Annotated in this window: 45 protein-coding genes, 1 tRNA gene and 3 pseudogenes; 21 read left to right on the top strand and 28 right to left on the bottom strand. The window is 50.0% G+C overall.

What is annotated here, in order from left to right; translation table 11 throughout:
- From A9587_RS25170 to ppa, 5 genes are all read right to left on the bottom strand, one after another.
- Positions 1-72 (bottom strand): hypothetical protein (locus A9587_RS25170; RefSeq protein WP_001675268.1); only part of this gene is annotated, 72 nt, incomplete at its 3' end.
- Positions 73-424: 352 nt separating this feature from the next.
- Positions 425-1264 (bottom strand): BglG family transcription antiterminator LicT, encoded by an 840-nt coding sequence (gene licT / locus A9587_RS19920; protein ID WP_000636962.1) that lies wholly within the window; start codon positions 1262-1264, stop codon positions 425-427.
- Positions 1261-2685 (bottom strand): glycoside hydrolase family 1 protein, encoded by a 1425-nt coding sequence (locus A9587_RS19915; RefSeq protein ID WP_105263884.1) that lies wholly within the window; start codon positions 2683-2685, stop codon positions 1261-1263. Before A9587_RS19915 ends, licT begins: the two co-directional genes overlap by 4 nt.
- Complete coding sequence (locus A9587_RS19910) at positions 2682-4562, bottom strand: beta-glucoside-specific PTS transporter subunit IIABC (protein WP_105263885.1); 1881 nt, start codon at positions 4560-4562, stop codon at positions 2682-2684. The genes A9587_RS19915 and A9587_RS19910 overlap by 4 nt, the downstream gene beginning before the upstream one ends.
- Positions 4563-5073: 511 nt before the next feature.
- Positions 5074-5604 carry an inorganic diphosphatase gene (gene ppa, locus A9587_RS19905; protein ID WP_000055070.1) on the bottom strand — a complete coding sequence of 177 codons (531 nt, stop codon included), beginning with the start codon at positions 5602-5604 and terminating at the stop codon, positions 5074-5076.
- 308 nt (positions 5605-5912) lie between these two features.
- Here ppa and ytfQ point away from each other — a divergent pair, with 308 nt between their 5' ends.
- The 5 genes from ytfQ to A9587_RS19875 all read left to right on the top strand — a co-directional run bounded on the left by ytfQ (position 5913) and on the right by A9587_RS19875 (position 11034).
- Positions 5913-6869 (top strand): galactofuranose ABC transporter substrate-binding protein YtfQ, encoded by a 957-nt coding sequence (gene ytfQ / locus A9587_RS19895; RefSeq protein ID WP_000265933.1) that lies wholly within the window; start codon positions 5913-5915, stop codon positions 6867-6869.
- Positions 6870-7004: 135 nt separating this feature from the next.
- Positions 7005-8507, top strand: coding sequence for a galactofuranose ABC transporter, ATP-binding protein YtfR (gene ytfR / locus A9587_RS19890; RefSeq protein WP_000205820.1), 1503 nt, complete (start codon positions 7005-7007; stop codon positions 8505-8507).
- Between the two features lie 13 nt (positions 8508-8520).
- Positions 8521-9543 (top strand): galactofuranose ABC transporter, ATP-binding protein YtfT, encoded by a 1023-nt coding sequence (gene ytfT / locus A9587_RS19885; RefSeq protein ID WP_123057492.1) that lies wholly within the window; start codon positions 8521-8523, stop codon positions 9541-9543.
- On the top strand, positions 9530-10534 hold the full coding sequence (gene yjfF, locus A9587_RS19880) for a galactofuranose ABC transporter, permease protein YjfF (protein ID WP_105263887.1): 1005 nt from the start codon (positions 9530-9532) through the stop codon (positions 10532-10534). Before ytfT ends, yjfF begins: the two co-directional genes overlap by 14 nt.
- A 26-nt stretch (positions 10535-10560) precedes the next feature.
- Positions 10561-11034: a DUF2569 domain-containing protein gene (locus A9587_RS19875; RefSeq protein ID WP_105263888.1), complete on the top strand. Its 474-nt coding sequence runs from the start codon at positions 10561-10563 to the stop codon at positions 11032-11034.
- Between the two features lie 39 nt (positions 11035-11073).
- Here the strand turns inward: A9587_RS19875 and fbp are convergent, their stop codons facing one another.
- Positions 11074-12072, bottom strand: coding sequence for a class 1 fructose-bisphosphatase (gene fbp, locus A9587_RS19870; protein WP_000853758.1), 999 nt, complete (start codon positions 12070-12072; stop codon positions 11074-11076).
- A 175-nt stretch (positions 12073-12247) separates the two neighbouring features.
- Between fbp and mpl the strand changes: the two genes are divergently transcribed.
- Positions 12248-13621: a UDP-N-acetylmuramate:L-alanyl-gamma-D-glutamyl-meso-diaminopimelate ligase gene (gene mpl / locus A9587_RS19865; protein ID WP_001219774.1), complete on the top strand. Its 1374-nt coding sequence runs from the start codon at positions 12248-12250 to the stop codon at positions 13619-13621.
- Between the two features lie 179 nt (positions 13622-13800).
- On the opposite strand, the gene yjgA is transcribed toward mpl, so the two are convergent.
- On the bottom strand, positions 13801-14352 hold the full coding sequence (yjgA, locus tag A9587_RS19860; RefSeq protein ID WP_000166266.1) for a ribosome biogenesis factor YjgA: 552 nt from the start codon (positions 14350-14352) through the stop codon (positions 13801-13803).
- A 93-nt stretch (positions 14353-14445) separates the two neighbouring features.
- Between yjgA and pmbA the strand changes: the two genes are divergently transcribed.
- From pmbA to A9587_RS19835, 4 genes and pseudogenes are all read left to right on the top strand, one after another.
- The gene (gene pmbA / locus A9587_RS19855) at positions 14446-15798 is read left to right on the top strand and encodes a metalloprotease PmbA (RefSeq protein WP_001162190.1); all 1353 of its coding nucleotides are present in this window, start codon (positions 14446-14448) and stop codon (positions 15796-15798) included.
- Between the two features lie 58 nt (positions 15799-15856).
- Entirely contained in the window at positions 15857-16243 is a 387-nt protein-coding gene (gene cybC, locus A9587_RS19850; protein ID WP_001232257.1) for a cytochrome b562, read from the top strand.
- 189 nt (positions 16244-16432) lie between these two features.
- Positions 16433-16675: a type II toxin-antitoxin system RelB/DinJ family antitoxin gene (locus A9587_RS19840; RefSeq protein ID WP_000212715.1), complete on the top strand. Its 243-nt coding sequence runs from the start codon at positions 16433-16435 to the stop codon at positions 16673-16675.
- Positions 16665-16954, top strand: a pseudogene (locus A9587_RS19835) (type II toxin-antitoxin system RelE family toxin). Before A9587_RS19840 ends, A9587_RS19835 begins: the two are co-directional and overlap by 11 nt.
- Here the strand turns inward: A9587_RS19835 and nrdG are convergent.
- The 5 genes from nrdG to treR all read right to left on the bottom strand — a co-directional run bounded on the left by nrdG (position 16955) and on the right by treR (position 24227).
- Complete coding sequence (gene nrdG / locus A9587_RS19830) at positions 16955-17419, bottom strand: anaerobic ribonucleoside-triphosphate reductase-activating protein (protein ID WP_001106237.1); 465 nt, start codon at positions 17417-17419, stop codon at positions 16955-16957. It abuts the pseudogene before it with no gap.
- A gap of 84 nt (positions 17420-17503) precedes the next feature.
- Positions 17504-19642, bottom strand: coding sequence for an anaerobic ribonucleoside-triphosphate reductase (gene nrdD, locus A9587_RS19825; protein WP_000187807.1), 2139 nt, complete (start codon positions 19640-19642; stop codon positions 17504-17506).
- A gap of 392 nt (positions 19643-20034) precedes the next feature.
- Positions 20035-21690 carry an alpha,alpha-phosphotrehalase gene (gene treC / locus A9587_RS19820; protein WP_105263889.1) on the bottom strand — a complete coding sequence of 552 codons (1656 nt, stop codon included), beginning with the start codon at positions 21688-21690 and terminating at the stop codon, positions 20035-20037.
- A gap of 49 nt (positions 21691-21739) precedes the next feature.
- Entirely contained in the window at positions 21740-23158 is a 1419-nt protein-coding gene (gene treB / locus A9587_RS19815) for a PTS trehalose transporter subunit IIBC (protein WP_000049038.1), read from the bottom strand.
- Between the two features lie 121 nt (positions 23159-23279).
- The gene (treR, locus tag A9587_RS19810) at positions 23280-24227 is read right to left on the bottom strand and encodes a trehalose operon repressor TreR (RefSeq protein ID WP_001181341.1); all 948 of its coding nucleotides are present in this window, start codon (positions 24225-24227) and stop codon (positions 23280-23282) included.
- Between the two features lie 173 nt (positions 24228-24400).
- On the opposite strand from treR, the gene mgtL reads away from it, so the two are divergent.
- Both mgtL and mgtA read left to right on the top strand, forming a co-directional pair.
- Entirely contained in the window at positions 24401-24454 is a 54-nt protein-coding gene (gene mgtL / locus A9587_RS19800; protein ID WP_001387276.1) for a mgtA regulatory leader peptide MgtL, read from the top strand.
- A gap of 142 nt (positions 24455-24596) precedes the next feature.
- A complete protein-coding gene (gene mgtA, locus A9587_RS19795; protein ID WP_105263890.1) occupies positions 24597-27293 on the top strand; it encodes a magnesium-translocating P-type ATPase in 2697 nt (898 codons plus the stop codon).
- 44 nt (positions 27294-27337) lie between these two features.
- On the opposite strand, the gene A9587_RS19790 is transcribed toward mgtA, so the two are convergent.
- From A9587_RS19790 to pyrL, 5 genes are all read right to left on the bottom strand, one after another.
- A complete protein-coding gene (locus tag A9587_RS19790) occupies positions 27338-27793 on the bottom strand; it encodes a transposase (RefSeq protein ID WP_001029763.1) in 456 nt (151 codons plus the stop codon).
- Between the two features lie 66 nt (positions 27794-27859).
- A complete protein-coding gene (locus A9587_RS19785) occupies positions 27860-28246 on the bottom strand; it encodes an enamine/imine deaminase (RefSeq protein ID WP_000047542.1) in 387 nt (128 codons plus the stop codon).
- A 72-nt stretch (positions 28247-28318) separates the two neighbouring features.
- Positions 28319-28780 (bottom strand): aspartate carbamoyltransferase regulatory subunit, encoded by a 462-nt coding sequence (gene pyrI, locus A9587_RS19780; protein ID WP_000148581.1) that lies wholly within the window; start codon positions 28778-28780, stop codon positions 28319-28321.
- 12 nt (positions 28781-28792) lie between these two features.
- On the bottom strand, positions 28793-29728 hold the full coding sequence (gene pyrB, locus A9587_RS19775) for an aspartate carbamoyltransferase (protein WP_000013036.1): 936 nt from the start codon (positions 29726-29728) through the stop codon (positions 28793-28795).
- A gap of 3 nt (positions 29729-29731) precedes the next feature.
- Positions 29732-29866, bottom strand: a complete 135-nt coding sequence (gene pyrL / locus A9587_RS19770; RefSeq protein ID WP_032141493.1) for a pyr operon leader peptide — start codon at positions 29864-29866, stop codon at positions 29732-29734.
- Between the two features lie 262 nt (positions 29867-30128).
- Between pyrL and tabA the strand changes: the two genes are divergently transcribed.
- Positions 30129-30581 carry a toxin-antitoxin biofilm protein TabA gene (gene tabA, locus A9587_RS19765; RefSeq protein WP_000583473.1) on the top strand — a complete coding sequence of 151 codons (453 nt, stop codon included), beginning with the start codon at positions 30129-30131 and terminating at the stop codon, positions 30579-30581.
- A 45-nt stretch (positions 30582-30626) separates the two neighbouring features.
- Here tabA and argF read toward each other — a convergent pair whose 3' ends face one another.
- Positions 30627-31631 (bottom strand): ornithine carbamoyltransferase, encoded by a 1005-nt coding sequence (argF, locus tag A9587_RS19760; RefSeq protein ID WP_000012892.1) that lies wholly within the window; start codon positions 31629-31631, stop codon positions 30627-30629.
- A gap of 160 nt (positions 31632-31791) precedes the next feature.
- On the opposite strand from argF, the gene rraB reads away from it, so the two are divergent.
- Entirely contained in the window at positions 31792-32208 is a 417-nt protein-coding gene (gene rraB / locus A9587_RS19755; protein WP_105263891.1) for a ribonuclease E inhibitor RraB, read from the top strand.
- A 49-nt stretch (positions 32209-32257) separates the two neighbouring features.
- On the opposite strand, the gene A9587_RS19750 is transcribed toward rraB, so the two are convergent.
- On the bottom strand, positions 32258-32761 hold the full coding sequence (locus A9587_RS19750; RefSeq protein ID WP_001468314.1) for a GNAT family N-acetyltransferase: 504 nt from the start codon (positions 32759-32761) through the stop codon (positions 32258-32260).
- Positions 32762-32953: 192 nt separating this feature from the next.
- Between A9587_RS19750 and A9587_RS19745 the strand changes: the two genes are divergently transcribed.
- Entirely contained in the window at positions 32954-34141 is a 1188-nt protein-coding gene (locus tag A9587_RS19745; protein WP_001014712.1) for a YjgN family protein, read from the top strand.
- Positions 34142-34187: 46 nt separating this feature from the next.
- Here A9587_RS19745 and valS read toward each other — a convergent pair whose 3' ends face one another.
- From valS to pepA, 3 genes are all read right to left on the bottom strand, one after another.
- Complete coding sequence (gene valS / locus A9587_RS19740) at positions 34188-37043, bottom strand: valine--tRNA ligase (protein WP_001517658.1); 2856 nt, start codon at positions 37041-37043, stop codon at positions 34188-34190.
- Positions 37043-37486 (bottom strand): DNA polymerase III subunit chi, encoded by a 444-nt coding sequence (gene holC / locus A9587_RS19735; RefSeq protein WP_000786399.1) that lies wholly within the window; start codon positions 37484-37486, stop codon positions 37043-37045. The genes valS and holC overlap by 1 nt, the downstream gene beginning before the upstream one ends.
- A gap of 456 nt (positions 37487-37942) precedes the next feature.
- Positions 37943-39454, bottom strand: a complete 1512-nt coding sequence (pepA, locus tag A9587_RS19730; protein ID WP_000397162.1) for a leucyl aminopeptidase — start codon at positions 39452-39454, stop codon at positions 37943-37945.
- Between the two features lie 153 nt (positions 39455-39607).
- Here pepA and ytgA point away from each other — a divergent pair, with 153 nt between their 5' ends.
- The 3 genes from ytgA (at position 39608) to lptG (ending at position 41903) form a co-directional block, all read left to right on the top strand.
- Complete coding sequence (gene ytgA, locus A9587_RS25160) at positions 39608-39658, top strand: protein YtgA (protein WP_211180521.1); 51 nt, start codon at positions 39608-39610, stop codon at positions 39656-39658.
- Positions 39659-39720: 62 nt separating this feature from the next.
- The gene (gene lptF, locus A9587_RS19725) at positions 39721-40821 is read left to right on the top strand and encodes an LPS export ABC transporter permease LptF (RefSeq protein ID WP_000584138.1); all 1101 of its coding nucleotides are present in this window, start codon (positions 39721-39723) and stop codon (positions 40819-40821) included.
- Entirely contained in the window at positions 40821-41903 is a 1083-nt protein-coding gene (gene lptG / locus A9587_RS19720) for an LPS export ABC transporter permease LptG (protein ID WP_001182249.1), read from the top strand. Before lptF ends, lptG begins: the two co-directional genes overlap by 1 nt.
- A 150-nt stretch (positions 41904-42053) precedes the next feature.
- On the opposite strand, the gene A9587_RS19715 is transcribed toward lptG, so the two are convergent.
- Together A9587_RS19715 and A9587_RS19710 are read right to left on the bottom strand one after the other, a co-directional pair.
- Complete coding sequence (locus A9587_RS19715) at positions 42054-43556, bottom strand: helicase HerA-like C-terminal domain-containing protein (protein ID WP_105263727.1); 1503 nt, start codon at positions 43554-43556, stop codon at positions 42054-42056.
- 157 nt (positions 43557-43713) lie between these two features.
- Positions 43714-43941, bottom strand: a pseudogene (locus A9587_RS19710) (alcohol dehydrogenase catalytic domain-containing protein); the annotation flags it as partial.
- Between the two features lie 195 nt (positions 43942-44136).
- On the opposite strand from A9587_RS19710, the gene A9587_RS19705 reads away from it, so the two are divergent.
- Positions 44137-44221: transfer RNA gene (locus A9587_RS19705), tRNA-Leu, on the top strand.
- 303 nt (positions 44222-44524) lie between these two features.
- Positions 44525-48040, top strand: coding sequence for a helicase YjhR (gene yjhR / locus A9587_RS19700; protein ID WP_105263728.1), 3516 nt, complete (start codon positions 44525-44527; stop codon positions 48038-48040).
- Between the two features lie 224 nt (positions 48041-48264).
- Here yjhR and A9587_RS19695 read toward each other — a convergent pair.
- The 4 genes and pseudogenes from A9587_RS19695 to nanC form a co-directional block, all read right to left on the bottom strand.
- Positions 48265-48531, bottom strand: a pseudogene (locus tag A9587_RS19695) (phosphorothioated DNA-binding restriction endonuclease); the annotation flags it as partial.
- 14 nt (positions 48532-48545) lie between these two features.
- Complete coding sequence (locus A9587_RS19690) at positions 48546-49592, bottom strand: sialate O-acetylesterase (protein ID WP_105263729.1); 1047 nt, start codon at positions 49590-49592, stop codon at positions 48546-48548.
- 64 nt (positions 49593-49656) lie between these two features.
- Positions 49657-50763, bottom strand: a complete 1107-nt coding sequence (locus tag A9587_RS19685) for an N-acetylneuraminate epimerase (RefSeq protein ID WP_105263730.1) — start codon at positions 50761-50763, stop codon at positions 49657-49659.
- A 19-nt stretch (positions 50764-50782) separates the two neighbouring features.
- Positions 50783-51499: an N-acetylneuraminic acid outer membrane channel NanC gene (nanC, locus tag A9587_RS19680; RefSeq protein WP_000709387.1), complete on the bottom strand. Its 717-nt coding sequence runs from the start codon at positions 51497-51499 to the stop codon at positions 50783-50785.
- Positions 51500-52965: 1466 nt separating this feature from the next.
- Between nanC and fimB the strand changes: the two genes are divergently transcribed.
- A complete protein-coding gene (gene fimB, locus A9587_RS19660) occupies positions 52966-53568 on the top strand; it encodes a type 1 fimbria switch DNA invertase FimB (protein WP_000790567.1) in 603 nt (200 codons plus the stop codon).
- Positions 53569-53799 lie beyond the last annotated feature (231 nt).

The following is a 53799-nucleotide window of genomic DNA, read 5'->3' as shown; positions in this document are numbered from 1 at the left end:
CCCCAGAGAAGTCAGTGGGTTACGCAGAGAATCGTAACGGGATACCAGATCAAGGGCCTGTCCAATGTGCATAAAAAAATCCGGAAACGAGTGAGCGTTTCCGGATTCTTACACAGCCACTGGATCGGTCAACTGATCCTTAACTGATCGGCATTACACCTTCGGGTGGCGTTGTTTTTGCGAGACGACACGCATTCTGTTTTGTAACTTTCCCGCCTGTTTCTTTTCCTTCCGAGTCGCTTTCTATATCTGTTAACGCATAAAAAACGCTGCTGGTGTTCATTAATGCGCAGGGGTAAAACATCTTGCAATTTAAATGGTGAGAATGAGCAGGAGCGGCTTATTTCCAGCAAGCGGCTCTGAACAGGCAAGATGCGTTCTCAAAAGCAAATGTTATACGTCAATTTAAACAGAGGCATCCTGTTTATGCATCAAGTCCAGTTATCCTCACCAGATGGACTGTGAGCCATAGCAGTTCGTTACCTCTGAGGGTGATACCGAGTTGAACCTTGATATAATCGCGGATCAGTAGCGTACACTGCCAGGCTTCTGGATACTCTTTAATCACTTGCACTAGCAGGAAACTGTCCCGCGAGCTATCCAGTTCTCCCTCCTGTAAACGCTGAAGGAAAAACTGCATATGGATAAGAAAACGTGAGTAATTAATCGATTCAGTGTCGATCTCCTGCTTAAAGTGGTACTGCACGAGATTAAAAATATCCTTCAACATTTTCACTGACTGCATGGTTTGCGCTACGTCGTCGCCTTCGCTCTGACCATTCACAAGATGAAAAGCGATATTCCCGGCTTCCTCTTCCGGTAGTTCAATACCGTACTGCTGGCGAATAATGGTTACAGCCTCGCTGGCGATGTGGAACTGTTGTGGATAAAACCGCCTGACCTCCGGTAGTAGGCGGTTTTGAATGGTGATCCCTTTGCGGCTGCGCTCGATGGCAAAAGCCAGGTGATCGGCAAGGGTAAAGAAAATCTGCTCACGAACTTTGCTCGAAAGCTGCATGTTGGCACGGGAAATAATCATCGCAGCCATTTCGATGACTTCATCCGGTATAGCGGAAAGTGCCTCAAGATAGCCGCTGCGTTCGTCAAGCGTCTGGGTTACAAATAGCTTCTCTATCTGCTCCGGGGCGATCTCGTCCCCGGGTCTGCTGTTGAAGCCAATACCTTTCCCCATGACGATAACTTCCCTGTTATCGTCATCAAGGGAGAGCACCAGGCTATTATTGAGCACCTTCTGAACAATCATCTCTGAGACTCGTTGTGGTTACCGTTTTGCGCGATGACATCCTTATACCACCAGAAACTGCGTTTGCGGATCCTTTGCAAACTCTTCAGATCATCCTCGCCGCGATCGACATAAATAAAACCGTAGCGCTTAGCGTATCCCTGGTGAGTGCTTACCACATCAATTGCTGCCCATGGGCAGTAGCCCATCAGCTCGACGCCGTCAGCAATTGCCAGACGCATTTGCTCAATGTGCGCCTCAAGAAAAGCGATACGGTAATCGTCATTCACCGTCCCATCATGCTCCAGCTTATCCGGTGCGCCCATACCGTTTTCGCTGATCAGAATCGGCAGGCCGTAGCGCTCGCACACTTTACGCAGCGTCAGGCGCAATCCCACCGGATCAACGACCCAGCCGTAAGGCGTTTTGCCGACCCACGGATTTTCCGCTGGCCGATAAACGCCCTCTTCGCCCAGCATAATTTGTTGATCGCCCGCGCGGGGGGCAACATCGGCACCATCGCCCCGGCTGGCAGCAATCGTCGCGGTTGAGTAGTAGTTAATGGCGATAAAATCCGGCCGCCCCTGCTGCAAAATCAGCGCATCTTCTGGCTGCATTTCCGGCGCGAGGCCGCGATCCTGCAAATACGCCCACGCCAGGGCGTTGTAGCGACCATGTACCGCTACATCTAAAAAACTCCAGCAGCGCAGCGTTTCCCAGTTATGCGCGGCAATAGCGTCTTCCGGTTTGCAACTTTCGGCGTACATCGAAGTGGTGTTTATCGCCGGGCCGATGCGCAGCCCAGGGAATTCGCGGTGGCACAGGGCGAAGATCTGCGCCTGAGCCAGCATCATATGATGATTCTGCTGGTACAGCGCCTTCTTATCCGGCAGTTCACGATTGGCGGGTACGCCAATCGCGCCGGGATGCAGGATCATGGTGTTCTGTTCGTTAATCGTCAGCCATAGCGGGACTTTATCGGCAAACTCGCTGAACAGCAGACGGGCGTAACGAACAAACGCCTCCCCGGTTTTGCGGTTCAGCCAGCCGCCTTTCAACTCCAGAGCCCAGGGCAAGTCGAAATGATACAACGTGACGATGGGGGTTATTCCGTAGCGTGTCAGGGCGTCGATCAGGCGGTGATAAAAGGCTAACCCGTCCGGATTCACCGGGCCATCACCGTCAGGTATCACCCGCGACCAGGCCACCGAAAAGCGGTAGGCCTTCAGCCCCATCTGCGCCATCAGCGCTACGTCTTCCTCCACGCGATGATAGTGATCGCTGGCAATGCGGAAGTCAGCCGTTCCCGGCGGATGGCTGAGCATGTCGACTACCGACGGTCCTTTACCGTCTTCATTCCACGCGCCCTCAACCTGATAGGCCGAAGTGGACGCGCCCCACAGAAAACCGTCCGGGAACTGCGTTTTCTTTTGATAAATCATACCTGCACCTCCTTAGCGGATTGCACCATCAGTTGTTCGCCGTAATCGACCTGCGCGGCGGTGGTAAGGCGCAGGGAGTGCTGCTCGTCGCCATTGACCACAATCACCGGGGTAATCAGGTCATACCCGGCCTGTTCGATGGCGGGGATATCAAAGCGGATTAGCTCCTGTCCGACCTCCACCTTGTCGCCTACTTTCAGCGATGAGCTAAAGTGCTGGCCGTTAAGATTAACGGTATCGATACCGATATGGATCAGCAGCTCAAGTCCGCTTTCACTTTGTAAACCAACGGCGTGGCAGGAAGGTAGAAACATCATTACAGTACCGTTAAACGGCGCACGCAGAACCCCTTCCTGTGGTTGGATCGCCACGCCTTCTCCCAGCAGGCCACCGGAAAAGACATCATCATTCACTTCGTTCAGCGCCATCACCTGACCGCGCAGCGGGCTGAGTACTTCAATCTCACCCTCAATTTTCGGGCTAACGACAGGCTGCGGAGCCTCGCTGACCTCTTCTTGCTCTTCAGGCGTATCTTTAAAGGCGATAAACCAGGTTAGGGCAAAGGTTACTACGATAGAAATCGCACAGGTCACTAGCGCATGGACGATATTCATCGGGTTTTCACCGATAAACGCCGGCAGCGCCGCAAGTCCTGGGGAGACAAACGCATAGCGCACCAGACCGCTCACACCAGCATAAATCCCGGCGCAGCCGCCACCGATCATCGCGGCAATCAGTACCCGGCGGAACTTGAGTAATACCCCGTACAGTGCCGGTTCGGTGATCCCCAGCAGCGCGGTAAAGCCCGATGATGAGGCCAACTGGCGCAGGTTGTTATTTTTGGTTTTCAGCGCCACGCACAGCGTCGCCGTGCCCATTGCCACGTTTGACGCCAGCATTCCCGGCCCGTTAATCATCTCAAAACCGTTTTTACTCAACTGACCGGTAGCGATTGGCGTCATCGCCCAGGCGGTGCCGGTAATAATCAGGAAGGGTTGCAGAGCGCCCATCAGCATCGGAATTAACCAACTGGCGTGGCGATCAATAGCGCCCGCGCCAGCCGCCACCAGATCGTTAAGCAAAATACCCGCAGGGCCGACGAGCACCAGCGCCAGTGGCGCGGTGATCAACAGGATCAGCATCGGCTTAACAAAGAACTTAATGATCGACGGCGAAACCTTCTCCGCGAAGCGCTCCACCCACGACATCAGCCAGACCGTCAGAATAATCGGCAGCACTGACCCGGCGTAATCGGAAAGCAGGACGTTGATACCGACAAAATCAACCGCTTTCCCCGCTGCCAGCATCTGGCCGATGCCCGGATGCAGCAGTACGCCCGCGAGGGTCATCGCCAGAATCGGGTTACATTCAAATTTCAGCGATGCCCCGTAGGCCAGCAGCACTGGCAGGAAGAAGAAGGCCGCGTCGGCAATAATGTTGAGTAGCTGATAGGTTGAACTGGTTTCGCTAATCACGCCCGTTAGTTTGAGGATAGCCAGCAGTGCCTTGATCATCCCGGCGCCGGTAATGGCCGGGATCACTGGGGTGAAGGTGGTCGAAATCACGCTGATAATGCGTGCGATGATACCGGTGGGTTTGGCGTTTTTGCCACCGCTTGAGGGGCCTTTCTTCTCCGGCAGCGCCTTATTGAGCAGGCGATAAACCTGCTGCACCTCATTGCCGATAACAATCTGGAACTGACCGCCTTTCTCCACCACGCTTATCACGCCGGGGATAGCGCCAATCTGCGTATCGTTAACCTTTGCGCGATCGTTAAACTCCATGCGCAAGCGGGTCGCGCAGTGGGTGAGCATTCGGATATTCTCCGCACCACCCACCGAGTGGAGGATTTTGTCTGCTGTTTCGTTATAGTTCATAGTGTTCCCTGGGTTGAGGCAAAAAAAAAGACCAAAATAGAAATGCTCCCCTTGGCGGGAGAGCATTTCTATTTTGGTCTTGCCTGCTTTCGCAGTAGCACGCCATCATAGAAATGGGTTATTTCGACAGATTATCTAAGTGATGTTGTTGTCTTTCAATCGGTATAGAGAAAAAACGTGATCTGCATTGAATGAAATTATGACGGTTTCAGGTGAACCTCTATGTTTTACCCAAACACGTGTCTACCATTCATGTGATAAGAAGGGCTTTGTGCCTTACCAACACCGGGTTCGGTTGTTTTTTGCAAGACAAAACAGGTGTCAATATAAAATAAAAACCCTTACTAACCGAAGCCCGGTGTTCAGGGTTATTACGATATACTCGTCATGCTGCAAGTTGCATGTACTGTGTCTGCGTTCGCTCACCCCAGTCACTTACTTATGTAGGTGCCCGGGAATTCACTCGCTTGTCGCCTTCCTGCAACTTGAATTATTTAGAGTATACAAGAAATTATTTATTCTTTGCGCGCTCGAAGGAAGCAACGATTTCAGCTTTAGCGGCTTCAGCGTTTTCCCAACCTTCAACTTTCACCCACTTGCCTTTTTCGAGGTCTTTGTAGTGCTCGAAGAAGTGAGCGATCTGCGCTTTCAGCAGTTCAGGCAGATCGTTAACGTCTTTGATGTGATCGTATTCTTTGCTCAGCTTGCTGTGCGGAACCGCAATCAGTTTTGCATCTTCACCGGCTTCGTCGGTCATTTTCAGAACGCCAACCGGACGGCAACGGATCACAGAACCCGGCTGCAGCGGGTACGGAGTCGGGACCAGTACGTCAACCGGATCACCATCCAGAGACAGAGTGTGGTTGATGTAACCGTAGTTGCATGGATAGAACATTGCGGTGGACATGAAGCGGTCAACGAACAGTGCGCCGCTTTCTTTGTCGATTTCGTATTTGATCGGATCTGCGTTAGCCGGGATCTCAATAACAACGTAGATGTCTTCCGGCAGATCTTTACCCGCAGGGACGTTGAGTAAGCTCATGTCTGTTTCCTTTAAAATATGTGGCAAACAAGTGCCGAGTATTATAGCCAACTCGCGCCGAATGTCTTCGCTTGTTTTCGTCCTCTTTTTCCTTTTTCGCCAGCTTTAAGACGGTTTACAGAGCAGGAAAATCCATAACCGTAGCCGCATTTTTCATAGCGAGATGAAAGCGATTACAAACTTGTGATTAACGATGTATTTACTTTTTTGAAGTGTGAAGTAACGCAATCTGTTACATGACCGATTGTCTATAGTTTTTTCGCGAACATCTTTTAAACAATAATAATCACCCCGACGAGGACAACCCTATGTGGAAACGCTTACTTGTAGTCTCTGCGGTCTCAGCAGCCATGTCGTCTATGGCATTGGCCGCTCCCTTAACCGTAGGATTTTCGCAGGTCGGATCGGAGTCCGGCTGGCGTGCCGCAGAAACCAACGTGGCGAAAAGTGAGGCAGAAAAGCGCGGTATCACGCTAAAAATTGCCGATGGTCAGCAAAAGCAGGAAAACCAGATTAAAGCGGTACGTTCCTTCGTCGCACAAGGTGTGGATGCGATCTTTATCGCTCCGGTGGTGGCGACGGGCTGGGAACCAGTATTAAAAGAGGCGAAAGATGCCGAAATTCCGGTCTTTTTGCTCGACCGTTCCATCGATGTGAAAGACAAATCTCTCTATATGACGACCGTTACTGCTGACAACATTCTGGAAGGCAAGTTGATTGGTGACTGGCTGGTGAAAGAGGTCAACGGTAAACCGTGTAACGTGGTTGAGTTACAAGGCACCGTTGGGGCGAGCGTTGCCATCGACCGTAAGAAAGGTTTTGCCGAAGCTATTAAGAATGCGCCAAATATCAAAATTATCCGCTCGCAATCCGGTGATTTCACCCGTAGTAAAGGCAAAGAAGTTATGGAGAGCTTTATCAAAGCGGAAAACAACGGCAAAAATATCTGCATGGTTTACGCCCATAACGACGACATGGTAATAGGCGCGATTCAGGCGATTAAAGAAGCGGGTCTGAAGCCGGGCAAAGATATTCTGACAGGCTCTATCGACGGCGTGCCGGATATCTACAAAGCGATGATTGATGGTGAAGCGAATGCCAGTGTTGAACTGACGCCAAACATGGCAGGCCCAGCTTTCGACGCGCTGGAGAAATACAAGAAAGACGGCACCATGCCTGAAAAGCTGACGCTGACTAAGTCCACCCTTTATCTGCCTGATACCGCAAAAGAAGAGTTAGAGAAGAAGAAAAATATGGGGTATTGAGGCCTACAAACCGATGCCGACTGGTAGGTCGGATAAGGCGTTCACGCCACATCCGGCATTTGTGCGCAGATGCCTGATGCGACGCTGGTGCGTCTTATCAGGCCTGCCAGGAGCACGCTTTACACTGGGAGAACTATGACTACCGACCAACACCAGGAAATCCTCCGCACCGAAGGATTAAGCAAATTCTTCCCCGGCGTCAAAGCGTTAGATAACGTTGACTTCAGCTTGCGTCGTGGTGAAATTATGGCACTGCTTGGTGAAAACGGGGCAGGAAAATCGACGCTGATTAAAGCATTAACCGGCGTTTACCATGCCGATCGCGGCACAATCTGGCTGGAAGGCCAGGCCATCTCACCGAAAAACACAGCCCATGCACAACAGCTTGGCATCGGCACCGTCTACCAGGAAGTCAACCTGTTACCCAATATGTCGGTTGCCGACAATCTCTTTATCGGCCGTGAGCCCAAACGTTTCGGCTTGCTACGGCGCAAAGAGATGGAAAAGCGCGCAACCGGGTTAATGGCATCCTACGGTTTCTCCCTCGACGTGCGCGAACCGCTCAACCGTTTTTCGGTGGCAATGCAGCAAATCGTCGCCATTTGCCGGGCCATCGATCTCTCCGCCAAAGTGCTGATCCTTGATGAACCCACCGCCAGCCTCGACACCCAGGAAGTGGAACTACTGTTTGGCCTGATGCGTCAGCTTCGAGATCGCGGCGTCAGCCTGATCTTCGTCACTCACTTTCTCGATCAGGTATACCAGGTCAGTGATCGGATCACCGTCTTACGCAACGGCAGCTTTGTTGGCTGTCGGGAAACCCGCGAGCTTCCGCAGATCGAACTGGTGAAAATGATGCTGGGGCGTGAACTCGACACTCATGCGCTACAGCGTGCCGGGCGAACATTGTTGAGCGACAAACCTGTTGCCGAGTTTAACAATTACGGCAAGAAAGGGACGATCGCGCCGTTTGATCTGGAAATTCGTCCCGGCGAGATCGTCGGGTTGGCAGGTTTGCTGGGATCAGGACGTACAGAAACTGCGGAAGTGATCTTCGGTATCAAACCCGCCGACAGCGGCACAGCGTTGATCAAAGGTAAACCGCAAACCCTGCGATCGCCGCATCATGCATCGGTACTGGGTATTGGTTTCTGTCCGGAAGACCGGAAAACCGATGGCATTATTGCTGCCGCTTCGGTACGGGAAAATATCATCCTTGCCTTACAAGCCCAGCGCGGCTGGCTGCGACCGATTTCACGCAAAGAACAGCAGGAAATAGCAGAACGATTTATCCGCCAGCTCGGTATTCGCACCCCTTCTACGGAACAGCCGATAGAGTTCCTCTCTGGCGGTAATCAACAAAAAGTGTTGCTTTCACGCTGGCTGCTGACTCGTCCGCAATTTCTAATTCTCGACGAGCCAACGCGCGGTATTGACGTTGGTGCCCACGCCGAGATCATCCGCCTGATTGAAACGCTGTGCGCCGATGGTCTGGCACTGCTGGTGATCTCCTCGGAACTGGAAGAACTGGTGGGCTATGCCGATCGGGTGATCATCATGCGTGATCGTAAACAAGTGGCAGAGATCCCGCTGGCAGAGCTTTCCGTTCCGGCGATCATGAACGCCATTGCGGCGTAAGGAGAACAGTGTGATGCCTCAATCTCTCCCTGACACCGCGTCGTCGAAAAGGCGTTTTCGCTGGCCGACGGGAATGCCGCAACTGGCAGCGCTGTTGCTGGTGCTGCTGGTCGATAGCCTGGTCGCCCCGCATTTCTGGCAGGTGGTGCTTCAGGATGGGCGTCTGTTCGGGAGTCCCATCGATATCCTTAACCGCGCGGCTCCCGTTGCGCTGCTGGCGATCGGCATGACGCTGGTGATCGCCACTGGCGGCATCGATCTTTCCGTAGGCGCGGTGATGGCTATTGCCGGAGCCACAACGGCCGCGATGACGGTAGCGGGGTATAGCGTGCCGATTGTGCTACTCAGTGCGTTAGGCACCGGCATTCTGGCTGGATTGTGGAATGGCATTCTGGTGGCGATCCTCAAAATTCAACCGTTTGTCGCCACTCTGATCCTGATGGTTGCCGGGCGCGGCGTGGCGCAACTGATCACCTCCGGACAGATCGTTACTTTCAACTCGCCGGATCTCTCTTGGTTCGGCAGCGGATCGCTGTTGTTCCTGCCAACGCCGGTCATTATTGCAGTGCTGACACTTCTTCTGTTTTGGTTGCTGGCTCGCAAAACGGCGCTGGGGATGTTTATTGAAGCTGTTGGCATCAACATTCGGGCAGCGAAAAATGCCGGAGTGAACACGCGGATCATCGTCATGCTCACCTATGTGTTGAGCGGGCTGTGTGCGGCGATTGCGGGCATTATCGTGGCGGCGGATATTCGCGGTGCCGACGCCAATAATGCTGGATTATGGCTGGAACTGGACGCCATTCTTGCGGTGGTGATCGGCGGTGGATCACTGATGGGCGGGCGCTTTAACCTGCTGCTCTCGGTGGTGGGGGCGCTGATTATTCAGGGAATGAATACCGGGATTTTGCTCTCGGGCTTTCCGCCGGAGATGAATCAGGTGGTGAAAGCGGTGGTGGTGCTTTGCGTGCTGATTGTTCAGTCGCAACGCTTTATCAGTCTGATTAAAGGAGTGCGTAGCCATGATAAAACGTAACTTGCCACTGATGATCACCATCGGCGTCTTTGTGTTGGGCTATCTCTACTGTCTGACGCAGTTTCCCGGTTTTGCCTCCACGCGGGTGATCTGCAATATCCTGACTGATAACGCTTTTCTGGGGATCATCGCTGTCGGCATGACCTTTGTGATCCTCTCCGGTGGGATCGATCTTTCTGTCGGTTCGGTGATCGCTTTTACCGGCGTGTTTCTGGCAAAGGTGATTGGTGACTTCGGCTTTTCGCCACTATTGGCCTTCCCGCTGGTACTGGTGATGGGCTGTGCCTTCGGCGCATTTATGGGGCTTCTGATCGACGCGCTGAAGATCCCGGCATTCATCATTACCCTGGCAGGAATGTTCTTTTTGCGCGGCGTCAGCTATCTCGTTTCGGAAGAGTCGATCCCGATTAACCATCCCATTTATGAAACGCTCTCAAGCCTGGCGTGGAAAATCCCCGGCGGTGGTCGCTTAAGCACGATGGGGCTGCTGATGCTTGCGGTGGTGGTTATTGGTATTTTCCTCGCACATCGTACCCGTTTTGGTAATCAGGTATATGCCATTGGTGGCAACGCGACTTCGGCAAACCTGATGGGAATTTCTACTCGCAGCACCACTATTCGCATTTATATGCTCTCCACCGGACTGGCGACACTGGCCGGGATTGTCTTCTCTATTTACACCCAGGCCGGATACGCGCTGGCAGGCGTAGGTGTGGAACTGGACGCTATCGCCTCCGTGGTGATTGGCGGTACACTTTTAAGCGGCGGTGTTGGGACAGTATTAGGAACGCTTTTTGGCGTAGCGATTCAGGGACTCATTCAGACTTACATAAACTTTGACGGCACGATGAGTTCATGGTGGACGAAAATCGCCATCGGCATTTTGCTGTTTATTTTCATTGCATTACAGCGTGGGTTAACGGTGCTGTGGGAGAACCGTCAGAGTTCGCCAGTAATAAGAGTGAGTCCGGAAAATACAATAAAAGAGTAAATTTACTGATATACAAGGATATTTTTATGTGGGCAAAGGAAGGCGAGGATTTAAGTACAACATGCAAAAGTTGTGCTGATAAAAAGCTTACGGGGATTGGAGGTTGGCTGTATTTACCTGCTATTTCTTTAGTGCTGGTGATTATTTCGAGCATTTATTCTTTTGTACGAACATGGGGGCTTGCTCAGGGCAGTCAGGAAGAACCGCTCAGAACTCTGCTTTATCTGGAAGTGGTCGGATGTGCCACGATATTTCTGTTGGTGAGTTATACTACTTTTTTGTTTTTTAATAAGAAACGCCAACTTCCTCACTACTATATTGCCCTTCTTCTGGCGCTCTTCGCATTGAATGTTGCTGATATCTGGGGAGCAGTACAATTTCTTCATGCCACAATTGATCTTTCAGACGCATGGGGTGTGCTGAAAAATATCATTCATCTGGCTATCTGGGTTCCCTATTTCCGTGTCTCTAAACGCGTCAAATTAACTTTTGTTAATTAAAACGCAAAAACGCCGGACTGCTCCGGCGTTTTTAGACCATTACGCGTCCGGGAACTCACGGATAAAGCGTTCGACATCTTCAACCATATGGTCATTGCCAACGAAGAACGAACGGCGCTGATGCAGGGTTTCCGGGATGATATCCAGAATACGCTCTTTGCCATCGCTCGCTTTACCGCCTGCTTGTTCCGCCAGGAATGCCATTGGGTTGCATTCATACAGCAAACGCAGTTTACCGTCCGGGTGACTTGCGGTGCTTGGATAGAGATAAATGCCGCCTTTCAGCAGGTTACGGTGGAAATCCGCGACCAGTGAACCGATATAACGTGAGGTGTACGGGCGGTTGGTGGACTTATCTTCTTCCTGGCAGAATTTAATGTACTTCTTCACGCCGTTAGGAAACTTAATGTAGTTTCCTTCGTTGATGGAGTAGGTTGAGCCTTTCTCCGGGAAACGCATTTTTTCCTGACACAGACAGAAAACGCCGAGTGACGGATCATAAGTAAAGGCGTGGACGCCGCAGCCAGTGGTGTAAACCAGCATGGTAGAGGAGCCGTATACCACGTAACCTGCGGCAACCTGTTTATTACCAGGCTGGAGGAAATCCTCTTCCGTTACCGGCGTACCAACAGGCGTGACGCGGCGGTAGATGGAGAATATAGTACCGACAGAGACGTTAACATCGATGTTGGACGAGCCATCCAGGGGGTCCATCAGCACAACGTATTTTGCGTGTTCACACCCATCAAAGACGACAATCCCATCCTCTTCTTCAGATGCAATGCCCGCAACGATATCGCGCGCTTTCAATGCGGCTTTCAGTTTTTCATTAGCGAACAGGTCGAGTTTTTGTTGCACCTCGCCCTGCACATTCTCAGCACCGCTGGCTCCCAGGATATCAACCAGTCCGGCTTTGTTGATATCTCTATGGATAATCTTGGCGCCCAGTTTTATTGCCGACAGCAAAGCAGTGAGCTCACCGGTAGCATGAGAAAACTCGTGCTGCTTTTCGACAATAAATTCACCTAACGTTTTCATAAAACTTTCCCTGCAATGTTTATGGAGTAAAGCGACCGCAACAATCTTAACAAATAATCTGAATGTTGCGCTCAGGTGAATCGCGCCAGCAAATTACGGATTATCCTGAAATGCGTTTCTCACTTGCCCGACATATGCGTAAAATGAGCGGTAGATTAAAAAAGGATAATGACGTATGCGCATTCATATTTTAGGAATTTGTGGCACGTTTATGGGTGGTCTGGCGATTCTGGCGCGCCAGTTGGGCCATGAAGTAACGGGTTCGGACGCCAATGTGTATCCGCCGATGAGCACCTTACTTGAGAAGCAAGGCATTGAACTGATTCAGGGTTTCGATGCCAGCCAGCTCGATCCGCAGCCGGATTTGGTGATTATTGGCAATGCCATGACCCGTGGAAATCCGTGTGTGGAAGCGGTACTGGAAAAAAACATTCCGTATATGTCAGGTCCACAGTGGCTGCACGATTTTGTGCTGCGTGACCGCTGGGTTCTGGCCGTTGCTGGTACACACGGCAAAACTACTACCGCGGGAATGGCGACCTGGATTCTGGAACAGTGCGGCTATAAACCGGGTTTTGTGATCGGCGGTGTACCTGGAAACTTTGAGGTTTCGGCGCGTCTGGGCGAAAGCGACTTCTTTGTTATCGAAGCGGATGAGTATGACTGCGCCTTCTTTGACAAACGTTCTAAGTTTGTTCATTACTGCCCGCGCACGCTGATCCTCAATAATCTTGAGTTTGATCACGCCGATATTTTCGATGACCTGAAAGCGATCCAGAAACAGTTCCACCATCTGGTACGTATTGTTCCGGGGCAGGGCCGTATTATCTGGCCGGAAAACGACATCAACCTGAAACAGACCATGGCGATGGGCTGCTGGAGCGAGCAGGAGCTGGTGGGCGAGCAGGGACACTGGCAGGCGAAAAAGCTGACCACCGACGCTTCCGAATGGGAAGTTTTGCTGGATGGTGAAAAAGTGGGTGAAGTGAAATGGTCGCTGGTGGGGGAACATAACATGCACAACGGTCTGATGGCGATTGCTGCGGCCCGTCATGTTGGTGTTGCTCCGGCAGATGCTGCTAATGCGCTGGGGTCATTTATCAACGCTCGTCGTCGTCTGGAACTGCGTGGTGAAGCAAATGGCGTGACGGTATATGACGATTTTGCCCATCACCCGACGGCAATTCTGGCAACGCTGGCGGCGCTGCGCGGTAAAGTTGGTGGTACGGCGCGTATTATTGCCGTGCTGGAACCACGCTCGAACACCATGAAGATGGGCGTCTGCAAAGATGATTTAGCACCGTCGTTAGGTCGTGCCGATGAAGTCTTCCTGTTGCAACCGGCGCATATTCCGTGGCAGGTAGCCGAAGTGGCGGAAGCCTGTATTCAGCCTGCACACTGGAGTGGTGATGTCGATGCGTTGGCAGATATGGTGGTGAAAACCGCCCAGCCTGGCGACCATATTCTGGTGATGAGCAACGGCGGTTTTGGTGGTATTCATCAGAAACTGCTGGATGGTCTGGCGAAGAAGGCGGAAGCCGCGCAGTAACCCTGAGACGTTTTATAAGGCCTACAGGGGCAACGTGCTTTTGTAGGCCGGATAGGGCGTTCACGCCGCATCCGGCATTTGAGCATAGCGCCTGAAGCGACGCTTGACGCGTCTTATCAGGCCTACAGATCTGGCGGTGCACTGCATCCGGCAAACCATACTCACATCAGCAACAAAACTTACCCTTCGTTCTCCGCTAACTCACGCAGATACTGGAAAATCTGTCGTGCGGATTTCGGCGGCTTGTTCCCTTCTTTCTCTTTCTTCGCGTTGCGGATCAGAGCACGTAATTGCTGACGATCGGCATCTGGCCACAAGTTCAATACCTCAGCGATGGCATCATCACCGTGGTCGATCAAACGATCGCGCAGGTTTTCCAGTTTATGGAACAGCACAACCTGCTGGTTGTGGCGGTTTTTCAGCTTATCCAGCGCCTGACGGATCGGTTCTACATCGCGCTGGCGCAGCATCTTACCGATAAGCTGCAACTGGCGGCGGCGGCCTTCCATCTTAATACGCTGGGCTAACTCGATAGCTGCGCGCAGATCCGCATCTAGCGGGATCTTATCCAGCGCGTTTTTCCCCAGATCTACAATTTCCGCACCCAGGCGTTTTAACTCCTCGGCATCGCGTTTAATTTCACTTTTACTGACCCAGATAATTTCATCGTCTTCGTCTTCGATATCATCACCGGGAACGTCGTCGAGCCAGTCTTCGGGCTGCTTAGTCATGTCAGGCTCCTTAAAAAAAGAGGCTAATGTTACCAGTTAAGATGCGCACTGAAAAACGGTTCTCTGTTAGACTTCAGAGAAACTCTCTACATTATGGCACTTGCAATGAAAGTAATCTCTCAAGTTGAAGCGCAGCGCAAGATTCTGGAAGAAGCAGTTTCGACTGCGCTGGAGTTGGCCTCAGGCAAATCGGACGGTGCAGAAGTTGCCGTCAGCAAGACCACCGGCATTAGCGTAAGCACGCGTTATGGTGAAGTGGAGAATGTCGAATTCAATAGCGATGGCGCGCTGGGGATCACCGTTTATCACCAGAACCGCAAAGGTAGTGCATCATCCACCGATTTAAGCCCGCAGGCCATTGCCCGCACCGTACAGGCGGCGCTGGATATTGCCCGTTATACCTCGCCAGATCCCTACGCAGGCGTGGCAGATAAAGAGTTGCTGGCCTTTGACGCGCCTGATCTCGACTTGTTCCACCCTGCGGAAGTCTCTCCGGATGAAGCCATTGAACTGGCGGCCCGTGCTGAACAGGCTGCGTTAAAGGCGGACAAACGCATCACCAATACCGAAGGCGGCAGTTTTAACAGCCACTACGGGGTAAAAGTATTTGGTAACAGCCACGGCATGTTGCAGGGCTACTGTTCAACGCGCCATTCACTCTCCAGTTGCGTGATTGCCGAAGAGAACGGCGATATGGAGCGTGATTATGCCTACACCATTGGTCGCGCGATGAGCGATCTACAAACGCCGGAATGGGTCGGGGCAGACTGCGCCCGCCGTACTTTATCGCGCCTGTCACCGCGTAAACTCTCCACTATGAAAGCGCCGGTAATTTTTGCCAATGAAGTTGCCACGGGGCTGTTTGGTCATCTGGTCGGCGCGATTGCCGGTGGTGCGGTCTACCGCAAATCGACTTTTCTGCTCGACTCGCTCGGTAAACAAATTTTGCCTGACTGGCTGACCATTGAAGAACACCCGCATCTGCTAAAAGGGTTGGCATCCACGCCATTCGACAGTGAAGGTGTGCGCACCGAGCGTCGCGATATCATCAAAGATGGCATCCTGACTCAGTGGCTGCTGACTTCCTACTCTGCGCGCAAGCTGGGGCTGAAAAGTACCGGTCATGCGGGCGGTATCCACAACTGGCGTATTGCCGGGCAAGGTCTGAGCTTCGAGCAGATGCTCAAAGAGATGGGCACCGGGCTGGTGGTGACAGAATTGATGGGCCAGGGTGTGAGCGCAATTACCGGTGATTATTCCCGTGGTGCCGCGGGTTTCTGGGTAGAAAACGGCGAAATTCAGTATCCGGTTAGCGAAATCACCATCGCAGGTAATTTAAAAGATATGTGGCGCAATATTGTCACCGTCGGTAACGATATTGAAACACGCAGCAATATACAGTGTGGTTCTGTACTGTTGCCGGAGATGAAAATCGCCGGGCAGTAAAAAACTGGCGCGACCTGCCGCGCCGAATCTTAATAAGAAAAATGGAAGGAAGTGAGCAATGCGTAAAAGCCTGTTAGCTATTCTTGCAGTCTCCTCGTTGGTATTCAGTTCGGCGTCGTTTGCCGCTGATCTGGAAGGCAATATGGAAACCCTCAACGACAATTTAAAAGTGGTCGAAAAAGCGGATAACGCGGCGCAAGTCAAAGATGCGTTAACCAAAATGCGCGCCGCGGCGCTGGATGCGCAAAAAGCAACGCCGCCGAAGCTGGAAGGTAAATCGCCAGACAGTCCGGAAATGAAAGATTTCCGCCACGGTTTCGACATTCTGGTCGGCCAGATTGACGACGCGCTGAAGTTGGCGAACGAAGGTAAAGTCAAAGAAGCACAGGCTGCCGCAGAGCAACTGAAAACCACCCGCAACACCTATCACAAGAAGTATCGTTAATGCTGGATTGGGCGGTGAAACATCACCGCCCAACGCTCTTCTCCTTTCATAAATCCCACGCAGAATTTACTTTCAACACGACCATTGTCCTGTGCGTAGCCCCATTTTTGCGAGGCGTTTTCCATAAATGAATGTAATGCATATGTAATGCTATAATGCATTACACTTTTCGTAATTACCGGAGGCATAATGGCCACACTTAACGTCCGCCTGGATGATAAACTGAAAAATGAGGCTTATGCGGTGCTGGAAAAATTAAATATCACGCCTACTGAAGCAGTGCGACTGCTGTTTCAGTACGTTGCGGAAAATGGGCGAATGCCGGTAAAAACGCTCACTGTCAGTGATAGCGAAGAAGCCTTGTTACGCACTGTCAGGGAACGACTGGCCAACCCACAAGAGGCCATTAAGGTCCGACTGGATGAACTATGAGCTGGCCTTTGATCCGCGAGCGCTGAAAGAGTGGCAAAAGCTGGGCGTGGCAGTCCGGGAACAATTTTAAAAAAGCTTGAGAATGTGCTGAAAAGGCCGAGCAATCCATCGGCTAAACTGCGGGATTTGCCGGACTGCTACAAAATTAAGCTTCGAACACTGGGATATCGTCTGGTCTATCAGGTCAATGATAAAGTGTTGCTCGTGTTGGTGATAGCTATTGGTAAGAGAGAGAACTCAGCCGTTTATGATGAGGCGGATAAACGGCTGGATGAGTGATTACCGCAAATGATGCACCACCTGGTTGCTGCTACCGCGCCAGATCAGGGACGGATCTTTTAAATCCTGCACAAATTTGCCGTCGACCAGCACGTTAATCAAGTCAACAACCTGCATTTGCGCAGCATTGAGTTCGTCGAGTTTATAGCCTGTCCATACCCAGATATCTTTACCAGGGCACTCGGCGCGGATGCGTTGTACCAGTTTTAAAATATCCGGCACGTTTTGTGGGTGCAGCGGGTCGCCGCCGGAGAGGGAAATACCCTGGCGTTTGATGCGGGTGTCGTTCAGATCGTTGATGATCTGGTCTTCCATTTCTTTGGTAAACGGTTGACCGGAATTTACCCGCCAGGTGCTTTTGTTATAGCAGCCAGGACATTCATGGACGCACCCGGAGACAAACAGGGTGCAGCGAGTGCCGGGGCCGTTAACGATGTCGACAGGATAGTATTGATGGTAATTCATTTTTGCCTGGCTTATCAGTCCGCGTGTAGGCCGGATAAGACGCTTTCGCGTCGCATCCGGCATTTGCTTACCGCAGAGTGAAGATCAACCGATTTGCCCATTGCCCAAATGTTTAACGCGGCGCTTAACTTCTTCCTGCTTACCGGCGTTAAACGGACGCGCATCAGGACTGCCTAAATACCCGCACACGCGGCGAGTCACCGACACACGGGAGGTGTCATGGTTACCACATTTCGGGCAGGTGAAGCCTTTGCTGGTGCACTCAAACTCACCGGTAAAGCCACATTCGTAGCATTCATCGATCGGCGTGTTGGTGCCGTAATACGGCACATGCTGATAGCTGTAATCCCAGACATCTTCCAGCGCCTTCAGGTTGTGCTGAATATTTGGATACTCGCCGTAGCAAATGAAGCCACCGTTCGCCAGCGGCGGATAAGGCGCTTCAAAGTCGATCTTGTCGTACGGGTTAACCTTCTTCTCAACATCGAGGTGGAAACTGTTGGTGTAGTAACCTTTATCGGTCACGCCCGGCACCACGCCAAACTCCGCAGTATCAAGACGACAGAAGCGATCGCACAGGTTTTCACTCGGCGTACTGTAGAGGCTGAAACCGTAGCCGGTTTCTTCTTTCCACTGATCCACCGCCTGACGCAGACGTTCAACAATGGCAATACCTTTCGCACGCAGTTGCTCGTTGTCGTAAACATGTTCGCCGCCGAACAGCGCATTAATCGTTTCGTGGATCCCGATATAACCCAGCGAAATCGATGCACGACCGTTTTTGAAGATTTCAGAAACGTCGTCATCAGCATTCAGACGTACTCCACAGGCACCTTCCATATAGAGGATTGGAGCCACGCGCGCTTTCACGCCTTCCAGACGGGCGATACGGGTCATCAGCGCCTTACGCGCCAGCACCAGGCGTTCATCCAGCAGCTTCCAGAAGGTGGCTTCATCACCTTTTGCTTCCAGCGCAATACGCGGCAGGTTAAGGCTGATTACGCCGAGGTTGTTACGTCCATCGTGGATCTGCTCGCCGTTTTCGTTTTCCCACACGCCGAGGAAGCTGCGGCAACCCATTGGCGTTTTAAACGACCCGGTAACTTTAACCACCTGATCGTAGTTCAGAATGTCTGGATACATGCGCTTGCTTGCACACTCCAGTGCCAGTTGTTTGATGTCGTAGTTCGGATCGCCTTTTTTATGGTTCAGGCCATCGCGGATCGCAAACACCAGTTTCGGGAACACGGCAGTTTTACGGTTTTTACCGAGGCCCGCGATACGGTTACGCAGGATAGATTCCTGAATCAGACGCGACTCCCAGCTAGTACCCAGACCAAAGCCAAAGGTGACAAACGGCGTCTGACCGTTGGCTGTGTGCAGGGTATTCACTTCATATTCCAGCGACTGGAACGCGTCGTAGCACTCTTTGATGGTACGAGAGTTGGCGTAGCCTTCAGCGTCTGGAATGCTCCACTCTTCCGCTGTTTTACGGTGCTTGTTGTAGCTGGCAGTGACGAACGGTGCCAGAACTTCGTCGATACGGTTAATGGTGGTGCCGCCATAAATATGGCTGGCAACCTGGGCGATAATCTGTGCAGTTACTGCGGTTGCCGTAGAGATCGACTTCGGCGGTTCAATCTCGGCGTTCCCCATCTTAAAGCCCTGGGTCAACATACCTTTCAGGTCGATCAACATGCAGTTGAACATCGGGAAGAACGGCGAGTAATCGAGATCGTGGTAGTGAATATCGCCACGCTCATGCGCCTGAACCACGTCACGCGGCAGCAAATGCTGGCGTGCATAGTGTTTAGCAACAATCCCGGCCAGCAGGTCGCGCTGGGTCGGAATCACCTTGCTGTCTTTGTTGGCGTTTTCATTGAGCAACGAAGAGTTGGTCTGCTCGACCAGGCCACGGATCTCCTGGTTCAGGCGACCGCGTTTTTCACGTTCAATGTCGCGATCATGACGGTACTCGATGTAAGCACGAGCCAGTTGTTTGTACGGGCCAGACATGAGCTGGTTTTCAACTGCAGTCTGGATTTCGTTGATATCGACCTGGGTGCGGCCTTGCATTTGCTCGCTGACGACAGCGGCAACAGTGGCACAATAATCTGCATCATCGACTTCCGCTGCTTTAGCTGCACGCAGAATAGCTTCTTTGATGCGCTCTGATTTAAACGGCACTTTGCAGCCGTCTCGTTTCATCACATGCGGTGTCATGATCGCTCCATATTTTTAAGAACAGGTTATACACAGAAAATTGGGAAGTGCGCCCCGGTTTATTTGGCTCTTTTTACGGGGAGTTACAGCAGTCCCAATCTGCCTTATCCACAATTATGTCGGCTTAGTTGGTGTGTATCTTGATGCAAGTATAGTCGACGGATACAACATATTGGGTTGCGATGCATTTTAAAGTCTATATATAGTGCTTTGCATTAAGGATGTTTGAGCTTTTTTTGATTTAGCTCAAAGTAAAAAGCAGAGTGTACGGATGACGGGCGCTACAGCGATGTGTAAATTTTTAATAATTTTCTGTTTAAAAAACCAACAAAAACAATGTGCTGCCATGTAAGGCCCCGAAAATGCTCGCTTTACCGGGGCCAGGAGAAGAATTATCTCTGCAACCACCAGGCAGCCTCAAAAGGCCGTAATGTCATGGCTCCCGGTTGAGAGGAGGCTTCTTCATAGTTGTGCATTAACAGTTGCCAGTCGCCGCGGATTTGCCCTGGCTGCCAGGGTTGTATGTCGCGGCTAAGGTTGGCAATCACCAATAAGGTTTGCCCCTGCCATTCGCGGCGATAGCACCACAACGCAGGGCTGTTTGGCAGCAGATCCTGGTAATCGCCCCATGTCAGAATGGGTTCTTGTTTACGCAGCGCGATTAATTTCTGATAGGTGTAAAACACCGAAGATTCATCGGCCAGCGCGGCTTCCACGTTGATTTCCCGATAGTTATCACACACGGCAATCCACGGTTCGGCGGTAGTAAAACCGGCGTTATCGCCGTTGTTCCATTGCATTGGCGTGCGGCTGTTATCGCGGGACTTGCTGGCGAGGATCGCCAATAACTCTTCGGCGTCACACCCGCAGTTGCGCAGTTCGGCAAACATGTTGAGGCTTTCCACGTCGCGGTAATCGGTAATGCGTGTGAAATGCGGATTGGTCATGCCAATCTCTTCCCCCTGGTAAATATAAGGCGTTCCCTGCATACCATGCAGCACCATCGCCAGCATTTTTGCCGCAGGCTCTCGGTAGTCACCTTCATCGCCAAAGCGAGAAACAATGCGCGGCTGATCGTGGTTACACCAGAACAAAGCATTCCACGCGACGTTATGCATTCCCTGTTGCCAGTGGCGGAACAATGTTTTTAACGCTACAAAGTCAGGTTTAGCTAGCGTCCATTTTTCACCGCCGGGATAATCGACCTTCAGGTGATGAAAATTAAAGGTCATCGACAATTCACTGCCTGTCAGCGCCGCGTATCGCTGGCAATGTTCAAGGCTGGTGGAGGACATTTCACCTACGGTCATCAACCCGCGTGGTGTAAAGACATCACGGTTCATCTCGTGCAAAAACTCATGGACTCGTGGCCCGTCGGTGTAGAAGCGACGCCCGTCGCCATCCAGATCGTCAGGGAAGCGCGGGTCTTTGGAGATCAGATTCACCACATCCAGACGCAGCCCGTCTACCCCGCGATCGGCCCAGAACTCACAGACTTTTTTCAGTTCTGTGCGTACTGCTGGGTTTTCCCAGTTGAGATCGGCCTGTTCAGGTGCAAACAGATGCAAATAATACTGTTCGCTTTCTGCGTGCCAGCGCCAGGCATTGCCGCCGAATTTAGAACGCCAGTTATTTGGTGGTATTCCTGGTTTGCCGTCACGCCAGATATAAAACTGACGATAAGGGCTTTCTTTGTTCAGCGCCTCGCGAAACCAGGCGTGTTGGGTAGAAGTATGGTTAAACACCATATCAAGAATAATGCGAATACCGCGCGATTTCGCCTGCGCCACCAGTTCGTCAAAATCATCCAGCGAGCCATACGTGGGATCAATCGCCGTATAGTTCGCCACGTCGTAACCGTTATCGACCTGGGGAGAGACATAAAAGGGGGTCAACCAGATAGCATCGACCCCCAGTTTTTGTAGATAGTCGAGGCGCAGGGTGACTCCGCGCAGATCGCCGGTGCCGCTGCCGGTGGTGTCCTGAAAACTCTTTGGATAAATCTGGTAGATAACGCCGTTTTGCCACCAGTGGGGAAGATTAGTCATTAGGTTATTCCTGCAAATGCGAGGGGGCGCAAGTGCGCCCCGAAGAAAATTAAACAATTTCAAGCGTACCCAGGCGATATTTCCGCTGGTAGATAAACGAGGTGAGTACAATCGGAATGATGATGGCGATAGCCATTGCCAGCGCAAACACCTGCCAGTAGCTCGGCTGAATAGAGAGAATGCCCGGCAGACCGCCAACACCGATGCCGTTCGCCATGACGCCGTTCAGGCCGCATAACAATCCCGCCACACCAGAACCAATCATCGCGCACAGCATCGGGAAGCGATATTTCAGGTTGATGCCGTACATTGCCGGCTCTGTGACCCCAAGCCAGGCGGAGATCGCGGCAGGCACGGAGATCTCGCGTTCATTGTGCTTGCGGCTGGAAATGATAATACCTATCACGGCGGAGCCCTGAGCGATATTCGACAGTGCAATCAGCGGCCACACTGGCGTGCCACCCATGCTTTGAATCATCTGCAAATCAATAGCAAGCGTGGTCTGGTGTACGCCGGTGATCACCAACGGGGCGTACAGGAAGCCAAACAATGCCGCACCAATCGGCGCAAAGCTGCCGGTCATCAGGTGGCGTACCGCAAAGGCAACGCCATCGCCAATCATGCGGCCAAAGGGACCAATAAGTGCATGGGCAAGGAACACCGCGAGGATCAACGAACAGACCGGCACAACCACCAGATAGAGGTAATCTGGCACGATGCGCTTAAGGCGGGTTTCAATAACGCCAAGCGCCAGCCCGGCCAGCAGTGCCGGGATCACCTGTGCCTGATAGCCCACTTTAGCGATGCTGAACATGCCAAAGTCCCATACTTCTGGCACCTGCTGCCCGAGCAGATAGGCGTTCATCAATTGTGGAGAAACCAGCGTCACGCCAAGTACGATACCGAGAATCGGTGTGCCACCCATCTTTTTCACCGCTGACCAGCAGATTCCGACTGGCAGGTAGAAGAAGATCGCTTCACCGATCAACCACAAAAAATCGTAGATCGTTTTTAGAGAAGGGTACATTTGCGCCAGCGTCTGCCCGTTGCTCATGGGTAGATCGCCAATCACATTGCGAAAACCGAGGATCAAACCACCACTAATTAGCGCCGGTAGCAACGGGAAGAAGATCTCTGCGAAATGGGAGATCAACTGTTCATGCCATTTCATATTTTGCCGTGCAGCTTTTTTCACCTGCTCTTTATCGACCTGCGCCTGACCAGTCCTCGCCAACAGCGCTTTATAGTAATCGCCAACGTTGGTGCCAATGACCACCTGAAATTGCCCGGCATTGGTGAAGCAGCCTTTCACCATTGGTAATTGTTCAATTTCTTTCGGTCTGGCATTGGTCGGTTGGTTGAGGACAAAGCGCAGGCGTGTAATACAGTGGCTCACCGTCGCGATATTGTCGCGCCCGCCGACCAGTTCAATCAACTGGTCGATATCCGTTTGGTTCACTTTGCTCATCGTAAAGCCCCGTGGCAGATGACATATTTGGTTGATGGCAGAATATCGTGGGAAGAGAATATTAAAAATGGGAACGTTCCCGAAACGCAGCGAAGATCACAAATTATCGTTCAGTCAACGATCAGGAAAGGGTGGCGGGGATGACGATTTGTTGGGGTTCGCTGCGTCCGGTTACCTGCTCGATCAACTGGCAGGCCGCCTGGCGTCCGGCTTCAGCGTAGCCGGGATCAACGGTGACGATCTCCGGATGGAGGAACTTCATCAACGGCGTATTACCAACACTCGCCAACTGTAGAGTGTCAATGCGTTTCTCTTGCAGGTATTTACTTGCGCCAAGTGCCAGCGTGTCGGTTGCGCACAGCAACGCGGTGGTTTCAGGCGTAATCACTTTTTCCACGTTATCGTAGCCTTGCTTCATGGCAAGGCCCGGCAGAGCGGCGACGGGATGCAGTTTATGCGCTTTGCAAAATGCCAGATAGGCCTCATGGCGTCGCTTACCGGTAGTGACGTCACTGTGTGGCACGCCGAGATAGCTGATATTGCGGTGCCCCTGGTCATACAGTCGCTGCATCAGGATTTTGATCGCCCCTTCGTCGTCATAACAGACTGAAGCAAAGCCTTTTGCGTCACGTGCCATCAGCACCAGTGATGACTGCCAGTGGGCTAACATCTCTTCCGTTATGCCGGTAAAACCAAACAGCACCACGCCGTCAATATTACGACGTTTCAGAACGCCCAGATGCTCTGCGACCAATTGTGGTGAAAACTGGCTTTCCATCATGATTGGGTCGTAGCCCTGTTCATAGAATGCAGGCAGCATGGTCTGAACGGCGAGATTTTCTGATAACGAATCCAGACGGGTAACGATAATGGCGACGACTTTATCGCTTTGCCCACGCATGGCGCGTGCGGAGCGGGAAGGGGAAAATCCATGCTGATTCATCACTGCTTCCACGCGCTCACGTGTGCGCTGACTCACGCCGCTTTCGTTATTCAGCACCCGGGAAACCGTGGATTTCCCTACGCCGCTTAAGCGCGCGATGTCTTTGATGGTCAGCCGATTTTGCATCCTGTTGCCCCGTAACTTGCGGTTTAATTATTTGAGCCTAACTTTACCTGTGCATACCGCAATGGGCAAAGTCTGGTTTATCGTTGGTTTAGTTGTCTGCAGGTATTATATCGGCATAAATGCTACCAATATTATTGGATTCCTGGCGCTATTTTTCACTTACCGGAGGTTATATGGAACCTGATCCCACGCCTCTCCCTCGACGGAGATTAAAACTTTTCCGGTAAGCCTGTCTTTTCACGGCGTTACCGGATGCGTAAGGCCGTGACGTTTTAACGTCCCAGCTCATTTTTATTACCTTCAGGTAAGGCTTTGCAACGCCTGAAGATATTTTCTGCACCATGCTTACAGGGTGCGGAGGGACTTCCTATGTTTAAAGAAATTTTTACCCGGCTCATTCGCCATTTACCTTCTCGTCTGGTTCATCGCGATCCGTTGCCTGGCGCGCAACAGACAGCGAATATTCCGATCCCCCCTTCCTTAAGTGCGCATTGCCTGAAAATGGCGGTAATGCCAGAAGAGGAATTATGGAAAACCTTCGACACCCATCCGGAAGGGTTAAATCAGGCGGAAGTGGAATTAGCCCGCGAACAACATGGTGAAAATAAATTACCTGCGCAACAACCGTCTCCGTGGTGGGTACATTTGTGGGTCTGTTATCGCAACCCCTTTAATATATTGCTCACCATTCTCGGCGGTATTTCTTATGCCACGGAGGATTTATTTGCTGCAGGTGTGATCGCGTTAATGGTGGCTATTTCCACGCTGCTGAACTTTATTCAGGAAGCGCGTTCCACTAAAGCGGCAGATGCCCTGAAAGCGATGGTCAGCAATACCGCGACGGTGCTGCGTGTAATTAACGACAAAGGGGAAAATGGCTGGCTGGAGATCCCAATCGACCAGTTAGTGCCTGGCGATATTATTAAACTGGCGGCGGGGGATATGATCCCGGCCGATTTACGTATTTTGCAGGCGCGCGATCTGTTCATCGCTCAGGCGTCGTTAACCGGTGAGTCTCTGCCTGTTGAAAAAGCAGCAACTACCCGCCAGTCAGAGCACTGTAATCCGCTGGAGTGCGACACTTTGTGTTTTATGGGCACCACCGTGGTGAGCGGCACGGCACAAGCAATGGTGATTGCCACAGGTGCCAATACCTGGTTTGGTCAACTGGCGGGGCGTGTCAGCGAGCAGGAAAGCGAGCCGAACGCCTTTCAACAAGGGATCAGCCGCGTCAGCATATTGTTGATTCGCTTTATGCTGGTGATGACGCCGGTGGTGCTGCTCATCAACGGTTACACCAAAGGTGACTGGTGGGAAGCAGCGCTGTTCGCGCTTTCGGTTGCGGTAGGCTTAACACCGGAAATGTTGCCGATGATTGTCACTTCGACGCTGGCACGTGGCGCAGTCAAGCTGTCGAAACAGAAAGTGATCGTCAAACATCTGGATGCCATTCAGAACTTTGGCGCTATGGATATTCTGTGCACTGATAAAACAGGCACCCTGACGCAAGATAAAATTGTGCTGGAGAATCATACCGATATCTCCGGTAAAACCAGCGAGCGGGTGCTACATAGTGCGTGGTTGAACAGCCATTACCAGACCGGGCTTAAAAACCTGCTCGATACGGCGGTGCTGGAAGGCATCGATGAAGAGTCTGCCCGTCTGTTGGCCAGTCGTTGGCAGAAAGTGGATGAAATTCCGTTTGATTTCGAGCGCCGCCGGATGTCGGTAGTAGTGGCAGAAAATGCCGAACACCATCAACTGGTCTGCAAAGGCGCATTGCAGGAGATCCTCAATGTGTGTTCGCAAGTGCGTCACAATGGCGAGATTGTCCCGCTTGATGACACCATGTTACGCAAGATTAAACGGGTTACTGATACGCTGAACCGTCAGGGGCTGCGCGTGGTTGCGGTGGCGACGAAATACCAGCCAGCGCGTGAAGGAGATTACCAGCGAATTGATGAATCCGATCTGATCCTCGAAGGATATATCGCTTTTCTTGATCCGCCAAAAGAGACAACGGCTCCGGCTCTGCGGGCGTTAAAAGCCAGTGGAATTACCGTGAAGATCCTTACTGGCGACAGTGAGTTAGTGGCGGCGAAAGTGTGCCATGAAGTGGGGCTGGACGCGGGAGAAGTGGTTACTGGTAGTGATATTGAAACGCTAACTGACGACGAATTGGCAAATCTCGCGCAACGTACCACGCTGTTCGCGCGCCTGACGCCGATGCATAAAGAACGCATTGTGACCTTACTGAAGCGTGAAGGGCATGTGGTTGGCTTTATGGGCGATGGAATAAATGATGCGCCCGCCTTACGCGCTGCGGATATTGGAATTTCCGTGGACGGCGCGGTAGATATTGCTCGTGAAGCGGCTGATATCATCCTGCTGGAAAAAAGCCTGATGGTGCTGGAAGAGGGGGTTATTGAGGGACGTCGCACTTTCGCCAACATGCTGAAATACATCAAAATGACGGCGAGTTCTAACTTCGGTAATGTGTTCAGCGTGCTGGTGGCGAGTGCTTTCTTGCCTTTCCTGCCGATGTTGCCGTTACACTTGCTTATTCAGAACCTGCTGTACGATGTGTCACAGGTGGCGATCCCGTTTGATAACGTCGACGACGAGCAAATTCAAAAGCCGCAGCGCTGGAATCCGGCGGATCTGGGGCGCTTTATGATCTTCTTCGGACCGATCAGTTCGATCTTCGATATTCTGACGTTTTGCCTGATGTGGTGGGTATTCCATGCCAACACACCGGAAACGCAAACGCTGTTCCAGTCGGGCTGGTTTGTGGTGGGGTTACTGTCGCAAACGCTGATTGTACATATGATCCGTACCCGCCGTGTTCCGTTTATTCAGAGCCGCGCATCGTGGCCGTTAATGATCATGACTGTGATCGTGATGGTTGTGGGGATCGCATTGCCGTTCTCGCCGCTGGCCAGTTATCTGCAACTGCAGGCGTTGCCGTTAAGCTATTTCCCGTGGCTGATTGCGATTCTGGCAGGGTATATGACATTAACGCAACTGGTGAAAGGGTTCTATAGCCGTCGTTACGGCTGGCAGTAAGCCAGTGATGAGACTGACCTGAAATATTCTTTCAGGTCGGTCACCTACGAAAAAATCTGCACAAAAAAATAGATTACTGCAAAAATAAAAAAACAAATAAACGTCCAGCTCAAATTATAAAGGGCGCTATAGCTTTTATTTACCGAACGAGAGAGACAGATGTCTTCTTTTTTAATGTGTCTGGAGGAGATGTTGCGATACAGGCGGATATAATAAACACAATAAAGTAATAAAGGCGGTATTACCCATCCACCTGTAGGCTTGCCAAATATAAGCGTGAGTATAATGGAGACAGCAAAGAAAAGCAGAAAGACGATTTGCGCTTTGGATTCTATTTTTTTTAATTCACTTCTTACGCCTTCTGCGTGCTGTTCTTGCCAGCGCCGCAGCGTACTAACACTAAATTGATAGTGTTCACATAAATCCTTATTAGGTGCACCCTTTTTTGACTGCTGTAAAATTTCAGCAATTTGTTCATCAGTGAAACGGGCTTTAGCCATCTTCAACCCTCCGTGGTTGAATCAGATAATCCAGGCGCGAAACCTGGATTATCTTTTTGAAAGAGATTAGCGACGAACAGCGATCGCTTCGATCTCAATCTTCACGTCTTTCGGCAGACGGGCAACTTCAACGCAAGAACGTGCCGGGAAGGTGGCATTGTGCTCGGTGAAGAACGCTTCGTAAGTGGCATTTACGGTTGCGAAGTCGTTCAGATCTTTCACAAAAACGGTGGTTTTAACGATATCGCCCACTTTCAGGCCAGCCGCTTCCACGATCGCTTTTACGTTATCCAGAGACTGACGCGCCTGTGCGGCTACGTCTGCCGGAACTTCGCCCGTTTTCGGGTTTACCGGGATCTGACCGGAGGTGATGATCATACTGCCCAGATCAACGCCCTGAACATACGGACCGATAGCTGCGGGTGCATTTTCCGTCGCGATAGTTTTGCTCATGATTTCTCCTTTATTACAGCGGTAAAAAGTCTGGCTCATTATAGGGAGCCAGACTTTTATTACCAACCGCAATTAATTGGCCAGCACCACATTATGGGAAAACTCTTTTTCGCAGTATTTGCATTTGAGCGCGATATCATTGGCGCGTTTTCTCACTGCAAAGCTGGAAGAAACCGGTTCGGCATGGCTGATACAGTTGCTGTTCGGGCAGACCAGCACATTGTCGATGCGCTCCGGCAGGCTGGGGCGCGATTTGCCAACCACTTCATAGTTGTCGATACGGTTTACCGTGGCTTGCGGTGCATACAATGCCAGTTGGTCTACCTGATCTTCACTCAAAAAGGTATTTTCGATTTTGATCAGATCCTTGCGCCCCATCTCGCCAGAAGGCAGGTTCAGACCAATGGTGATGCGCTGATCCGTTTCGGTCAGCTTGAACAGACTCAACAGCTTAAAACCGATCTGGGCGGGGATATGGTCAATTACCGTGCCGCGTTTAATAGCTTCAACCTGCAATTTATTATCGTGTGTCATCTCTATTTCCCCTTACAGTACCAGATCGCGATTCAGAACCAGTGCCAGTAACGCCTGGCGAGCGAAAATTCCGTTACCTGCCTGCTGGAAGTACCAGGCGTGCGGCGTTTTATCAACATCTGTCGCAATCTCATCAACGCGCGGCAGCGGATGCAGCACTTTCATATTGGCTTTGGCGTTGTGGAGATCGCTGGCGCGCAGGACAAACTGCGCTTTCACGTTGGCGTATTCAGACGGATCCAGGCGCTCTTTTTGCACGCGGGTCATATACAGAATATCCACTTCCGCCATCACTTCTTCGATGGCGCTATGCAGACTCCAGGCGATACCTTTTTCATCGAGCATATCCAGAATGTATTGCGGCATTGCCAACGCATCCGGGGCGATGAAGTAAAAACGGTTGCCGTCGAATTTTGCCAGCGCCTGGGTCAGAGAGTGCACGGTACGGCCATATTTCAGGTCACCGACCATTGCGACGTGGAGATTGTCCAGACGCCCCTGAGTTTCCTTAATCGTGAACAGATCCAGCAAGGTTTGCGTCGGATGTTGGTTGGAACCATCACCGGCATTCAGTACCGGTACATTGCCGGAAAACTCGGTGGCCAGGCGCGCCGCACCTTCCTGCGGGTGGCGCATCACAATCGCATCGACATAGGTACTAATAACCGAAATGGTATCGGCCAGCGTTTCCCCTTTTTTACCCAATGACGTGTTGGCGCTGTCGGAGAATCCCACCACGCTGGCACCCAGGCGGTGCATCGAGGTTTCGAAAGAGAGGCGGGTGCGGGTTGATGCTTCGAAGAAGCAACTGGCAATCACTTTATGTTTCAACAACTCTGGTTGCGGGTTTGCTTTCAGTTTCGCCGCTGTCGCCAGCACCAGATTAAGGTCATCGCGACTAAGGTCGTTTATGGAAATGATATGTTTTTGATATAGCGGATTAGCCATCTTTTATCTCCTGACGCCTGGGCAAAAAAAAGCCCCTCGATTGAGGGGCTGGGAATAGGTGATCAACGGGAAGAAAAACGGCAGGCCAGCGTCTTTTTTCAGACGCGGTAAGACAAAATGTCGAACACACTGAACCATACATCCTCCCGGCAAATTGTCCGGCATTATACTCAGCCAGAAAGTGGGATCAAGCGATTAATGCAAAAAATTCCCCAGGTAAACGATTGTTGTGAATTTATATGCTTTAAATTTGAATTTATAACATAAGGTGGGATGGCGCGGGAACGGGCAGGAAAATATGCGCTGGCGCAATCAGGCGGCAAAAAATACTGGTATGGCTATAAGGAATTACGTATAACAAGAGAAATGAAACAATGTTTTAATTGAGGAAAGGAAAGAAATGATCATCGGAAATATTCATAATCTCCAGCAATGGTTGCCGGAAGAGTTACGCCAGGCGATTGAGCATATTAAAGCGCACGTTACGGCAGAAACGCCAAAGGGTAAGCACGATATCGAAGGCAACCGTCTGTTTTATCTTATCTCTGAAGATATGACCGAGCCGTATGAAGCGCGTCGCGCAGAGTATCATGCTCGCTATCTCGACATTCAAATTGTGTTAAAAGGGCAGGAGGGCATGACCTTTAGCACGCAACCTGCGGGTACACCGGATACTGACTGGTTAGCAGATAAAGACATCGCTTTTTTGCCGGAAGGCGTTGAAGAGAAGACCGTCATCCTCAATGAAGGGGACTTTGTCGTGTTCTATCCGGGTGAAGTGCACAAGCCACTGTGCGCAGTGGGCGAGCCAGCCAGGGTTCGCAAAGCGGTTGTGAAGATGCAGATGGTATAAGCGGATTATACCGGTGGCGACGTTACGCCGCCTCCGGTACTGGTGTTATTTGGCAAGCGTCGCGACCATCACTGCTTTGATGGTATGCATACGGTTTTCCGCCTGATCAAAAACAATGCTGGCGGCAGATTCGAAGACCTCATCCGTCACTTCCATCCCACCATGCAGGCCAAATTCTTCTGCCATTTTCTTGCCAAGCGTGGTTTGATCGTCATGAAATGCGGGCAGACAGTGCAGGAATTTGACTTCGGGATTACCCGTCAACTGCATCATTTTGCTGTTTACCTGATAATCACGCAGCAGTGCAATACGTTCTGCCCATTTCTCTTTCGCTTCCCCCATCGACACCCACACATCGGTATAGATAAAGTCTGCGCCTTTAACGCCTGCCGCGATATCTTCTGTCAGTGTAATATTCCCGCCGTTCTGTTGTGCCAGCGCGCGACATTCCGCAACCAGCGAGGCTTCTGGCCAGCACGCCTGCGGTGCCACCAGGCGTAAATCCAGGCCAGTCAGCGCAGCAGCTTCCAGCATCGAATTGCCCATGTTGTTGCGGGCATCTCCGGCGTAGACCAGCGTCATTTCATTGAACGCTTTACCCGGTAAATATTCTTGCATGGTCAGCAGATCTGCCAGCAACTGCGTTGGATGGAATTCATTGGTCAGCCCGTTCCAGACCGGCACGCCAGCGTATTCTGCCAGCGTTTCGACGATCTCCTGACCATAGCCGCGATACTGAATACCGTCATACATGCGTCCAAGCACGCGGGCAGTATCTTTAATCGACTCTTTATGACCAATCTGGCTGCCGCTGGGGCCGAGATAAGTGACGCGAGCGCCCTGGTCATATGCGGCAACTTCGAAAGAGCATCGGGTACGTGTCGAGTCTTTTTCGAAGATGAGCGCGATGTTTTTACCCGTGAGTCTGGCTTCTTCAGTACCGTTTTTCTTATCGGCTTTCAGCTTCGCGGCTAACTGAAGCAGGCTGTTGATTTCAGCGGGTGTGAAATCGAGTAATTTCAGGAAATGCTTATGATAAAACCCGGACATAGATCCCTCCTGTGGCTAACGCCTAATGAATTAAAATTCAATTTATATGTATGAATATTCATTTGCAAGCCTGAGGCATAAATCTTTATCACAAAGGTGGAGGCAATGTCAGTGGTGTGTGACAATAAGAGTATCGGCAGGACATTAAGAGGAATAAGCCATGGCAAACTCGGAACAACTGGAAGAACAGCGTGAAGAAACGCGTTTGATTATTGAAGAATTACTGGAAGATGGTAGCGATCCAGACGCGCTGTACACCATCGAGCATCACCTTTCCGCAGACGATCTGGAAACCCTGGAAAAAGCGGCGGTTGAAGCATTTAAACTCGGCTATGAAGTGACCGATCCAGAAGAGCTGGAAGTGGAAGAGGGTGATATCGTGATTTGCTGTGACATCATCAGCGAATGCGCGTTGAATGCCGATCTGATCGATGCTCAGGTTGAGCAATTGATGAACCTGGCAGAGAAATTCGACGTTGAATACGACGGTTGGGGGACTTACTTTGAAGATCCTAACGGTGAAGAAGGCGACGATGAAGATTTTGTCGACGAAGATGATGACGGTGTTCGCCATTAATTAATTGATTGATTAAAATGCCCGATAGCACACACTAGCGGGCATTTTTTTACAGTTCGCGCAGCATCCGCACTTCACAATCGACATGGCCCGTGCAGCCAAGCGCATAGTCGATATGTTGAAAACCTAAATGTTCATACAAACCAATCGCTTCTTTCAAAAAAGCGGTTGTTTCCAGATAGCAGCGTTTGAAGCCCATTTCTCGCGCCTGCTCCATCGCCATTAAGGCCAGTTTTTTTGCCAGCCCTTTGCCGCGAATAGCAGGAAGAAAATACATTTTTTGTAATTCGCAAATGTCTGACTCACTCCCGGTTAATGGCGCAATTCCGCCGCCGCCGACCACTTCGCCGTGGTATTCAACCACCCAATACGCATGGCCAGGCTGACTATACATTTGATACAGCTCGTCGAGATTGGGATCGGCAACGGTATAGCCTTTATCGGCGGTCAGACCGTACTCTGCGGACACCTGGCGGATGACACTGGCAATAGCAGGATTATCGGTGGCGGTAAGTTTGCGCAAACGGAGCGCGGGAGAAGCGACAACATTCATAGCATAGCTCAATTTCAAATGTATGATTTATAGCTCACTTTAATACCACCCTCGCTTATGCGGTGCAAGAAGAAGATAAATCAGAAAATATTAAGCATATATCTCTTTGAGAAGGCGTATTCTAGGCGTACCAGTATTATTGTACTGGATTTATTATCTGTATGAATGGAATTTATTTTAGGGATATAGTTCATGAATGGTGTAAACGTCGGGAAAGATAATCCTCGTCACGCATTTGTTTTTACAGGCAAGGGTGGTGAGTATTTTCTTATTTGTCTTGTGAATTTTTTACTGACAATTATTACGCTGGGAATATATGGGCCGTGGGCATTAGTGAAATGCCGTCGTTATATTTATCAACATGTGACACTCAAGGGGCAACCATTTAGTTATAAGGGAACAGGTGGTGCCATTTTTGTTAGCATGTTACTTATTATGATCGTTTATTTTTTCAGTATTTTTTGTTTTTCAGGCCAACACTTTGTGCTTGGTTTTTTCCTGTTTGCCCTCTTGATCTGCGGTATTCCTTGCATGGCAGTGAAGAGTCTGCAATATCAGGCGAACATGACCTCACTGAATGGTATTCGCTTTGGCTTTAACTGCTCCATGCTCCGTGCATGGTGGGTGATGTTAGGTCTGCCTGTTCTGTTGGCGTTAGCTTTTTGGTTAGCGCTATACCTTATTGCGCAAGTTATGACATCAATAGGAGGATTAGTCTTTAATTTAGTGGTGTTAAGTTTACTTTCAGCCGTCGGATTGGGTGTTGTCCACGGTATTACCTATAGCAAATGGATGCCGTTGCTGGGTAATAACGCGACCTTTGGCACTCATCAGTTCTCTATTAAGGTAAACGTAAAAGAATGCATTAAAGGATGTATGCTCGCAATATTGACCATGGTTCCTTTCATCATTGTCATTGGTATTATGATTGCGCCAGTATTTCAGCAATTAATGATGATGACTATGTTAGGGCGGGCTGGTGCGGGTAGTGATCTTATATTGCAATATTACCCGCAGATTATGGCTTCCTATTTCCTGTATTTTGTGGCGATTCTTGTTTTTGCCAGTTATCTCTATGCAACGTTACGCGGTCTGTTTCTGAATAATCTGACACTGGCAAATGGAACAATTCATTTCCATTCGTCTGTTACCACCTTCGGTATGCTTCTGCGCATGTTTGCGATATTAATGGGGGCTTCAATCACCTGTGGACTGGCTTATCCCTGGCTGAAAATGTGGATGGTTGGCTGGATTGCCAATAATACCCATGTTCAGGGTGACCTTGATTCGCTGGAATTAACCAATGATGACAAACCGCAGGATAGCGGGCCGTTAATGTGGATATCTCGCGGTATTATGCCGTATGTTCCGTTTATCTAAATAAAAAGGCCGGAGCATGCTCCGGCCTTCGTTTTCACGGTGGGTATTACAGCGCGGCGATAACCGCCTGCTGTTCAATCAGTTTCGCTTTCGCTTCCGCATAACCTTCCAGCTTCTCACGCTCTTTCGCGATAACCGCTTCCGGTGCGCGGGATACAAAGCCTTCGTTCGCCAGCTTGTTCTCGATGCGGCTGATTTCGCCTTCGATCTTCGCCACTTCTTTTGCCAGACGCGCCAGCTCATCTTCTTTATTGATGAGGCCAGCCATCGGGATCAGCAGCTCAGCACCGTCGACGATCTTAGTAACGGAAACCGGACCTTTGTCATCGGCAGGCAGCACAGTGATGCTTTCCAGACGCGCCAGTGTTTGCAGGAAGCCACGGTTTTCATTTACGCGACGCTCTGCATCCGCACTGCAACCACGCAGCAGAAGCTCCAGCGGTTTGCCCGGTGCGATGTTCATTTCCGCGCGGATGTTACGCACCGCAATGATCGCCTGTTTCAGCCACTCGGTGTCAGCCAGCGCCGCCTCATCAACCTGAGACGCATCGTACTGCGGGAACGGTTGCAGCATGATGGTGTCGGCAGTGATGCCGCACAGTACTTTCACACGCTGCCAGATGGTTTCGGTGATGAACGGAATGATCGGATGCGCGAGGCGCAGCAGACCTTCCAGCACGGTCACCAGCGTATGGCGAGTGCCACGCAGTTCGGCTTCAGTTCCACCGTTCATTACCGGCTTGGTCAGCTCCAGATACCAGTCGCAGAACTGGTTCCAGGTGAACTCATACAAAATGCCTGCGGCGATATCGAAGCGGAAGCTATCCAGCGCTTCGCGGTACGCTTTGATGGTCTGGTTGAACTCCGCCAGGATCCAGCGGTCTGCCAGTGACAGGGTCATTTCGCCGCCGTTAAAGCCGCAATCCTGACCTTCAGTGTTCATCAGCACAAAGCGGCTGGCGTTCCACAGTTTGTTACAGAAGTTACGGTAACCTTCCAGACGCTTCATATCCCAGTTGATGTCACGACCGGTAGAAGCCAGCGCCGCCAGGGTGAAGCGCAGGGCGTCAGTACCGTGCGGCTCAATACCGTTCGGGAACTGCTTCTCGGTGCGCTTACGGATTTTATCCGCCAGTTGTGGCTGCATCATATTGCCGGTACGTTTTTCCAGCAGTTCTGGCAGCGAAATACCGTCGACCATATCCAGCGGGTCAATCACGTTACCCTTGGATTTGGACATCTTCTGGCCTTCGTCATCACGAATCAGACCGGTCATGTAAACGGTGTGGAACGGCACCTGCGGCTTGCCATTTTCATCTTTGATGAAATGCATGGTCATCATGATCATGCGGGCAATCCAGAAGAAGATGATGTCGAAGCCAGATACCATCACACTGGTCGGGTGGAACTGACGCAGGGCGTCGGTGTTTTCCGGCCAGCCAAGAGTAGAGAAGGTCCACAGCGCAGAGGAGAACCAGGTATCGAGAACGTCTTCGTCCTGACGCAGAGCGACGTCGGCGGCAAGGTTATTTTCCTTGCGCACTTCATCTTCGTTGCGGCCAACATAAACGTTACCCGCGTCGTCGTACCATGCCGGAATGCGGTGACCCCACCACAGTTGACGAGAGATACACCAGTCCTGAATATCACGCATCCAGGAGAAGTACATGTTTTCGTACTGCTTCGGTACGAACTGAATGTCGCCGTTCTCAACCGCTTCAACTGCCGGTTTCGCCAGTACATCGGCACGTACATACCACTGGTCGGTCAGCATCGGTTCGATAACTACGCCGCCACGGTCGCCGTAAGGAACAGTCAGGTCGTGCGGTTTAATCTCTTCCAGCAGGCCGAGGGCATCAACGGCAGCAACGATCGCTTTGCGTGCAGCAAAACGCTCCAGTTTCTGGAATTCTGCCGGGATCTCGCTGGAATAAACGTCAGATTCGTTACCTTTGGTATCGAACACCTGGGCGCTTTCACGGATATCACCGTCAAAGGTCAGGATGTTGATCATCGGCAGAGCGTGGCGTTTACCTACTTCATAGTCGTTAAAGTCGTGCGCCGGAGTGATCTTCACGCAGCCAGTGCCTTTTTCCATGTCGGCGTGTTCGTCGCCAACGATAGGAATACGACGGTTCACCAGCGGAAGAATGACATATTTGCCAATCAGATCTTTGTAACGCGGATCTTCCGGGTTAACAGCGACGCCGGTATCGCCCAGCAGAGTTTCCGGGCGGGTGGTCGCGACGACCAGATAATCTTTACCGTCTGCGGTTTTCGCGCCATCAGCCAGCGGATAGCGGATGTGCCACATCGAACCTTTCGATTCGCGGTTTTCCACTTCCAGGTCAGAGATAGCGGTGCGCAGTTTCGGGTCCCAGTTGACCAGGCGTTTGCCACGGTAAATCAGGTCTTCTTTATACAGACGAACGAAAACTTCTTTCACCGCATTGGAAAGCCCTTCATCCATAGTGAAGCGCTCACGCTCCCAGTCGACGGAGTTGCCGAGACGACGCATCTGACGAGTAATGGTGCCGCCGGATTCCGCTTTCCATTCCCAGATTTTATCGATGAAGGCTTCGCGGCCATAGTCGTGACGGGTTTTACCTTCTTCTGCGGCAATCTTGCGCTCAACGACCATCTGGGTAGCGATCCCGGCGTGGTCAGTACCGACCTGCCACAGGGTATTTTTACCCTGCATGCGCTGATAGCGGATCATGGTATCCATGATGGTTTGCTGGAAGGCGTGACCCATATGCAAACTGCCGGTGACGTTCGGCGGCGGGATCATGATGCAGAAACTTTCCTGGCTTTCATCGCCATTAGGCTTAAAGTAGCCCTGCTTTTCCCAGTGCTCGTAAAGCGGCTGTTCGATATCTTGTGGGTTGTATGTCTTTTCCATTATTTCCAGGTTGCCGTATTCAGGTTGAAACCAGCCACGCGGTAGGCTTTATAGCGTTCGCGCGCCAGTTGTTTCAGAGAATCTTCATAAGGGACGAAGTCTACCACTTCTGTGAAAGCGGTGGCAAAATCTGCAAAGCTTGTTCGCAGACTAATCAATATATCGCGCGGGCTGCTGCTACGTTTTTGCGGCCAGGCGATCTCCACTGGCGCACCGCCGCGCGGTCCTTCTCCCGCTAAATTGTGCGGAACAAAACTTTCTGCCGGACGCGCCCACAGGGCTTCGTCCAGCCGGTAAGCCTGTTTTTCATCTTCACAGGCGATGAGCACGCGCTTACCGCTGCGCCAACGTTCTGCGGCAATTTCACACACCAGTTGCTCAACGGCGCTTAAGCCATCAACGGTGGTGTCATTGTCCAGAAGGTAGAACGTTGCGTTTTTCATATATGGGGCTTCTTGTGGTGGATTTAAATATGCATCAGGTAATACACCGCATTGCCTGATGCGCCGCTGTCGCGTCTTATCAGACCTACAAGTTCGGTGCTGTGTGTAGGTCGGATAAGGCGTTCACGCCGCATCCGACAATAACAACATTGCCTGATGCGCCGCTGTCGCGTCTTATCAGGCCTACAAGTTCGGTGCTGTGTGTAGGTCGGATAAGGCGTTCACGCCGCATCCGACAATAACAACATTGCCTGATGCGCCGCTGTCGCGTCTTATCAGGCCTACGAGTTCAGTGCTGCGTGTAGGCCGGATAAGGCGTTCACGCCGCATCCGACAATAACAACATTACCTGATGCGCCGCTGTCGCGTCTTATCAGGCCTACGAGTTCAGTGCTGTGTGTAGGTCGGATAAGGCGTTCACGCCGCATCCGGCAAGAACAATAATTCTTGATGCAATCACTCTTCGCCGTTAAACCCGGCGCGGTTCAACAGGAACTGTGCCAGCAACGCCACCGGACGGCCGGTTGCGCCTTTTGCTTTACCAGAACGCCACGCAGTACCCGCGATATCCAGGTGTGCCCAGTTGTACTTACGCGTAAAGCGCGACAGGAAACAGCCTGCGGTAATCGCCCCGCCAGGACGCCCGCCAATGTTCGCCATATCGGCAAAATTGGACTCCAACTGTTCCTGGTACTCGTCACCCAGCGGTAAACGCCATGCGCGGTCGCCAGACTGTTCAGACGCGGCAATCAGCTCATGAGCCAGCGGGTTGTGGTTCGCCATCAGGCCAGTGATATGATGGCCCAGCGCGATCACACAAGCACCCGTCAACGTCGCCACGTCAATCACCGCCTCTGGCTCAAAACGCTCAACATAAGTTAACACATCGCACAGCACCAGACGGCCTTCAGCGTCGGTATTCAGCACTTCAACGGTTTGACCGGACATGGTGGTTAACACATCGCCCGGACGATAGGCACGACCGCCAGGCATGTTTTCGCAGCCTGCCAGCACGCCGATAACATTAATCGGCAGTTGCAGCTCCGCGACCATACGCATCACGCCGTAAACTGCCGCCGCGCCGCACATATCGTACTTCATCTCATCCATGCCTTCGGAAGGCTTGATCGAGATACCGCCGGAGTCGAAGGTTAAGCCTTTACCGACCAGCACGATTGGGCGCGCATCTTCCGACGCGTTGCCTTTGTACTCAATCACCGACATCAGCGATTCGTTCTGCGAACCCTGACCAACCGCCAGATAGGAGTGCATCCCCAGCTCTTTCATCTGCTGTTCACCGATAACGCGGGTGATGACATTTTTGCTGTAGCTGTCAGCCAACTGGCGTGCCTGGGAGGCGAGGTAGGCGGCGTTACAGATATTTGGCGGCATATTGCCGAGATCTTTCGCCGCTTTGATCCCTGCGGCAATCGCCAGACCGTGCTGGATCGCACGCTCACCACTGGTAAGTTCACGGCGAGTCGGTACGTTGAACACCATTTTACGCAGCGGACGACGCGGCTCGGTCTTATTCGTTTTTAGTTGATCAAAACTGTATAGCGTCTCTTTTGCCGTCTCGACAGCCTGACGCACTTTCCAGTAGTTATTGCGGCCTTTGACGTGCAGTTCAGTCAGGAAGCAGACCGCTTCCATTGAGCCAGTATCATTCAGTGTATTAATGGTTTTCTGAATAACCTGCTTATACTGGCGCTCATCCAGCTCACGTTCTTTGCCACAACCAATAAGGAGGATGCGCTCGGAGAGCACATTTGGCACATGGTGCAGCAACAGGGTCTGCCCCGGTTTTCCTTCCAGTTCGCCCCGGCGTAGCAGGGCGCTGATGTACCCATCACTGATCTTATCGAGCTGTTCTGCAATCGGAGAAAGGCGACGTGGTTCGAAGACGCCCACGACGATGCAGGCACTCCGCTGTTTCTCCGGGCTACCGCTTTTTACACTAAACTCCATGCACTACGCTCCTGAATCTTAAAGACAACGGCGGTGGCTACAGATAGAATTGCAAGCTTTCGTAACTCATGTCCGCTGTTGCGATGACTTCGTGTTAATCTTAACGTTATTACGGCATTGGCACGTCAGAACAAAATCTGAGGGGCGAATCCGTTGAGTATAATTATCTTAGCGACGATTTCGACGACTCAAGAGAATAAATGACGTTTAAGCCATGAAACAAGCTAAAATCCTGCAAAAGACGAGTTTTTACGGGCGTATTTAAAGTGATAATCATAAGATATCTGGTTCGGGAGACGCTCAAAAGCCAGTTGGCGATACTCTTCATCTTGCTTTTGATCTTCTTCTGTCAAAAGTTAGTGAGGATCCTCGGCGCGGCGGTTGACGGCGACATTCCGGCGAACCTGGTGCTCTCCCTTCTTGGGTTGGGCGTGCCGGAAATGGCGCAGCTTATCCTGCCATTAAGCCTGTTCCTCGGGCTGCTGATGACGTTGGGTAAACTGTATACCGAAAGTGAAATTACGGTAATGCATGCCTGTGGCCTGAGCAAAGCGGTTCTGGTCAAAGCGGCGATGGTTCTCGCGGTATTCACGGCGATTGTCGCGGCGGTTAACGTTATGTGGGCAGGACCGTGGTCATCGCGCCATCAGGATGAAGTGTTAGCGGAAGCGAAAGCTAACCCCGGCATGGCGGCGCTGGCGCAAGGTCAGTTCCAGCAAGCGACGAATGGCAGCTCGGTGCTGTTCATCGAAAGTGTTGACGGTAGCGATTTCAAAGATGTGTTCCTCGCGCAAATTCGACCAAAAGGTAATGCGCGTCCTTCCGTGGTGGTGGCCGATTCCGGACATTTAACTCAGTTGCGAGATGGCTCTCAGGTCGTGACCCTCAATCAGGGAACGCGCTTCGAAGGCACTGCACTGCTGCGTGATTTCCGCATTACGGACTTCCAGGATTATCAGGCGATCATCGGTCATCAGGCGGTAGCGCTGGACCCGAACGATACTGACCAGATGGACATGCGCACATTGTGGAACACTGACACCGATCGTGCCCGCGCGGAACTGAACTGGCGTATCACTCTGGTATTCACCGTGTTTATGATGGCGCTCATGGTTGTGCCTCTGAGCGTGGTTAACCCGCGTCAGGGGCGTGTCCTGTCGATGCTACCGGCCATGTTGCTGTATCTGCTTTTCTTCCTGATCCAGACCTCGCTGAAATCGAACGGCGGTAAAGGTAAGTTGGACCCGACGCTGTGGATGTGGACCGTAAACCTGATTTATCTGGCTTTGGCGATTGTTCTCAACCTTTGGGATACGGTGCCGGTCCGCCGTCTGCGCGCCAGTTTTACGCGTAAAGGAGCGGTATAATGCAACCCTTTGGTGTACTTGACCGCTATATCGGTAAAACTATTTTCACCACCATCATGATGACGCTGTTCATGCTGGTGTCGCTTTCCGGCATTATCAAGTTTGTCGATCAGTTGAAAAAAGCCGGGCAGGGGAGCTACGACGCGTTAGGCGCGGGGATGTATACCCTGCTGAGCGTGCCGAAAGATGTGCAAATCTTCTTCCCGATGGCGGCCTTGCTGGGCGCGTTGCTCGGACTGGGGATGCTGGCACAACGCAGCGAACTGGTGGTGATGCAGGCTTCTGGTTTTACCCGTATGCAGGTGGCGCTGTCAGTGATGAAAACCGCCATTCCACTGGTCTTGTTGACCATGGCGATTGGCGAGTGGGTCGCGCCGCAGGGCGAACAGATGGCGCGTAACTACCGTGCGCAGGCGATGTACGGCGGCTCGTTGCTCTCCACCCAGCAAGGTTTATGGGCGAAAGATGGCGACAACTTTGTCTATATTGAACGAGTAAAAGGCGATGAAGAGTTAGGTGGCATCAGTATTTATGCCTTCAACGAGAATCGTCGTCTGCAATCCGTTCGCTATGCTGCTTCCGCGAAGTTTGACCCGGAACATAAAGTCTGGCGTCTCTCGCAGGTTGATGAATCTGACCTGACCAATCCCAAACAGATAACCGGTTCGCAGACTGTGAGCGGTACCTGGAAAACCAACCTCACGCCGGACAAACTGGGCGTTGTAGCGCTGGATCCGGATGCTCTCTCCATTAGTGGTTTACACAACTACGTGAAGTATCTGAAGTCGAGTGGCCAGGACGCCGGACGTTATCAGCTCAATATGTGGAGCAAAATCTTCCAGCCGCTTTCTGTCGCGGTGATGATGTTGATGGCGCTGTCGTTCATCTTCGGTCCACTGCGCAGCGTGCCGATGGGGGTACGGGTGGTCACCGGTATCAGCTTCGGCTTTGTGTTCTACGTGCTGGATCAGATCTTCGGCCCACTGACGCTGGTTTACGGTATCCCGCCGATCATCGGCGCACTGTTGCCAAGCGCCAGCTTCTTCTTAATCAGCCTGTGGCTGTTAATGAGAAAATCGTAACTTGATGAACGAATAAAGGGAGCATAAGCTCCCTTTATTATTGTCAGCAAAGTGTGTTTCGTTCATGCCTGAAAAATCAATATATTGCAGTGGCGTAGGCCTGATAAGACGCGCCAGCGTCGCATCAGGCGAAGATAAATCGCACCTGACTTACCTTCTTCTTCCCCCCAGCAAACTCCCCAGCACCCCGCGTATAATCTGGTTCGTCACCTGACGGGCGGCGCTTTTCGCCATAGTCTGTACCACGCCATCTTTCTTCCCGCCGCGCGGTCCGGTAGTGCCAAACAAAATATCCTTCAACCCACCCAGAATACCGTCATCTTCACTTATCTCTTTCCCTTTGGCAGGAGGGTTATTTTGCTGTTCGGTACTGGCCTGCACACCTTTTTGCAGCATCTCATAGGCGGATTCCCGGTCTACGTCATCTTCATACTTGCCATACACCGGAGAGTGATTAATCAGGCCGTTACGCTCATCTTCCGTTACCGGCCCCATCCGTGAACAAGGCGCGATCACCATCGCACGCTCTACCACAGAAGGACTTCCTTTCGCATCCAGAAAAGAGATCAACGCTTCGCCGGTTCCTAGTTCCTGAATCGCCTTTTCCGTATCAAATGCCGGATTGGGACGCATGGTTTGCGCCGCCGTCTTCACCGCTTTCTGGTCTTTCGGCGTGAAGGCGCGCAGAGCGTGCTGAACGCGATTTCCCAACTGCCCAAGCACGTTGTCAGGGATATCAGACGGGTTTTGCGAAACAAACCAGACGCCCACACCTTTCGAGCGGATAAGTCTTATTACCTGTTCAATCTTATCCAGCAACACCTGCGGTGCATCGTTGAACAGCAGATGCGCTTCGTCGAAGAAAAATACCAGTTTCGGTTTATCCAAATCGCCTGCTTCTGGCAGTTGCTCATACAACTCAGAAAGCATCCACAGCAGGCTGGCGGCGTACAGTTTTGGCATCTGGTAGAGCTTTTCGGCGCTAAGAATATTGATAACACCTTTACCGTTGGCATCGGTACGCATCCAGTCTTTGATATCCAGCATCGGCTCACCAAAGAAATGCGTCGCCCCTTGCTGTTCCAGTGTCAGTAATCCGCGCTGGATGGCGCCAACCGATGCGCTACTGATATTACCGTACTGATTCTGGAATGATTTGGCGTTATCACCGATATATTGGGTAATCGCCCGAAGATCTTTAAAGTCGAGTAACAATAGTCCCTGATCGTCGGCAATACGGAAGATGATATTCAGCACGCCGGATTGCACGTCGTTGAGATTTAACAGCCGTGCAAGCAACAGCGGTCCCAGATCCGAGACCGTTGCCCGTACTGGATGACCTTTCTCACCAAAAATATCCCACACAACTACTGGATTCGCCTGTGGCTGCCAGTCGTTGACGCCGATATTTTTCAACCGAGCGAGCAGTTTTTCCGAGGTAGTACCTTCTGCCGCAACCCCGGTCAAATCACCTTTTACATCGGCCATAAATACCGGAACGCCGATTTCTGACAGAGATTCCGCCAGTTTTTGCAGCGTGACAGTTTTACCTGTCCCTGTTGCGCCAGTAATCAGTCCGTGACGGTTAGCCATAGCGGGTAGTAAAAACAGTTCTGTGTCCGGCGTGCGGGCAATTAAACGCGGTTCGCTCATGAGATTTCCTCCAGTTCCCTGCCTGGAGTATAGACACGGTTGAGCGCTTTTCACCACTAAATTCAGCCGATTGCGAGATATCTTAAAGGCCGGTAGAAGTGACCCGGCAGAGCGATCAGAGGTCGACACGCTGACTGATTTGCAAACCTTTATCTTACGCGGCGCTACCCAGCGCAACCACGCGACCAATCACTTCATGACAGGCAACCAGTGGGTACTGTGAGAATCCCCACTTGTTGTCGAGCATCGACAGGCCAGAATGGCAAATCCCGCAGTAATCCACCTGTACTTCGCCGTCTTGTGGCTTCAGTTCACCGGGATCGTACTCATAGAGCTCCAGTTCCCCGCCAGCCTCTTTTGCAGCATAGCTTTTTATCATCGACATGCTTTTGCCCTTCTCTGGTATTGCCCGGGAAGTGTAGAGTATGGTCGGGCGGGAGGCCTGGAGTGTGACAAAGGTTACACATTACTGAGAATGGTGCTGAAATTTTCAGCACTTAGCAAAGTGGGTGCAAGCTGACGCTTGCATGGCGGCGCGTGACAGGTATAATCCACAACGTTTTCCGCATACCTCTTCAGTGCCGAAGTGGCGAAATCGGTAGACGCAGTTGATTCAAAATCAACCGTAGAAATACGTGCCGGTTCGAGTCCGGCCTTCGGCACCAAAAGTATGTAAATAGACCTCAACTGAGGTCTTTTTTTATGCCTGAAATCCGCGCCACACAAATCTTTTCCGCTGTTTTTTCCAACTAACGTCAACCTGGTTCAATCCATATTAAATCCCTTAAGAATACCGAACCAAGTATGTTTGCGCTTATCTATTAAGGATTCGGCTCTTTCAGAAAATCTAATCCATCCTCCAGGCACAATATTTATTGCGATCGTGCTCGCATCGTGGACAATGTTTAATCATAAGTAATATTTACATCAATGAAATCAATGATTTCTATTATGTCACGGAATGGAAAATGGACAGCAATACATTGGAATTCACTTCATACTGGCGCAACTCCTTAGCTGACGCCGAATCTGGTAAAGGAACGTTTTCACGTAAAGATACAGATTCATTCATTCGATGGATAAATATCACCACAGGGAAGTTGGATGACGAGACTATTCGGGCATTTTTTGACGGTGAAGGGGAGTCGGTAAAAACCGTTGAAGTCGTGTTACGGCCCCAAGTGTGGAACCGCATAGTAAAGCATGGCAAAGAGCAAATGGCAGATGCACCCGCAATTATCACGCCACTGGTTACCTCCGCTCTTCTGAATAGGGAAGGTTTTTTGTTTCCTGCCGCTTCAGCCACTATTCCCCGCGATCTGCTTGAACCTCTCCCTTCCGGTCATTTTTCTATTGGTGAGTTGGCGCAATATGACAAATACAAAACCACGCATAACACAGCCACCATTAATGAAGATGACCCAGAACATTACGAAGAAACTGACGAAGAGAAAGCGGAACGCCATGCCAGGTATCGTCAGCATTGGCAAAATTATCTTCAACAGTCAGATAACCTTTTAAGAAACGTCACTGGAAATTGGGTCGCTACATCTGAGCCATACGAACGGGCTGGATACGGTTATATTGTTAAAGCTAGCCAGCATGTAGGGGCCAGCGTTCATATCCTGCCTATGTATGACCATCTTCTGATGAGCCAGGTTAAGGTTCCGTTATTAACGCGTTTTGCCTCAAACGAAATGGCTCCAGTGGAGCCACTTCTCGCTAAGAATGCGATGTTCTGCGAACGTTTGGGGCATTCCGGCGATAAGTTTCCGCTGGCAGTGGCGCAGCGCGATGCCCTGAGCCATTATCTGACTCAACAGCAGGGTGATATGCTCGCTGTCAACGGTCCTCCGGGAACGGGTAAAACTACGCTGGTGCTTTCTATTATTGCCACCGAATGGACAAGAGCCGCACTTAATCAAACTGAACCTCCTGTAATCATTGCCACATCGACTAACAATCAGGCCGTCACCAATATTATTGAAGCCTTTGGAAAAGATTTCTCTACTGGTTTTGGCGTAATGTCTGGGCGTTGGTTGCCGGAGGTAATAAGCTATGGCGCTTATTTTCCGTCTAAAAGCCGTCTGGTTGAGGCAGCGAAGAAATACCAGACTGGAGATTTTTTTAACCGCGTTGAATCCCAGGAATATCTGGAAAAAGCCCGGGCCTTTTACCTTGAAAAAGCGGAGGCGGCGTTTGGAGCTGGAGAGTACAATTCGCCAGAGCATGTAGTGACGCTTTTGCATGAACGTTTAACTTCACAGTTTATGCAACTTCAGCAAATCGAACCCGCATGGCGCAGACTCAATGATATCCGCCATGAACAGCGAGTCATCAGTGAGAATCTCGACCAGTATCTTCAGGACAAAAACACACTTCTTCTCAATATTGGCAATGAAATTTCACTTTTAGTCAGAGGTAAAAAGCAGTGGCAGCAATACCGTGCCAATGAGTCGCTTATGTATGCATTTTTGTCATGGCTCCCTGCTGTTCGTGCTAAACGCCATTACCAGATTAACCTCTTCCTGGACTCTACGTTCGGCGCAAGAATGACAGCGTTCCAGGGAAATTGTCCCGAAGATATTGATAAATTTATCGATAGTTTGATCGCTAAAGCGCAACAAGAGCAGGCGGTGTGCCAACAGAATATCAACTTTGCGCAGGACATAGCCCGACGTGAAGTGGAAGCAGCAAAACAATGGCACGAGTTGACTTATGCGCTGGGCTACAGGGGATGCGATGAGCTGAACCTCGCCGGCGCGGACGAGCTTGCCGATACTCAGATTCGTTTTCCTGCGTTCTTGCTAGCGACTCATTATTGGGAAGGTCGCTGGCTGATGGATATGGCGACAATCGATAATCTGCAAAAAGAAAAAGGACTCACTGGGGCGATTAGTGTCAAGGCCCGATGGCGAAGAAGAATGAAACTTACCCCCTGTGTGGTGATGACCTGCTACATGTTGCCTTCTCAAATGATAACGGGGAAATTTGTCGGAGGTGCCAGGCAATTTGATAATGATTATTTATATAACTTTGCTGATTTACTGATCGTCGATGAAGCAGGGCAGGTGCTCCCGGAGGTTGCTGCGGCTTCCTTTGCATTAGCTAAGAAAGCGCTGGTAATAGGCGATACAGAACAAATAGCACCTATCTGGAATTGTCTGCCTGTCACCGATATAGGCAATATGCTGGAGGAGAACATTCTTTCTGGCGACACTCAGGAAGAGCTAATGAATGCATATTCCCATGTGTGTGAGTCTGGAAAAAGTGCGGCATCCGGCAGCGTGATGAAAGTTGCTCAGTACAATTCTCGCTACCAATATGATCCCAAGTTCGAGCGCGGAATGTATCTGTATGAGCATCGTCGCTGTTTCAATAACATCATCGGCTACTGTAACTCACTTTGCTATCACGGTAAGTTGCAGCCCAAAAGAGGAATGGAAAAAGAGACGATTTTCCCGGCAATGGGGTTTTTGCATATTGACGGCAGGGGCATGAAGCCAAATGGAGGTAGCCGTTATAACCCTCTTGAAGCGGAAACAATAGCAGCATGGCTGGTGGCGCATAAGGATGGTATAGAGCGCCATTACGGGGAACCGCTGTATAAAGTCGTTGGTATTGTGACGCCATTTTCGGCACAGGTTAATGCCATCAAGACGTCATTGCGTAAGCTGGAGATTAATTGCAATGACGAAGAGGGTTCGCTGACCGTGGGGACTGTGCACTCCTTGCAGGGTGCGGAAAGGGCGATTGTTCTCTTTTCTACGGTCTATTCAAAACATGAAGATGGTCAGTTTATTGACAGCAATAGCAGTATCCTGAATGTCGCAGTCTCACGCGCTAAAGATAGTTTTCTGGTCTTCGGTGATATGGACCTTATAGAGATGCAGCCAGCATTTTCGCCGCGAGGGTTATTGGCAAAATTTCTGTTTGCTTCAGATAATAATGCGTTGCAATTTGAGTTTCAGAAACGGCAGGATTTAAGTTCCGCACAGACACAAATTTCAACGTTGCATGGTGTGGAGCAGCATGATGAATTTTTGAATAATGCTCTGGCCGCAGCTCAACAGAAGATCACGATTATTTCCCCCTGGTTATCCTGGCAAAAAGTGGAGCAAACGGGTTTTCTTGCGTCGATGGCTCTGGCCCGTTCCCGGGGTATTGATATTACCGTGGTAACGGATAAAAACTGCAATATTGCGCATGTCGATGATGATAAGCGCCAGGAGAAACTGCATCTTCTAAATGATGCAGTCGAAAAGCTCAATAATATGGGCATTGCTACAAAATTGGTGAATCGCGTTCACAGCAAAATTGTGATTAGAGATGAGGAGTTGCTGTGCGTTGGATCTTTTAACTGGTTCAGTGCTGCGCGAGAAGATAAATATCAACGATACGATACGTCTTTGGTGTACCGTGGCGAAGGCGTAAAAAATGAAATAAAGGCGATATATAGCAGTCTGGATCAACGTCAGCTATAAGTGTGATGAACAGTTCACAACACAGGAGTGGTAAGGGATATATTTTAACAATGTGAAGGCGACTTTCAGATTTATTGCGAGTCGCTTTTCCTGATTTTCAATCTTATTGTTTACCTAATCATTCTCCTTTGCATAATGCGCCTGGCATTAACGACAGGGGCTTTTAGGAATGAAAGCAGATACAACAATGGCCTAATGTCTTCGGCCCGTATTAAGCTATCATCATTGTCTAATTGCCAGAATCCATCGCCTTGTAATCGCCAGAACGGCATATCAGGCCGATACTGCGAATGCTGTGATCCAAAACGTTCCAGTAAACTGTGCAGAGGTTCGTAGATTTCCGAGCCATAATCGAAAAGGCGTGGATGTCCATGCTGGTAGCCAGCCAATACGTATAGCAGTAACAGAGGTTTATGTGGCGCGCGCTGTTCACCCTTGTGCCAGATTTTTATGTTGGCAATTGCCTGCTGTTCAAACCCGCAAGCGAAGATATATTACCTTGATCTCATTTGTTTTTTTGTTGCCTGTTCTGAGAACGTATAAGAGTATCCCCCATGAATAAACTCCCCGACCACCTTTCGCACCAATACCGTAAAATAGCTTCAACAAATTTGTCAGAAATAATCCCACGACGGGCTGCTGAGCTGAAATGACTGCTGCGTAGCACCGTCGTCCAGTTTTCTGGTGTTCGGTACGCTGAACCGTAATATCCCGTGCTAAAATCGTCCGGATCTTCATCTGGCTCGTTCGTCAGCCCTCTTTCACCTTGTTGCTGGAAGCCGACGAAAATAATATTGGCTAAGGCATTATTTTTATAATTGCCATAAATCGTTTCATACGCATGAGGGTAATTTTCTTTCCAGTACCAGGTGGTATCGCCGCAAAACCACGGAGCGGCGGCAATATTATTAAGCTGAGAACGATACTGTTTCAAATCCTCACGAAAGGCTTCAACCATATGATTAAAGTATTGAGGATGTAACGCGTAGTCACTGGTCATTAAGTCAAATTCGCCCTGCATCCAGCATACGCCGAGGAATTTATTCTGCGGATTCTTTGACAGTGCCGTTCGTGTTCTGTTGACTAAATCCTGATACAGCGGAGTATCCGCTCCCCAACGACATGAATCATGGCTGGCTCCGTGCTGTTCTGAATATGTCCCTTCGCTGCCCGTGGTAAAAGCCGATCCACCACGGCAACAGGGAACGATAAGAACGCCTGCATTATCAGGAATGAAGGGCAGTAATTTCCGCGCAATATGTAGTGCCTGGCCAACGGTGCCGTACTGTGTTTGATGATTCGTTGCCAGAGGATGGTGATAACCCTGCATATCCTGGACATCGTGTGGGCAGTGAGTCAGTGGAATAATGTCATTAAATTGACATAACGGGCCACCGGGATGCGTCTGAGTGAATCTCGCCAGTTGTTTTATTCTGGGATGAGGCGCATCTTCACTGTCTGGTAACGGGAGTCCTTCGCCATACGCCATAGCATTAGACTGACCGGCAACGGTAAGAACATAGTAATAATCGGGCGATATTATTGCGTTCATATAAATGTCGCGTAATTAAAATGATGAATTGATATCAGGGCTCCTTTACTGGAGCCCTGAAAAGTTAGTTTTGCACAGTCACTTTATTATCTTTCACAGAGAGTAACACTGAATCCGCCACAGCTTTGCCGCCCGTAGTTTCACCGCCAATAATCAATAAGCTATTATTCCAGGGTAATGATACTCCGTAGGCCCGACCTTGCGACAGTTCGCCAGATTTCTCCCATTTCCCGTTATGCCAAAGATGAATATCAGCGCTATACGATTTTTTCAGGCCTTCATGCGCATAGTTCTTACCGTTCTTGTAATTTTCCCGTGAACCTTTAAATCCGGCTCCTCCGGCAAATATAAGAGAGTCATTGCTAATACCAGCAAAACCGCCAGCTACGCCATCCGGTGAGGAGACGGGAGAAAGTTTATTCCATTTTATGTTATTGCCGGTGAAATCAAGCTCAAATACAGCATCAGTTCGCAATCCTGGTTTTGCCTCGCCATTAATAAGCCAAGTTTTATCACCTTTATTTGCTACCGCCGCTCCAGCCGTACCGTACCAGGGAGATTCACCAGCATAACTCCATTGCTGTGTAGAGGGCTCAAAAGACAACAGAAACTTATTGAAGAAATAATCTTCTGCTTTTTTGTCAAAATAGTTGGCGTTGATTTTATCTATAGTCTTTGAATCTTTTCCAGCCTCATTGAGATCTTCAAAATAGCCATTGAAGATATTCTGGTTAACACCGCCAGTAACATAAGCCTTGCCGTTGTGTACAAAAGTCACATGACCCGCCATGCCCATCGGTGCGTGTGACATCAATTTAACCCAGGTATTGGTTTCGGGATTATATTTGTGTACGTCGTTGAATACCTGAGTTAACCCATCTCTGTTTTTACCAACACCGCCAAATACATACAAATTACCATCAATAAATGCAGAGGTTGCTTGATCTCTCGGGCCAGCCGGGAATTCCGCCAGGGCTATCCATTTCTTATCTTTGGCTTGCGTATCCAGCTTGTACCATGCTGCTCCTGCGCTACCTAAACCAATGTAGACAGTGTTGTTATCAATCACTCCAGTACCGCTTTTAAAAGGCACAGGGGTTTCTGGTAATACAGACGCGTTTGCGGCAAATGAAGCCATTATGATAGCAAGTGCCATTATTTTTTTATTCATTGTGACTGTCTCCTGTCTACTACAGTTTAAATGACACACCAATGCGATAACTGTTTTCAGATAAATTATCTCTACCGTTGTAAACACCCTGACGGTCAAGGTAGTCATATTCTATGTATGGCGTAATATCTGGCGTCATATGGTATTGTAGAACAAATGCATTTTCCGTCGCCCATTTCTTATGGTTTGCATAGCGATAATCGTTTTGTTTGCTGTATAGCGTTGTTTGCCAGGCGAAGGTGAAATCACTATTAATATGGTAAGTGACATATCCATCCCAACGATGAACGTTATCACGAGACATATCGCCGGATAAGTCTTGCTGTCGGTAGGCTTTCCAGTCGTAACGATAGCGAATGCCAAAATTGAGATCTTTTGTCGCATCCCAGGACAGTTTTACGTAAGGTCCGTAGCGTGTACCGTTGCTGCTAAAATGGGTTAACATTCCCGGGCGCACAGTCCATTGATCATCAAGTTTTATTGCGTAATTAACTTCGACCTGAACATCATTGAGTGCGGCATTTTCTTTTTTATTATCATGAATAGTGTTCCAGGTATTACTTTCAAGACTTGCCCACCATCCATTTTGCCATCCCTCACTGACTTTGAGTCGAGTTTCATAAGCATGGCTCCCACTACGATATCCACCACGGACGTCCAGTGTTGCAGCCTGAGAAATTAATGGCGACGAAAAGCAGAGTAATAATACGCCAGAAAGTATTTTAGCCTTTTTCATAAATTTCACTCATTTGTAGGATACAGAAAGTAATACAAAGCCCGCATAAACAATTAGCATTTATGTCGTGTAATATTTTTTGCCAGGCTTATAGTGTCTTTGGCAGCGGATAGCTGTATTTTATATTTTTTGTATAAGGTCTCCTGTGAAAATTCACTTTCCACATTATTTAAATATACAGAGGACCAGATTAAATACCTGAGTATAAAATCTCTTCTGATGTTTAATTGATTTGAATGTTCGTAAGCTATATCACTTACTCAATCCATTTTACCCAGAGTCATAAAATAGATTGTTTGTTGATCTCATTTTCATACTCCTTTCAGACTGAAGTGCGTTTTCATCACCCGATGAGAAAGAACTGAAGTGATGTTTGTCATAGATTGCGAGATGCCCAGCTTCATTTACTGTCTTGGTGAACCTTTATACCTGTTATACCAGATCAAAAATCACACAATCCATACAACAAAACCAGATTTGCAATTCGTGTCACAAAATATGTCGATATTTTTCTAAGAAGAAGATGCTATGTGAAGCCAGATGACCACTTGCGGAGCTCTTCATAAACCAAAGGTTTTTCTTTAATTATTTGTTTTATATGTTATTTATTTTTAGTTCAAACAGGAGGCGATTTGCAAGATAACTCAGCGGGCATGGTAAAGATAAGTGTCTATCCGCCATCAGACTGGGCATAATTCTCATCATGAAATATGTTTCCTGCTTTGTGGCACGTAGCTGGGAACTCCCGGAGTTGTTCCGGGCAGGCTTGTTGATGTTCAGCACGCATCGGTATTTTCAGGATGATGTTTCAATCCGTTTGTTGCCGTATCACCCGGCGAATAGCTGTGAGTCAGGAAGGTTTAAGTCGTAGTGACCAAAGCTATCTTTAGCAACGAATGCAGATGGAAAAAGCGTGTCCTGGCTTTCCTCATATCTCCGGGAAATACACAGTATGAAAAAGGGATGTAACAACCTCACAGCATGAGTTTACGAACCAAAGGATAATAATGGCTAGGAAACTAAGCATTAGCATGATAATAGCCACCTGAAAATTACCGGTTTCTATGAAATAGCAATTATGCGGAAAAACAGAGTTGACTAATAATGTTATGTGTGAGATGGCTGACAGAAGCAATATTAAATTTTTATGATGATTTGCTTGTTACAGAAGATATCACATGATATATAGATAAGAATAGTTATATTGATCATGAGGTTTATTATTGGATTTCGTCTTACGCTGATAAATATATTAATGAACATAGCATACAAGAGCATATAGCGTTTGTATGGCAAAGTTATTATAAGTAACTATCGCCACTCCATTTTAGTTCATTCAAAAGAGCTGATCCACTTGCGTTAGTCATTACACAAACGTTCGCTTTTATAAACATAATCAGGGCTAAATGTTGGGCTGATAATAACCCAGTACAGCTAGTGCGTGTCTGCAATTATAAGGGAAAACGATGAAGAATAAGGCTGATAACAAAAAAAGGAACTTCCTGACCCACAGTGAAATCGAGTTACTCCTTAAAGCAGCAAATACCGGGCCTCATGCTGCACGTAATTATTGTCTGACTTTACTTTGTTTTATTCATGGCTTCCGGGCGAGTGAAATTTGTCGATTGAGAATTTCAGATATTGATCTTAAGGCAAAGTGTATATATATCCATCGATTAAAAAAAGGCTTTTCAACGACACACCCGCTCTTAAACAAAGAAGTTCAGGCTTTAAAAAACTGGTTGAGTATGCGTACTTCTTATCCACATGCTGAGAGCGAGTGGGTGTTTTTGTCACGCAAGGGGAATCCTCTTTCTCGTCAACAGTTTTATCAAATCATCTCTACTTCAGGTGATAATGCTGGATTATCACTAGAGATTCATCCTCACATGTTACGTCATTCATGTGGTTTTGCTTTGGCGAATATGGGAGTAGATACACGGCTTATCCAGGATTATCTTGGCCATCGTAATATTCGTCATACTGTCTGGTATACCGCCAGTAATGCAGGGCGTTTTTACGGTATCTGGGATAGCCCCAGAGGTCGGCAACGCCATGCTGTTTTATAAAAACGGATGAGATACCATGGATGGTGTTAAAAACTACATTATTCTTACGATGTATCAATAATAATTAACCATTTATTAATTGATGTTATTGTAAGTATAATCATTAATTATCAGAATAAACATTGGTTTAACCACAGCCATACAAACCACAATGGTTTTATTTTTTTAAAATAAACAAACAAAATCATTCATAAGTTTACACATCACCTAAGTTCTTACCTCATTGTGTTT

Origin of the sequence: Escherichia sp. MOD1-EC6162, from assembly GCF_002965125.1 — a bacterium.
Taxonomy (GTDB): Bacteria; Pseudomonadota; Gammaproteobacteria; order Enterobacterales; family Enterobacteriaceae; genus Escherichia; species Escherichia marmotae.
The sequence above is the reverse complement of the archived record's forward strand: the minus strand, read 5'-3'. Positions and strand labels throughout refer to the sequence as shown.

Excerpts from the sequence above, each read along its gene's own strand:
- licT (WP_000636962.1), bottom strand. The coding sequence starts at position 1,264 with ATGATTGTTCAGAAGGTGCTCAATAATAGCCTGGTGCTCTCCCTTGAT.
- A9587_RS19915 (WP_105263884.1), bottom strand. The coding sequence starts at position 2,685 with ATGATTTATCAAAAGAAAACGCAGTTCCCGGACGGTTTTCTGTGGGGC.
- A9587_RS19910 (WP_105263885.1), bottom strand. The coding sequence starts at position 4,562 with ATGAACTATAACGAAACAGCAGACAAAATCCTCCACTCGGTGGGTGGT.
- ppa (WP_000055070.1), bottom strand. The coding sequence starts at position 5,604 with ATGAGCTTACTCAACGTCCCTGCGGGTAAAGATCTGCCGGAAGACATC.
- ytfQ (WP_000265933.1), top strand. The coding sequence starts at position 5,913 with ATGTGGAAACGCTTACTTGTAGTCTCTGCGGTCTCAGCAGCCATGTCG.
- ytfR (WP_000205820.1), top strand. The coding sequence starts at position 7,005 with ATGACTACCGACCAACACCAGGAAATCCTCCGCACCGAAGGATTAAGC.
- ytfT (WP_123057492.1), top strand. The coding sequence starts at position 8,521 with ATGCCTCAATCTCTCCCTGACACCGCGTCGTCGAAAAGGCGTTTTCGC.
- yjfF (WP_105263887.1), top strand. The coding sequence starts at position 9,530 with ATGATAAAACGTAACTTGCCACTGATGATCACCATCGGCGTCTTTGTG.
- A9587_RS19875 (WP_105263888.1), top strand. The coding sequence starts at position 10,561 with ATGTGGGCAAAGGAAGGCGAGGATTTAAGTACAACATGCAAAAGTTGT.
- fbp (WP_000853758.1), bottom strand. The coding sequence starts at position 12,072 with ATGAAAACGTTAGGTGAATTTATTGTCGAAAAGCAGCACGAGTTTTCT.
- mpl (WP_001219774.1), top strand. The coding sequence starts at position 12,248 with ATGCGCATTCATATTTTAGGAATTTGTGGCACGTTTATGGGTGGTCTG.
- yjgA (WP_000166266.1), bottom strand. The coding sequence starts at position 14,352 with ATGACTAAGCAGCCCGAAGACTGGCTCGACGACGTTCCCGGTGATGAT.
- pmbA (WP_001162190.1), top strand. The coding sequence starts at position 14,446 with ATGGCACTTGCAATGAAAGTAATCTCTCAAGTTGAAGCGCAGCGCAAG.
- cybC (WP_001232257.1), top strand. The coding sequence starts at position 15,857 with ATGCGTAAAAGCCTGTTAGCTATTCTTGCAGTCTCCTCGTTGGTATTC.
- A9587_RS19840 (WP_000212715.1), top strand. The coding sequence starts at position 16,433 with ATGGCCACACTTAACGTCCGCCTGGATGATAAACTGAAAAATGAGGCT.
- nrdG (WP_001106237.1), bottom strand. The coding sequence starts at position 17,419 with ATGAATTACCATCAATACTATCCTGTCGACATCGTTAACGGCCCCGGC.
- nrdD (WP_000187807.1), bottom strand. The coding sequence starts at position 19,642 with ATGACACCGCATGTGATGAAACGAGACGGCTGCAAAGTGCCGTTTAAA.
- treC (WP_105263889.1), bottom strand. The coding sequence starts at position 21,690 with ATGACTAATCTTCCCCACTGGTGGCAAAACGGCGTTATCTACCAGATT.
- treB (WP_000049038.1), bottom strand. The coding sequence starts at position 23,158 with ATGAGCAAAGTGAACCAAACGGATATCGACCAGTTGATTGAACTGGTC.
- treR (WP_001181341.1), bottom strand. The coding sequence starts at position 24,227 with ATGCAAAATCGGCTGACCATCAAAGACATCGCGCGCTTAAGCGGCGTA.
- mgtA (WP_105263890.1), top strand. The coding sequence starts at position 24,597 with ATGTTTAAAGAAATTTTTACCCGGCTCATTCGCCATTTACCTTCTCGT.
- A9587_RS19790 (WP_001029763.1), bottom strand. The coding sequence starts at position 27,793 with ATGGCTAAAGCCCGTTTCACTGATGAACAAATTGCTGAAATTTTACAG.
- A9587_RS19785 (WP_000047542.1), bottom strand. The coding sequence starts at position 28,246 with ATGAGCAAAACTATCGCGACGGAAAATGCACCCGCAGCTATCGGTCCG.
- pyrI (WP_000148581.1), bottom strand. The coding sequence starts at position 28,780 with ATGACACACGATAATAAATTGCAGGTTGAAGCTATTAAACGCGGCACG.
- pyrB (WP_000013036.1), bottom strand. The coding sequence starts at position 29,728 with ATGGCTAATCCGCTATATCAAAAACATATCATTTCCATAAACGACCTT.
- pyrL (WP_032141493.1), bottom strand. The coding sequence starts at position 29,866 with ATGGTTCAGTGTGTTCGACATTTTGTCTTACCGCGTCTGAAAAAAGAC.
- tabA (WP_000583473.1), top strand. The coding sequence starts at position 30,129 with ATGATCATCGGAAATATTCATAATCTCCAGCAATGGTTGCCGGAAGAG.
- argF (WP_000012892.1), bottom strand. The coding sequence starts at position 31,631 with ATGTCCGGGTTTTATCATAAGCATTTCCTGAAATTACTCGATTTCACA.
- rraB (WP_105263891.1), top strand. The coding sequence starts at position 31,792 with ATGGCAAACTCGGAACAACTGGAAGAACAGCGTGAAGAAACGCGTTTG.
- A9587_RS19750 (WP_001468314.1), bottom strand. The coding sequence starts at position 32,761 with ATGAATGTTGTCGCTTCTCCCGCGCTCCGTTTGCGCAAACTTACCGCC.
- A9587_RS19745 (WP_001014712.1), top strand. The coding sequence starts at position 32,954 with ATGAATGGTGTAAACGTCGGGAAAGATAATCCTCGTCACGCATTTGTT.
- valS (WP_001517658.1), bottom strand. The coding sequence starts at position 37,043 with ATGGAAAAGACATACAACCCACAAGATATCGAACAGCCGCTTTACGAG.
- holC (WP_000786399.1), bottom strand. The coding sequence starts at position 37,486 with ATGAAAAACGCAACGTTCTACCTTCTGGACAATGACACCACCGTTGAT.
- pepA (WP_000397162.1), bottom strand. The coding sequence starts at position 39,454 with ATGGAGTTTAGTGTAAAAAGCGGTAGCCCGGAGAAACAGCGGAGTGCC.
- lptG (WP_001182249.1), top strand. The coding sequence starts at position 40,821 with ATGCAACCCTTTGGTGTACTTGACCGCTATATCGGTAAAACTATTTTC.
- A9587_RS19715 (WP_105263727.1), bottom strand. The coding sequence starts at position 43,556 with ATGAGCGAACCGCGTTTAATTGCCCGCACGCCGGACACAGAACTGTTT.
- yjhR (WP_105263728.1), top strand. The coding sequence starts at position 44,525 with ATGGACAGCAATACATTGGAATTCACTTCATACTGGCGCAACTCCTTA.
- A9587_RS19690 (WP_105263729.1), bottom strand. The coding sequence starts at position 49,592 with ATGAACGCAATAATATCGCCCGATTATTACTATGTTCTTACCGTTGCC.
- A9587_RS19685 (WP_105263730.1), bottom strand. The coding sequence starts at position 50,763 with ATGAATAAAAAAATAATGGCACTTGCTATCATAATGGCTTCATTTGCC.
- nanC (WP_000709387.1), bottom strand. The coding sequence starts at position 51,499 with ATGAAAAAGGCTAAAATACTTTCTGGCGTATTATTACTCTGCTTTTCG.
- fimB (WP_000790567.1), top strand. The coding sequence starts at position 52,966 with ATGAAGAATAAGGCTGATAACAAAAAAAGGAACTTCCTGACCCACAGT.